A 57,671-nucleotide genomic window follows, 5' to 3' on the forward strand; every position below is an offset into this window, starting at 1 on the left:
TTATAGACCACGGCACGGGCATTGTAATAGGTGAGACTGCTATTATCGGGGACAATGTAAAATTGTATCAGGGAGTTACTCTGGGAGCCTTGTCAACAAAAGGCGGTCAGAGCATTAAGGGCGTTAAGCGTCATCCCAGTATAAGCGATAATGTTACGATATACTCAGGCGCTTCTATTTTGGGAGGAGACACAGTTATCGGAGAGGGCGTAGTAATAGGCGGAAATGCTTTTGTGATACGGTCTGTCCCTGAAAAAACCCGCGTCAGCGTAAAAAATCCCGAATTGCAGTTTAAGAGCAGCGGTAATATTTCCACCCACATGGAGTTAGATCAGCTTGATTTTTGGCACTATGAGATTTAAGATGTGTCTATGGATATAAGCACAATATGCGTACATGGCTGTAATAAGAAATTTGACACAACCGGAGCGGTAGCCGTCCCTATTTTCGCGTCGGCTACTTTCGCCCACCCTGGAGTAGGGCAGAGTACAGGCTTTGATTACTCCCGTTCGCTCAACCCTACCAACGTGCATTTGGAAGACACTGTAGCCGCATTGGAAGGGGGCAGCGACGCGGTAGCGTTTTCTTCGGGCATGGCGGCGGTTTCCGCGTTAATGGAATTGTTTTCACCGGGCGACCATATCATCACTTCCGATGATCTTTACGGCGGCACATTCCGTCTTTTTGAGCATATATCAGAAAAAAACGGCGTAAAATTTTCTTATGCCGCCACGGTAAAAGATTTTGAAAAAGAAGTAACTCCGGCTACAAAAGCCATATTTATAGAAACTCCATCAAATCCGATGATGAGCGTAATAGACATTGCCGCGGTAGCGGAAATTACTAAAAAACATAAATTGCTTTTTATCGTAGACAACACTTTCCTTACACCGTATTTTCAAAAACCGTTTGCTCACGGGGCAGATATTGTTCTGCATAGCGGAACAAAATATTTAGGCGGGCACAACGATACTTTATCGGGGATGTTAGTTGTAAAAGACGGCGATCTTACGGAAAAATTACGGTTCATCGCAAAAACAACCGGCGGATGTTTATCGCCCTTTGACAGTTTCTTAATTATCCGAGGAATTAAAACGCTTGCCATTCGCATGGAGCGTCAGCAGGAAACAGCGATAAAAATAGCGCATTGGCTTTTGGAACAAAGCGCGGTAAAAAAAGTGTATTACCCGGGATTAAAAGAACATCCCGACTATGAAATATCCCGCCGTCAGGCAAGCGGTTTTGGCGGAATGCTCTCTTTCTCCGTAAGCGACGGGAAAACGGCGGAGCATATTCTGGAAAGCGTAAAAGTAATAAAATACGCCGAAAGTTTAGGCGGCGTTGAAAGCCTCATTACATACCCTATGCTTCAAACCCACGCCGACCTTCCCGAAAGCGAGCGGAAAGAGCGCGGCATAGATGAGCGTTTACTGCGCCTGTCCGTCGGACTGGAGTCGGCTGATGATTTAATTGCCGATCTTAAACAGGCATTTATATAGTTATATGAAATATAATTTTGACAAAATAATAGACAGAAGCGATTCTTACAGTATCAAATATGAACCTACATGGCGCGGAAAACCCGCTGACGTGTTGCCCTTATGGGTTGCCGATATGGATTTCGCTTCCCCGCCATGCGTACAAAAAGCATTAATCCGCCGCGCCAAACATGGCATTTATGGGTACTCGGAACCGGACGCGGCGTATTTTGATGTTACGCGCAAATGGTTCGAGAGCCGCTTTAACTGGTCTCCTCAACGCGATTGGCTGACAATTACTCCCGGAGTGGTAAACGCCTTGTACATCGCCGTCCGCTCGCTGACGGCGCCGGGAGACGGTATTGTTATACAACAGCCTGTTTATTATCCCTTTGAATCAAGCATAAGAAAAACCGGACGGCAATTGCTTGTGAATGAACTTGTGTATAAAGACGGACGATACGGCATAGATTTTCAGGATTTTGAAGAAAAAATTAAACAGGCTAAAATGTTCATTTTGTGTAATCCGCATAATCCCGTAGGGCGCGTTTGGAAAACCGATGAGCTTACGCGCATGGGAGAGATATGCCTTCGCCATAACGTCATTGTTATCGCCGATGAAATCCATCAGGACTTTATTTTTCCCGGCCACAAACACATTGTATTTGCCGCTTTGAATCAGGATTTTGCGAATATTACCGTAACCTGCACTTCTCCTTCAAAAACTTTTAATCTTGCGGGATTGATGAGCGCCAATATTTTTATTTCTAACAATGAATTGCGTAATAAATTTAAAGAGGAGTATGCGCGGTGCGGTTTAAGCCAACCGGGAGTAATGGGGCTAATCGCCTGTAAAGCGGCGTATCAAGATGGAGCGCAGTGGCTGGAACAGCTTATAAACTATCTTTGCGGAAATAGCGCTTTCCTTAAAACATATCTTTCCAAACACATTCCAAAGATCAAACTTATTGAACCGGAGGGAACATATCTTGCGTGGCTAGACTTTAACGCGCTTGGGATTCCCGCTCAAAAACTTGACGAAGTAATTACGCAAAAAGGAAAAGTGTGGCTGAGTTCCGGTCTGTCGTTTGGAAAAGGCGGCAAAGGCTTCGAGCGTATCAATCTTGCCTGCCCCCGCTCCGTACTGCATAACGCGTTGGAACGGTTAAAAAATGTTGATTGGGAAAGCGTGGAGAAGGAATAAATGATTTCTCTTAAAGGAATTTCCAAAAGTTATGGAGAAGTTACCGCGGTAAAAAATGTCGCTCTTGACATTCCTACCGGTTGTATTTATGGAATCATCGGCAGAAGCGGCGCGGGAAAATCAAGCCTGCTTAGGGTAATGAGCCTGTTGGAAACTCCTGATACCGGCGAGGTGCACTACAACGGACAGCGCGTTGATACTCTGCGCGGCTTGTCTTTGCTTGAACAGCGAAGAAAAATGGGAATGATATTTCAAAATTTTAACTTGTTTGGATCACGTAACGTGTCGGGGAATATCGCCTACCCTTTGGAAATCGCGGGTCTTTCCCGCAAACAAATAGACAGGCGCATTGATGAACTGCTGGAAATGGTTGATATTGCCGATAAGCGAAAAGCTCGTTTGCGGGAACTTTCCGGCGGGCAGAAACAGAGGGTGGCTATCGCCCGCGCTCTGGCGGCAAATCCCGAAGTGCTTTTCTGCGATGAGGCGACAAGCTCTCTTGATCCGCAGACGACAAGATCGATACTTGCGTTAATCCGCGACTTACAGCAGCGCTTGAAAATTACCGTGGTGCTGATAACGCACCAAATGGAAGTTATACGCGAAATATGCCAAGAAGTGGCGGTTATGGATGAAGGAACTATTGTAGAAAGAGGAAGCGTTGCCTCTGTGTTTGAGTCACCGCAAGCCACCGCGACAAAGGAGATGGTCCATGCCTAAAGAAAAAATTCTGGAAGTGTTGTCAATGCTGCCAATGGCGACGTTGGAAACAGTGTACATGACTTTTGTGTCAACTGTTTTAGCCTGCCTCCTTGGCGTCCCGTTAGGCGTATATCTTTTTGTTACTTCTCCCGCCGGCCTTGCTCCCCGCGGCGTACTTTACAATGTGCTTTCCCGAATCGTCAATATATTCCGCTCCCTTCCGTTTATTATACTGATGATCCTGCTGATACCCTTTACGCGAATGATCATAAAAACCAGCATAGGCCCCACGGCGGTAATTATCCCCCTTTCAATAGCAGCCGCGCCCTTTGTCGCCCGTGTAGCCGAATCCGCCCTGTCCGAAGTTGAAGCCGGAGTACTTACCGCCGCCCGCGCGATGGGCTCAACCGATTTTCAAATTGTCCGTAAAGTGTTAATCCCCGAAGCAATGCCCGCTTTGGTATCCGGTCTCGCCCTGACCATCATCAATCTAATCGGCTACTCGGCAATGGCGGGGGCAATCGGCGGCGGCGGGCTAGGCAGCCTTGCCATAAACTACGGATATTACCGCTTCAGAACAGACGTAACAATCGGCGCGGTTATTGTTATACTGATACTGGTAGAAGCGGTGCAAATGATAGGCACCGCAATCAGCAGAAGTTTATTGGCAAAACGGTAGATTAGTTAATAACTCGAATGGCTTAAAATTTTCGATTATTTTGTCAAATTCTATTGACACAGTTGTCGTTTTTCCCTATAATCCTATTAAACACATAGGTAATGTGTGTAAACTATGAATAGGAGAGATATTATGAAAAAACCAATCAGCCTGTTGATTGCAATCGTACTGGTTTTGGCTTTTACCAACACTGTTGAAGCCAAAGGTAACATCGAGAAATCCGGTACCGTTCTTACGGTAGGAGCTACGCCGGTTCCCCATGCGGAATTGCTTAACCTGATCAAAGATGATCTGGCGGCGCAGGGAATTACCCTGAAAGTGGTGGAATTTAACGACTATGTGCAGCCCAATGTGGCGGTAATTTCCGGGTCTCTGGACGCCAATTTTTTCCAGCATATTCCATATCTGGATTCCAATGAGGAATGGTCGTCAAAACTGGTTTCTGCTTTTGGAGTGCATGTGGAACCATTTGGGTTATACTCGGTAAAGTACAAAAAAATCAGCGATTTACCGAATGGAGCTACCATTGCCATACCCAATGATCCATCCAACGGAGGAAGAGCGTTGCTTCTGCTTCAGGCAAAAGGGCTTATCACTTTAAAAGCCGGAGTTGGATTGACTGCCACTTCCCGCGACATTACCAGTAATCCCAAAAATTTCCGTTTTAGGGAACTTGAAGCCGCTCAGCTTCCACGTTCACTTCAAGATGTGGACGCCGCTACGATAAACGGCAATTATGCGCTTGAAGCTGGTCTTAATCCTGTGAAAGATTCCCTTATCATTGAAGGGGCGGATTCCCCCTATGTGAACATCGTAGTAGTGCAAAAAGGCAAGGAAAATGATCCTCGCATCATTGCCCTGAAAAACGCGCTCCTTAGCAAGAAAGTAAAGGATTATATCGACAGTCACTACGGCGGCGGCGTTGTGGCGATTTTCCAGTAATGCGCGAAGATGATACAATATTCTAAACTTATGATATAAATAGCGTATGAACATTTTAGACCTTGTTGGTAATACTCCTGTTATTGAATTGAAAAAAATATTCAATGCGGCAAACGGGGTTTCCCTGTTTGCCAAAGCGGAGTATTTTAACCCAAGCGGTTCCGTTAAAGACCGCGCCGCAAAAGCTATGATGCTGCACGGCATTAACTCAGGACAGCTTACAAAAGAAAAAATTTTATTGGACTCCACAAGCGGCAATACCGGCATCGCTTACGCCATGTTTGGCGCGGCTCTTGGTTACCGGGTAAAATTGTTTATGCCGTCAAACGCCAGCGAGGAAAGGAAAAAACTTATGCGCGCTTACGGCGCTGAAATTGTAGAAACAGACCCGCTTGAAGGCTCTGACGGCGCGTACCGCATAGTGATGGAGTTAGCCAAAAAAGAGCCTGACTTGTATTTCTTCCCCAATCAGTACGACAATTTTGAAAATCCGCGCACGCATTATGAGACAACAGGCGTAGAACTGTATAACCAGTGTAAGCCCAGTCATTTTGTCGCCGGAACCGGCACTTCGGGAACTTTTATGGGCGTTTCAAAACGGCTAAAAGAGACTGATTCGTCCATTCAAATCGCGCTTATGCAGCCGGATTCACCGTTTCACGGACTTGAAGGCATGAAGCACATGGAATCTACTATAACGCCGAAAATATTTGACAGGAGCATCGCCGATTTGCACATAACAGTTAAGACAGAAGACGCTTACAAAACAGCGCGTCGGCTTGCGGCGGAAGAAGGCGTATTTGTAGGGATAAGCTCCGGGGCAAACGTATTCGCCGCTATGGAATTGGCGAAAACCTTGCCAGCGGGATCACGTGTCGCGACAATACTATGCGATAACGGCAATCGCTATATGTCACAGCCTTTATGGAAAGACATCTAATGTTACATATTTCCCCTGAATTGGAAAAAAATATTAGGGTAGACGGAGAAACCGCTTACCCTAACGAATGTTGCGGGGTTTTAATCGGCGAAGTTGACAATGCGGGAGTTAAAATTGTCAAAAGTACGCTAACCATTAACAACGCTAGGGAAGAAGGCGAACAATACAATCGTTTTCTCATAACGCCGGAAGATATGATGAAAGCGGAACAAACTGCAAGAGCAATGAAATTTGACGTTATTGGTTTTTATCACTCCCACCCTGACCACCCGTCCGCGCCGTCCGGTTATGACAAAGATCACGCGCTGCCTTTTTACTCTTATGTGATTGTGTCTGTGGATAACGGCAAGGCGCAGATTCTTACAAGCTGGGAGCTTAAGGACGACAGAAGTGATTTTATACAGGAAAAAGTAAATTAAGGTTTTCCGTTTGATTTCATATTTTTCCGATATATTCTAATTCTTATTATATATAAAATTTAATATTTTGCTTATAGTTTGTCCTAGTTTATTTCATTATTCATTTCACTAATACATTTTAAAATACTGGTCGTATTAAAACCTTTTTGATTAAAATCATTAATAATCTCAAATCCTTTGTTTTTTAATAAATTCAATATTTTTTCATAGTCTTTCTCCATTCTTTTTTCAGAAGTTAGTCCGGTTGTTAAAAATATAAATGCTTTTTTATTTTGAACATTTGGTAAATTCTCAACAAATTTTAATAACTGTTGATATCTTTTTGTTGTATCAATTCCAACGCCTAAACCAATTATATTATAAGATTCAAAATCTATTAAAGCCTTTTTTGCATGTATATAAATTTTTGTGGCATTTATTTTTTCAGCTATTCTATTACAAAGATTTGCATCATCATAGGGATGTAAATAAATTGCTGTTTTTCCCATGTTTTAATCTTCCTTTATTATATTAATCATTTTTTATATATTTATCGCAACAATATTTTTTATTATTATCTAAATCTAACAATGGTTTTATTAAGTCATTTTCTTGTCTGCCATTACAAATATAATATTTTTCATTAGTTTTTTGTTCGTAATATTTACAATCAATGCAATAATTGCCGTCATTCTTTTGATAATTGTTTGTTTTTAGAAATTCATAAATAATCATTTTATTTCCATTTTCATTATTTATATAATTAAAACCAATTTCTTCCCATCCAGGAATAGAAAGAGAAACATATTCCTTTTCTTCTGGAATATTTGGGGGACACTCCTCAACTAAAATTCTCAAATAATTCATATAATACCAAATATTTCCACATATTTGATTTATTTTTGTTTTATCATTACCTGCTTCGCATGTAATATCATCAATTAATAATTGAACTTCAAATCCAATTTGTTCTAATTTTTCAGATAAATTCTTATATTTTTCAATAGCTGATATTGATTCAATTGTCTCATTATCCGGTTCAGGGTAGCGAGCTCCTTTATTTTCTTTCATAATCTTCTCCTTAACTATAATTAATAATTATACTACATGATCAATAAAATTACCAAGGCTATTTGTAAAAGTAATTATCTAAGATTAAAACGCTTCTGGGATTGGAACTGGTGTACTAACACTCCTATTATAAAGTTCTAAAGAATCTCGAAGAGCATTTAACATTTCTTTATATACCATAATTGCTGCCCCAAAAACAATATTTTTGAATTCATTATCTTCGGAATTTAGATAATCATAAAATCGTCTCATTCTATCTGTATTTGAATTTATACCCGCGCAAACACTTGGCGCAGCCTCGAAATTTATAAATAGAAGCTCATTTTTTGAGTGATTATTTTTTTCTTTTTTGAATTCCATTCTTTTGAAAAAATCAAGTTTTGTATTAATATGAAAATAATTTTCTTCCGCTTTAAGTAAATAGATAAAATAATTTGACTCTCCTTTTGGTGCTTCGTTAAAGGAAGGGGATTCTCCTATCACCGCATTAGATATACTTTCAGCAAAATTATTAAAGGCTTCACTAATATCTTCGAACCAATCTAATTTTTCATTGAAAATTTGTTCTAATAATCTTGAATAATTCATTTTTCTCCCTTTATTTATTATATAAGAACTTCACCATGTCATATAGCGATAGGATGTTTTCTTCAACAGTGTTTCCTTTACATAATCGTATTTACTATCTGATATGGCTTATTTCAATGCCTCCGTCTTCATTTTGACGGATTTGTTGAATCTCGCCGCAATTTTTGCAAATAACGGTAACATAAGCGGCCGCCCTCAGGGTATCCATAGAGAGTAAATATTTATTCCGACAATCTTCATTATCGCAAATTATTGTAATGGTTTCCTGTTCATCTTTCATATTATTCATCCTTATTATTGCGTTATGAATAAGTATTATATATTTCATTAAGTCTTTTTTCAATAGAATTTAATTCATTTTGTTTATTTATTATTCTGCTCTTTAGATTATTTTCTATTTCATTTAATATATTTTCAGCATTAAATTCTTGTCTAATATTTTTAATTCTTTTAATATAATTTTGATAAACTACCTGTGCGCCATTAAGATCTATAAAATGATGATTATTAGCTTCTACAGTTATTGCATTTGTATTTATTATTTCTAAAATCCCATTTAACCGGTCAATAAGCCTATCTGTATTATTTATTGTTTCTAGAGAAATATCATCTGTAATATTATTAATATTTGAATTATCTCCTTTATTTAATTGAAAAGGCTTACTCGCAAAAATGATTGCTTCATTAATCAATTCTTCCGCTTTTGCACATAAATTAAGACTGGTGATAAATAATTCATCAATGGACTGAGATTCCTGTAAAATCTGTTTGAAATTTTGATCTAATTTATTCATATTTTTTCCTATATAGGCATACCAATCCCATGAAGATTTTTCCTAACATATAACCTGTAATATTAATTCAGCAGCCGAAACATGCTTGAACAATATATACAGGCGCTTTTTATTTTAAATCCCTCGCTAGTATATGCTTATATTATAAGAAATTCACCATGTCATATAGCGACAGGGTGGAATTAATTTTCGAATAGTTATGTTTTAGTATTCCAATGATAGTGTCTTTTTACCGTGAATCTGCCGGAATCAATGTCATTTAAACTAAAATATGTTTTAATCAATTTAATAAGTTTTTCATCTTCTTCTAAACAATCCTCCCCAACCCAAATTCGAAAAATATTTTTTTCATAATTAACCCTGCCCCTTGGGACATCTTTAGGCATATCATATTCTGCGTGAACGCCTATAGGATCCAATCTTCCCGGTTTTAATAAATCTTCGTTGCTTATTTCCAATTCACCTTCGATTTTGATTATTTCAGTATAATCCTTAGAAAACCAAAATAAGCCTATCCGGGCGGCGTCTTTTTTCATTTAATTTATACTATTCCCTTTAATGATTTTAACCAGATATAATATTTTTGTCAATTTTTAATGCCTCTTATCATTCCCGCGATAGAAACGTCATCGCCAGAGCCTTTTTGCGTTAATTTTGGAAGCATATCCCTAAGCTGGATTTTCCCTTTTTGCAGGCCTTCGTCAAGAAAATTACGGTAGACGCTGGTGTAAAAATTGGCAAGATATTCATCATTTCCATTTATGGGAAACGAGTCATCAATCCCGTCGCTTCCCAAAAAGACGGCAAGCGGCAGGGTTTCGCTGTAATAATGACGGAAAAGAGCGCAAGCGTTTTCATCGCAAAGAGACGTTGTCCTATTTAGAAAACAGCGGTCGTCCCATGGGACAGGCTGAAGGACGGAATTATCTTCATTAATGATTACGCATTTTCCGTCCCCTATCTGAAGGGCGAACCAATAGCGTTCCGTCATAGCCGCGGCTAAAAGAGTTGTTCCGTAGGCTGTAACTGTTCCATTTTCAACCGGTTCTCGCTTTAAATCTTCTGTAATCGCTTCACGCCAACCGTCAACGATGCTCTTTTCAAGAGTTTTTAATTCAATGTCAGTAATTTGCTCTGTTTCACATAACACATCATCATGTATTTTGAGAAAATTATTTATTCGTTTAATAGTCTCTGTAGTCGCAAAACATGCTCCTCTTGCGCTTCTAAAATATTCGTCCGAGCCGTGGCCGTCCGCAACGGCTATAATCGCCGTTTTTTCCGTTTTTATACATACAGAAAAATCCTGACATTCTTTTCCTATTTGAATGTGTGACGCTCCCGTACAACTTTCGGCAAAAACGGAAATTTTGTCTACCATTCGGCGTCTCCGCTGTTTGTGGCTACCGCTTTTATTTCAGCTAACTGTTCGTTTAGTGCCGCTTGTTTTGCAGGCAGGCCTGTATTTGCGGGATCGGTGTTATTCGCCGTTGGCAAGGCCGAAGCAGATTTTACCGTATTAACTTGAACGCTTTTGCTCGCAACTTGAGAAGCGCGGACGGATACGAACTTTATCGTTTTTTTCAGCATTGCAGAATTATGCACTTCCAATACAGACTCCGTTGAACCTGTAAATTCCGCAAGGCGGCTTTTATTCGCGTCATCGCCTATCGCTACCGCCACTTTTATCGCAGCGTTAAACCACTTATTCTGTTTTAATTCCGCAAGCCCTCCGGCAAAATCGTCCGTCGGCTCGCCGTCGGAAAGCAGAAAAACGGCGGGGGCGTAAGAGCCAAAAGCGTCCTTCATAAAGGCCTTGGTTGACAATTTTTCGTTTAATTTCCTGAAGGCGTTTCCCATGGCGGTATTGCCGAAAGCGTCAAGGTAACGCCAAAGAAAACTGTCAACGGGAATCGGCCCTTCGCCCGTAATCCAGCTTGCGTTATCCGCAAATTCCAGCGCGGCGATTTTTACTTCCGCATCGGCGTTTTTTGCGGAAATGTCCTTTAATTCGGGCAGAACTTCCTCAATGGCGGCGTTCACGGCGCCGATTTTTGAACCGCTCATGCTTCCCGACGTGTCAATTAAGAAAAACAAAACAATTGATTTTCTTGGAATTGCCTCTACTGCGTCATTTAAACTCATTTTATCTCTCCTTTGGCGTTGCCAAATATTATTTGAGTACCCGCCTGAACGGGCACCGTTTTCCCGGAAGTTTTTGAAGTCTGTTTTCCGTTTGCGTCAATTCTCAGCCATGTTTTTTTTGATTTGTTTTTTATTTCAAAAGAGCCAGTGGCTTCGTTAAAAACCGTTTCGGCGGCTATGCTTCTAAAATCGTCGCTGTCAGGATTAATATGGCACTCGAATAATTTTGTACGCTCGTGTATCGCGACATTCATCTTTGGAAGAGTTATGTAATGCTCGAAACGCTGGATAGTTTTGCAGGCATGGCATGGCGTTTCCCTGGCGGGATCCGCAAAAAATATTTCGCCGCAGTTTTTACACTTGTAAATTTCACTGCGAAGGCGTATAAATATTTTCAGCCATTCTTTTTCGATTATGCGTTTGGAAGGATCGTTTAACGCAGTTTGACTAAAGGCTTCCATAAATTTTTCTCTGATATACGACGGATAAAGCGGCCAGCGTTTAGTAGAATTATTGTTAATGCCATGAACTGGCCCGTTTGACGTATCGTCCCTGTCAAAAATAAACAACGGCTCTTCCCCGTAAATTTTTCTCTCGATTTCTTCCGTCGTGCACGGTATATATGCGCGTTTTCCTTCAAGCGGATGATTGCCCATTAATAAAAGAAAAAGTATTACAGCGAGAGAATATTTATCCGTATGAACGCTTGGCAGGGCTTTTCCGATTACCACTTCGGGGGCCATATAGCGGCATTTTCCCGCGACACCGAGATTTTTCCCGTATTCCACGACATTATCGTTATCGCAAATTAACACTTCGCCGTTCTTTGGATTGACAAAAAAATTGCCGTCGTTTAAATCCTGATAACTGTAACCGGAATTGTGCAATTCCCTGAACGCTTCAATAATATAAAGCCCGGAATTTATCATTGCCGTAACGCTTGCGAATTTTTCTTTAGCCAGCAGGAAAAGGGAAAATTCCTTAAATTCTGGCGGGCATAAATCCATAATATAGCCGTAGCCTTTTTCCGTTTTTTCCGTTATATCCTGCGGCCATAAAAACGCGGCTGTGGGAGCGCCCTTATTGATATTGTTTTCAAGGTTTTGATAAAACTTAATCGAATTTTTAATAAAGTTATGGTGATAAAACTTAAAGGCTTTTATTTTACCGTTATACGACACCTTATATACGGTTCCTTGTCCGCCTTCGCCAAGTTTTTCAAGGATTTTAATTGTTTCGCCTTTTTTTGTTTTAAACGATGTCCCCATTTTCAAATCTTCCATAACGTTTCCCGGCCCGGTATCGCCTTTTTTTTTGCGGTTAATAATTGGTTTTTGTTTTACGGTTTTCAAATTTCTCATAATGGTTTTTACTCCTTCAAAATTTTCAACTTTTGGCAATTCATTCCACGTTTGCAGAATATTTTTTAAATGAATAGCCTCTTCCTTATACTCGCCGTTCAAGTAATCTAAAAAGGAGGCGAAAAAAGTCAACTTATCCTGCGATTCTATTCCATTTTTTTCGATAAAATCATTTAGTTTTTGAAAAAATTCACTGTCAAATATAACATCGCTATCTTGAGCCATTACGGATAAATCAATGGTCATTTTTTCATTATCTGAAACTATCCGGTTAATATTATTGATGAATTCCTTAAATTCCTCCTTGCTAATTATTTTCCCATTTGGCTGTAATCCAGCCCCTTCTACAACAAAATTGACGTTTGTTCCGTTAAAATTATTTACGATAATAACGCCTTCGAGATACACGTCAACTTCATTAAGCAGTTTTGCTTTTCCCGATCGAAAAGCCTGATTAAAATCATTTTTTTCCGAAAAACTATACCGGCAAAATCTCTTAAAAGGCGAATCAGGCCCCCCCTGCGTCCTAAAACCGATTTTTTGCCCTTGTTTCTTTGAAATTAAAATATCATTCAATTCCATATTTAATTTATAACGTTTTCACAGTGTCATATAGTGATATGGTGAAATGATTTATTTCCAGAATATCTCACACAAAGGAAGAGAAGATCACAAAGATGAATCAGGGGTTTTTGTTTGTTATCTTATCGTAAAATTTCAAGATCAGCTTGGAAACAATAATTCCTAATCCCCCTTTGTGAGCTTTGTACCTTGGTGATCTTTGTGTGAAGTCTTCTCGAACCATTGACAGATTAATATTAATTTGTTAATCTGTTAATAGGTTTTACGTGCGTCACCCGTAAAGTGACATGTGCCTGTAAAGCTTGGCCTCGCTGATGCAAATTGGTGTGGTTTTAAACCTTTTGGTAACGGCCGATTAGCTCTCGGACATACTATCAAAAGGCGTTAGGCTATCCTTTATTGGCTTTAGGGTAGCCTTTCTTATTGTTTAACGTATATAGTGTCACTTGGCGTTATTCTATTTTTGCGGTTATTTATTAGAACGAATTTTATTGCTCATTACAAAAATCTATAAATAATGTTTCGCAATTATATACTTACGTATACAAAATCTTCTAAAAAAAGTAGATTAAACTAGCTTTGGTAAATGATGTATATCTTCATTTGAATTTTTATTTGTAGTGTTGTCATGCAAATCATCAATTGATTGTGATACTTTATTTAAGAATATTTTAATATCGTCCAATTCATTTTGTGTATGATTTATTGCGATCTGAAGTCCCTGAAGCAATAAACTTGCATTATCTACATAACGATTTACATTGGCAACATTTAAAGAATTTTGAATATTAGCTTCATTGGCTCTTCTTAATTCTTCGATCAATTCTGGTCGAATCTCATCAAAAGCTTGACGAAATTCTATTATGGCATTTTCATATTTTCTAAGAGCTTCCTCAGTATTTAAAAACTTAATTGTTTCACTCATATCATTAGATTCTGAAATTCGAGTTAAAAAAAGACGCGCTTTTTTATGAAGTTTTGACAAACTTTGTTCATAGTCTTTAATGATAAGATTTTCAGCTTCTTCAATAGTGTCTTCAAAAAGCTTAATTAAACTTAAAGTAGAATCTTTTAAAACTTCTTCAAAAATTTTATTTTCTTTCATGCATATTCTCCTTGGAGATGAACTCTATTCATAATATAAGAAAACTTTCTTTAAGTCAATCAAATACATGCCTTTCAAAGAGTTCATTATGAAACAAGAATAGTTGGTTTTACATTCTTCTCTTTAAGTAAGCTCTGACAACATCCTCTAACTCAGAGCCGTAATCATCATCGTCTTCATATCGCTCCAAGATTTCCCTCACTATTTTCCGTTCATTTCTACCATAGTATTTAATGAGGTCTTCAATGTCATTTTGAATATCAAAGTAATCATTCTCAAAATCAAAATTTTCATTTTCAAATCTACCATCCCATGGTTTCAATGATACTTCCTTCAAAACCTCTTCAATTCCATATAAATAATCTCCTTTTGAATTTAGTATACGTGAGTATATAATTGCGTAATGTTTTAACTGTAAATTGTGGGTATTTGGGATTCCAAACATTTTTTTCTTCCAATAGATTAGATTCTCTAATTGTCGTAAAAGCGCCATCTAAACGGCCAAGAACATGGAATTTATTATTTGGAAATGAATGAATAATATCCATTGTTTTTTTATATTTCGCCTTTTTTATAGAAATAATGAGATATGAATTATCATTTATTTCTTCTTTAAATTCATCATAATTTTTTGTAAAAAATATAGGTATATTAAATTTATTATTTTCTTGTTGAATTTTTGTTTTTTCTTGTTTATCAACCCAACAAAGCATTCTTTTATATTTCATTTTCCACCTTAAAAAATGAAGGACCAGCAGGTAGAGAAAACTCTTAATAAAGAAAGCTCCGTCCCGCTTTCTTACCTGCTGCTTCCCTATTGGATGGCCTGAGTTCGGAAGTAAAGCCTTCATTTTATAATAACATATTTTTTCGGTTATGTAAACTGTAAAATTTAAATGATTAGACTTAAAAAGTGAGGGTAGTCAGTTATATGTGAGGGTATAATTGCGTAAATAAATCTTCTATACTTGTTGGAATTTTTGTATTAGGAAATTTTAAAATATTTGATTCTTTAAAAGTAAGCATATCATTATCAAGCCTATAAATAAAATGGAAAATTACTAAAGGATTATTTTCAATGATTTTTTTTATTTCATCATAATTTTTATCGATATTAACAACAGAACAAACAACAAAAAAATCAGGGGTTATAGACTTTGAAAACTCCTCAAGAGTCTCAACAATAATTTCATTTTTTTCACAATAATTTTGGTGTGTCTGTATTAATGTTTTTTCAATATCATCACTAATCCACCAAATGCTTTTCTTCATTTCTCACCTTCAATAATTAAATTAGATTAACCTAATAATCCTCAGGTTAACACATATTGTGTCAGAAACTCGGCATTACTAAGCCTTACAAGGATTTTAGTAATACCATTATATCTGTTTCATCACAAACCTTTACATTTTTTTCTGTCGCCCAATAAAATTCTTTTGGTAATGTACAAGGCGCATCATGTTCAACATACGCATAAAATGTTCTATTAGGATATTCAACTAATAAATTATTTAATTTCCTAAAATGCGTATTTGCTTTACGCCGTAATAATAACGAAATCGTATCAGGTTGAATTCCCTTTACGAAATCTTTAAAATTATTTACAAATACAAAATTTAAGTTATATCGTTTATTAAGCTTTTCAATGCGATTTTGTTCTCTTTTATTAACCCAAGCGACAATCTGTTTCATTTTTCTCCCTCAATAATTATATCAGATTAATCCAATAATCTTCCAAAAGTCAAGCCGCTTTTCTCACATACCGTCCCCACCGCCTGATTTGAGCGGTCAGTTATACGTTAAGATATAATTGCATTTTACAATAACAGTAACTGTTAATAACACTATATGCGTTAATCTGCTCATTTTTTCTCCTTTTCTTTTCCTTTTTTTATCACTTTTATTTCTTTTCCATCATATTCCCAAAAGAGCCAATCTATATTTTTATTTATCTTATTATGATCTACTTTTTCTATTCCATTTAAACTAAATTTGTAATCTATATTATTTTTAGAAATAACAATTTTCCATTCTGAACAACTCCAATAAAACGTTTTAATTTTTGTTTTGATTCTATCAATTAGGATCTTAATTTTTTCATCTGCGCCAAAAGCCGTTAATAAACTTTCAATATCTTCTTGTGATAATATCCTTGTTTCATGCCTAAGACTGATATTTATTTTCATAATTATACCCTCATGTATCACTTAATCGTTTCTTTCAATATAATATTAAATTTTATCCAAAGAAGAGTTAAGATTTACTATTACATTAGTATCTTTTGGAACATTGAAGTCATCAAGAATAAATTGAGCATTTTCTTCTCTATTATTTTTCATAAATGTTCCGCCAAAAATAGTATAGGTTTTTGTTTCCGGTTCCCAAAGATTAAAACCTCTATTAAATGTTCTATTTATTTCATACTGATTTTCTTCTGTAACTATTGCGCCTATCTCATTAGAATATTTTTTAATAATATCAATATGGCGCGGCAGTTTTGTTAAAGGGGCATTTATATCTACCTTTATTGAAAAATAATCATTTGTATCGGTGTAAAGCCAAACACCTATAGAAAAATTATCGGTTTCACTTGAAAAATCAAATTTACTCGCGCTTTCTCTTATTATAAACAGGCGATTAGTTTGATAAATAGCTTCTGATAAAAGACTTTTATTGGATATCGTTGTAAATCCAATAAAACCTTGTTCAGAAAAATCATATAATTTCATATATTTCCTATATTATATCAGAAATATTCCAAATATTCAAGAAATTACTGTATACAAAACCGTGATACGTGAGGGTATAATTGAATATTTTTATAAATTTACTTGTGTTTGAAAATCTATTCTTTAGAATTAAATAAAGTTACCATTAATTCATCTATTGGAATTAATATTTCTTGAGAATCTATTTCTATATAATTTGTAAAAGGAGTATTTACAGAACTGTTTGTAAGAACCGTCCTAACGATTAATAATATTTTGTTTATAGCATTTAATTCAGAATTAATAAATTCTTGAATTAATATTTTGTCTTCTCCGATTGTTTTTAATAGTCTTTCATTAAGTACTCGTAGTCCATTTATTGCTTGTTGACGATAAGCTGGAAAACTTTCTAAATAAGAAAAATTATATGTAGACTTTAAAAATAATTCATTTTCATAATATTTAGTTAATTCTTTATTATATACATTAGAATTTTTTATTAATTCATTTAAATTTGATATTGCCGCTTCTGTTATTCTCCTATATCCATTTTTTTCACATAATTCATTAATTAATTCCATTTCTATAATATTTTCAGCTTTATTGAGTAAAAATAATAAGTCCCTGTAGCTTTGAGCCATATCTTTGAATGTATCATTTGTTATTGTCATTTCTTTCATTATTTTCATTAGTGCATCCGCGTTGATATTCCGCGTTTTTGAAAAATACTATCTATAATCACCATTTGCTTCAAGCAATAATTCTTCTATGTCATAGGGAATACTTACGGCATTTTCTTCATCTAAGATTTCAAATTCTTCCGGTGAAAATCCTTCGCCGTCAAGATGGCCAATAAAATGAAATTTATATTGTTTGAAATTTTCTAATAAAGATTTTAATTCGTCAAATTCATTTTTTGCCTTTAAAATAGATAAAACAATATAATCTTTTTCATTTAAATAATCCTTAAAAGAATTATAATCTTCCACAAAAATGAGAGGAAATTGATTATTAACAAATTTCTCTATTTCTTCTCTTTCCTGTGAATTAACAAAGCAAAACATTCTTTTATACTTCATTTTCGCCCCTCATAAATAATATCATGATGTTATTTTTAATTCAATAATTTCCTATTATTTTCATCTGCGTCTTCAATACTGGATAAGTGTTCTCCATAACAGGTAATTATTAATGTAAATTTCTTGGATTCCATATACGCCTCTTATAATAAATCGTGAAGGTATTATAACTCTTTATTTTATTTTGCCTGTGATAGAAATTCCGTAAATTCATTTGTGCCATTTTTTATTTTATTACGTAAATTATATTTCACCTTATTTTTCCTTCTTATTTATAATATAAGAATTAATTGAAAATGGCAAAGTATACGTGAAGTATAATTGCGAATTTTTATACTTAAATTTGACCATAGTGATCAGACTCCTTATTATTCATTAATAGGCATACCAATCCCATAAGAATGTTTCCCAGCATATACCCTGTAATATTAATTCAGCAGCCGAAACGTACTTGAACAATATATACAGGCGTTTTTAGTTATGATCATTTTCTAGCGTATACTTATAATATAAGAACTTCACCGTGTCATATAGCGACAGGGTGAAAAAATGTTAAAAGGCTGATTTTTCTTGTATTCTTATCGTGAAATTCACAAGTCTAGTCCTCGGACAATAATCCCCTCTTCCTTTGTGAGTATTCTTTTCAGAAATATTTTTATGCGTTTTTTAGCTTCTTCTAAAAACTTCAAAAAACTTATTCTTGTCTTCCTCATTTTTAATCTGTTTAATTACCAGTTTTTTGTCAAAGGTAACATCCTCAATGTCTTTTTCTGTCAAAGGTTCTTTAGTTTTTTCAATATACTCTTCCTTAGTTTCTTTCTTCATTTTATACCCTCCCTTTACTGACCCTTGGCGATTTTTGCCATCTCGCCGACTATTGACTTCCAAATATCCACAAACATTTTCGGAGCTATGGGACGCGCGTAAGAGCCTTGCGAAAGCGTCCATTCCAAAACTTTTTCAAACTGGTTGCTTGTAAATGACAATTTTATCCCGTCTTTTGTTTTTTGTATTTTTTGATCTTCCGCCCATTGGCGCTCTTTTATCCACCTTGTGTCGCCCGTAATTTCTATTACAAATTTATTTGTCTGCGCCCCCTTGTATATGCCAAAATAACTTATGCCTTCCATACTGCGGTAATCAAAATCTTTTTTAATCGTAAATGTTTCAGCTTTTAGGGCGACATTATTCATTCTCGCGACCGCAAACAACCTTAAATCTTTTCTGTCCACGTCAAAGGCGTACATATACCAGTTACTGCGGTCAAAAATTAGCTGATATGGATGAACGCGGCGCACATCAATTTTTTGTTTTGGTGTTTTTTCCCTGGTGTAAAGCCTTTTGGCGTCGGCATCTTCATAGTTAAAAGTAATTACTTTATTTTCCCTAAGGCTTATCACGATGTTATTCCATATTTCTCCGTTTACGGGGGCCGAAGCCGTTTTAGGGATTATAATGCGGTTAAGAAACCATCCGGCATTTTGTTCGCAATGAAGCGGAGTTAAAATATTTTCCAGAAGATTTAAGGCTGCTTCGTGTATGGGGGTATTATTGTATAAATCTAGGAGGTTTTTCGCCATGCCTAAAGCCAGCAAATCGTCTGCTGTGGCGTAGGCGGCGGGAAGCCTGAATGTCTTCTCGGTATAGTAAAAACCTTTTTTGTAAAAGTCATATTCGATGGGCGCGTTCATCATGTCGCGCATATAGGCTATGTCGCGGTTAATGCTGGACAAACTGGCCTCATATTTTTTTGCCAGCTCTGGCGCGTTTGGATATTTACCCGACGCAATTTCACGGTCAATAAAGTAAAGCCGTGGAAGGGCGGTCTTGGGAAGAGTCTTTCTTGGTTTCATATCCAAATTATACACCATAGTTGAATCGTCTAACAAGTTCATAATCATATTTTATTTATACTAAATTTACCATGTCATAAAGTGATATAGTGAAATAATCGATGGAACATTTTTTTGTTTTCACCATGTCGGTATTTGACATGGTGAATTACGTATAATTATATTATAGAAAGATTTTGATAAACTTGAAAAGTTTGACAAGGAATTAATTTTCTTATATTATATAAAAAGCGACGCTGATGGGTTAAGGCAGTCTGGTATTCAAGAACCGGCAGTACAGGGCTTTCCTCCATTGGGTCCTAGGTGTTAATCGTAGTACCTTATAGAACGATTCACGAGAATCGGACTTTGGTGTTCTAGCCGGGTGAATGTTTCCGGGTCCGGATTCTCTCTTTTTATTTCTTGTTAATTCCTTAGCAAATTTTAAAACCCAATTCTTTTGGTCGTGTTTTCATACAATTCTTCCCCGCAAAATGTTTCAAGGGAATGAATATCTGCTTTGGTACCTTTTAGAATAAATGAAACCGCGCTCTTTCGGGCTATGTTTTCTATCTGACCGCCTGAAAAATCATATTTTGTAGCAAGGCGCTGGGCGTCGGAATCGGTGAGGTCGGGGATAAAATTTTGCCACATCAGTTTTTTTGATTCAATGTCGGGTTTGTCAAAATTGATTTTATAGAGGAAACGGCGTTCAAACGCCTTGTCAAAATTGGAAGTCATGTTGGTGGTGGCGATTAGAATTCCGTTCAGGTTTTCCATTTCCTGCAGGATGATGTTTTGTATCGCGTTCTCTGTTTGATCGGGGCCGCTGCGGGACTTTGAAAGTTCACGGCGTTTCCCAAGAACAGCGTCCGCTTCGTTAAAGAGAAGTATTGGAATTAGACCATCGTCTTTTACAATTCCCCTGTAACGGTCAAAAACCGCTTTAATGCGCTTTTCGCTTTCCCCAAACCACATGCTTTTAGTTTCGGAAATATTGACAAGCATTATATCCCTGCCTGTTTCACGGGCAATTTGGTAAGCGGTCTCCGTTTTTCCGGTTCCCGGCGGGCCTGAAAAAATACAGGCAAACCCGGTTCTCATGCCGCTCTCTCCTAGACGTTTTTGAATTCCGGAAAAATTTTCAACGCGAAGCAGTTCCGTCAACTCTTCGATACGGCTTCTGATTTTTTCATTGTAAAAAAGTTTCTTTACGGAAATGTTTTCCGCGCGGATAAAATCCTTTCCCTTGTGTTTTAATTTATCCTTAAGATCAAAATCGGAAAGAAATTCGTCTTTTGCCTTTTGAGTGAGCCGAATATAATTCGTGTCCGCCATGCCGTTATCAAATTCATACTCAACCAGCCCTTTTTGCATAAGTTTAAGTTCTCTTGATTTGAAAAGTTTTCTGAATTGGTTCATCTTTGAGAATCCAAAAATTCCACGCAGTATTCCCCAAAAATTATTCTGTTCGATTGACTCATTATCATTACACAGCAAATCACAGCAGAAAATAAACATAAGCATTACAGAGTCTTCTCCCAGATCATATTCGGCCTTTTTCTTTACAAAGCAAATATTTTTATTGCCCTCTAAAAGAAATTTTATTTCTTCATTTAGATCATCAATGTCCATTTCATCATCTGATACGGCGCTTATCATTTCATTGACGCAGTCAAAAAATTCTTCCGGGTTGAGGTTTTCTTTTTCTTTGTTAAAATTACATTCAACGCCCTTGCGGATCGCGTTAATTACATTCTTGGGGATGATGTATTTTGATCCTCTGTTCCTGTGGCCTGAGTAATCCGATACTTTCGTTTCCCTGATTAATTTCATCTTTTTTAGGATGTCAATATCATCCATATATCTGAGAAGTTGCATTTTACCGCATTTTAAAGTCTCGTCAATAGTGTCCATTGTAAAGATGTCGTTGTAATTTTCAAATACGACTGAGAAAAGCGCGGCTTGTTTTACGGTAATGTGCAGCAGGTTACACACGGCGTCCAGATGTTCCTTCGCGTTGTCAAAGAAAGCGTTGGTAAAATTGTATTCCTTTACCAGTTCAATAATTTTTTCCAAATGATCTATCATATTCATATTATTTTTATACTCCTTTTACAGTGTCATATAGTGATATGGTGAAATAATAAGATAATTTTAATGCTCATTATTATCTTTATTATCCTTTCTTTTAACTTTTTTTTCTTTTAATTTTTCCCATTCCTCCCATTCAGGATTATACATAACAGGCCATGCGAGGCTATTATTTAACCACATATCAAAATTCATTATAAAACCAAATTCCGCGCCAAAATTATTTAATGAATTGCCATTTTTCTCATCTTCCATATACATATCACACATTTTCAAAATAGCTTCAATTTCAGATGGTTTATTATCTTCTAAAAAATGTAATTTCCATTCCTCTTCTTTTTGTTTCATTAAAATATCATATTCGGTTATATATTCAGATTCAGGTGATTCATCAACAAAATATACGCTGGAAAAATCATTTAAGACATCCATAATCTTTTTCTTTTGTTCTTCTGTTAATTTCTGCAACTCCTTTTTTGATTCAGTCTTTTTTTCAGCAGGTTTTTCCATAGGATTTGAATTTATTTCATTAAAAAAATCCTCGTCTTTTTTTTCTTTTTGATGTTGTTCAATTTTCTTCCTCATTTCGTCAGTTATAATTATCATAAAAATCTTCCTCCTTATTCCAGTTAATATATAAGAAATTTTAAAAATGCTCAATGTTTTTTTGCCCTTTGTTACTTTAATTATCATATTTTCACCATGTCATAGAGTGATATGGTTAATTAATCGGGAAAATATTATGCGATTTTCACTATGTCATTATTTGACATGGTGAAATGCGGATAAAATGTAATTATAACCGTATTCTATATGTGTTGATGAAGTAAGTAAAATGATTTAAAATAGAGAAATTATTGAATAATCAATAATAACACTATGAAAATTAACATTAAAACCGCAATTAAAGAAAATTTTCTCAATACCCAGTTCATCAGACGCGTGGCGCTCTGTCTTCTGGGAAACTTTGTGCTTGCTTTTGGCGTGGCAATGGCGGTGAAAGCCGATTTGGGAATTACCCCCGTCAATTCAATCGCCTTTGTTCTGAGTAAGGTTCTTTCTCTGGATCATGGCTTAATGACCGGCGTCATATACGCTAGTTATGTGCTGATTCAATTAGCGATACTAAGAAGGGAATTCCGCGTCAATAACCTTTTGCAGGCGGGAGCAGCCATTATATTTGGCTGGTTTGTCTTTCTCTGTAACCATATCCTAGCGTTTCCAGTTCCGCGATTTTATCCAATACGGCTCTTATTCCTGCTGGCCGGAATAAGCATAATCGGTCTTGGCATAATGCTTTATTTGAGGGCCGATTTTATACCCCAGCCGGCTGAAGGGCTTATACTGGCGATTCAAAAAAAGACCGGATGGAAACTGCACAATATCAAAGTCGCTTTCGATTCTTCAGTTGTCGTTATAGCAGCGGCGCTCTCCTTCATCATTATAAAAAAAATTGTTGGCATCAGGGAAGGAACTCTCATCTCGATGATCGGTATAGGCAAATGCCTGGGCTTTTTTACCAATCATCTCGGCGGTAAGATTGACGCTCTTTTCAAGCTCTCCAAGAAAAGCGTTACGGAAAACGTTACGGAGCCGGTTACAACATCATAAACTAAAACTAATATTCTTTAACATCTAAATATTTACAAAAAGACCTCACGCAGAGGCGCAAAGGCGCAGAGTTCCTGTCCGATAACCTATTATTAATCAAGATATATAATTTTAACTACAAATCTTGAAGGAAAAACGGTGATCCTACGAACAACAACTCTGCGTTCTTTGCGCCTTCGCGTCTTTGCGAGAGATTCTTTGTATTGGCTTGCCTGACCATTCTAGAGTGGTCAGGTGAATGTGGTTAGTGGTAAAATTCATCGTCACTTATCACTTGCTGTCCAACACCGTAAAACGCCTAACTATCATATTGCCGCTTGAATCGACAAGGGTTAGCATGCGCGGGCCGGGCAAAGGGCGGGCTTCCATTTCGTGAAAAGTTTGCGTGTAACCGAGGAATGTACCGTCAAGATGCCAATAAATTATTTCTGTTTCATTGCGGTGGGCGGCGGAAAAGACTATTTTGCCCTCCCTGTTGTCCAATTCCCGTGGAACATATACTTGACTGTCAGGTTCGGGATTAAAAAGGGCAAGCACTCCCTCGCCGCTGTTTGATAAATCTTTTGAATTTAAATATGGCGGCAGGGGTTTATAATCAAGATTCCAGCGGCGGAAATACCATTCCTCAGCGGGAGGAAGAACGAACCACTTTTTTTCAACCGCCGCGGTAAAAACGCCGGGTTTAAGAACGATACGATGGGTAAGAGTCTCGTCTAAAATTATCGTTTGACAAAAACGGCATGGCTTGGCGGCAGGGGCGTTTTTGGGTATGTCAACATATTTTATGTTAGCGCAATTAACGGAAGCCGGAAAACCTGAAGACGCGCATACTTCAACCTGCCGCAGTTCGGTTGTAGGTTTGTTAAACCACACATTACGATTTCCGCCGAGGGAATTAAGAACTGAAAAAATTTCAAAGAGTACCGGCGCTGAGGTTACGGCGCTTCGCAACTCCGGCCTTCCCTCGCCTGACGCGTTCCCTATCCAAACGCCTACCGTCCATTCGGGCGTTACGCCAATAGCCCACGCGTCACGAAAACCGTAGCTTGTCCCCGTTTTCCATGCAATGTGCCTCGCCCCGGCGTATTCGCGCCAAATAGCCTCCTCTCCCGGACGCGCCGCGTTTACCAAAGCTTCTAAAGTGAGCCATGCCGCCCCGCAAGAAATTAATGACTCAGTTGTGGAGTAAGAGGCGGCTGTCTTTCCAAGGTTAGCGTAAAGTTTTGTTATTTCATAAAGAGTGACTTCCGCGCCGCCAAGAATTAAAGGAAGACCGTACTCATTGCCGGGGCGAAAGAGGGTTGTAAGCCCCAATGAACGAAGAAATTGGGCGAATCTTTCAACGCCGAAAATTCGCAGGGAACGTGCGGCGGGAACATTTAAGGAACGCGCCAAAGCCTCATCTGCGGGAACCACTCCCAAATAATTACGGCTCATGTTTTCGGGGCTGAAACTTCCAATCCTAGTAGGGATGTCACTTACCAAAGACGATGGGAGTATGTCCCCCGAATCAAGCATGGCGGCATATAGAAAAGGTTTTAACAAACTTCCCGAACTGCGCCGTGAAGACGCAATATCTACATCGGGGGCATGGAGCGTATTCGTATTGCCCACATAAGCCGCTATTTCGCCTGTTTGCGTGTTAAGCACAACGCAGGCGCCGTTAAAAATTCCATTCAGCGCATAACGGTCTGACGCGCGGTTTAGGATTTCCGTTACACGCAATTGTATGCCGCGATTTATCGAAGTGGCAAAGGCGGCGGATTTTTTTAATGTAGAGTTTTTTTTTGCTTCTAAAACAAGCCTGTCAAGCAGATGAGGGGCAAGGCGCGGCAGGGGGAGCGGCTCTCCGGGTAGCGGTTCCGCTGCGCTGAGGGCGAGAGTTTCTTCATCAAAACAGCCTTTTTTAAAAAGTTTATTTAAGAGCGAATCTCTTTTTGCTTTTAAGGCTTCGCGGTTGCGTCCCGGGTGAATAAGAGCGGGGCTGTTTGGAAGCGTCGCCAGAACAGCCGCTTCCGCCCATGAAAGATCGTTTGAACTTCTGCCAAACCAACGCCACGCGGCGGCTTCCAAACCCACTACATTCGCCCCAAAGGGAGCGTTAGCTGAATAGAGGGCAAGAATTTTGTTTTTTGAATTTCCCGCCTCAAGCCTGACAGCCAGATACGCTTCTATAAACTTTTCAAATAAAGTCCTTTTACGCGCCCCTCTTGCAAGGCGTATCGTTTGCATGGTGATTGTAGAACCGCCAGATATTACCCTTTTAGCGCGAATGTTCTGATACGCAGCGCGCGCGATTGCCAAAGGATCAACGCCAAAGTGTCTATGGAATCTGCGATCTTCAGTTTCGATTAACGCAAGAGTGAATTTTTCGTTTACTTTTTCCGTGCCGGGAAAACGCCATTGGCCGTCCGATGCGACCCGCGCTCCAAGCAAGTTTCCTTCGCTGTCAAAAAGCACGGGCGAATAGGGAACGTCAAAAAGAGGGCGTGGCAAAGAAAAAATAAACGCAAGCAGGAGAACAACCGCTCCCGCTACGATAATCAGGCGCTTTTTTGTAACATACTTTAATACTCTCACAAACGCGCCGCTTACGTTACCTTACGCCGGGAATTAACGCCCTTATTGACTCATCATACATCGCGTAAACGTGTATTGCCGGCCTGAAGAAAGAGCCTTCATAAGCTTTGTTTACCCTGAAACTTATCGCGCGTTCTTCGCCCCTGTTAAGATTAAAGTATGTCATCACCCTGTCGTCCCTTATGTCCTGATAACGGAAATTTGACGAAGATTCGCCGCCGCCTATGCGCGTGTTGACGATTTCCCATGACGCGGAAATTGGAATAATAAGAGCGGCTTCTTCCACTGACTGGGAAAAAGTATTACGCGCGCGCACGGAGATTTCCATATCTTCACCTAACTTTAAACTTTCAGGAGTAATTACCCTGTTGTTGGCGTCGCGGTATTCAACGGTAAGGGAGAGGCCTTCGGAGAGAGCGGGTTCTTTTCCTTCAGCGGGAAGCCCTTTAGCCGTATAACTTACATACACGGGAGAGGACGAGCGGTTAGTCACCGATAAAGCGGCGCCTGTTCCGGTTACGTTTCCAAAAGAGCGTTCCGCGACAGGAGTGTTAAAAGAAATATTTCCCGTTTTCCCTGCGACTGAATAATCCAGCGATAACGCGCCGCTTCCGGCGTTATTTGACATATACGGAACTATGGCGATAAGGGCGTAAGCCGTCTCCTGAGTGGAAAGCCATTTGTCTTGGGAAAGCTCTTTAGTTATTTCTTCAAAGAGCTGTTTGGTTTTTCCCATCTCTTCTTGAGAATTCAACAAAATGAGAGTTTCAAGGATCATCGCCTTATCCCTGAGGGTCGAGCCAAACGTCGCGGAAAGTTCGCGATAATCTCTTTCCGGTAAAGCCAGTCCTTTTATCATGTTACGCGCAGTATCACGCTGTCCTGCAAGCCAATATGCCGCGGCAAGACGCCAGCTTGCCTGAAACGGCAGTTTATGGCTTCGCAGACGGTTCATTGAGCCAAGATCGGCTTCTCCCGCCAATGCCAAAGTGTAGAGCCTGTACGCCTGCTCGGTAAATTTTTCACTGCTAACCTGCCACTGCGCCGCGGCGTTCTTTTGATAACTAACCCAGCTTTTTAGCGCTGTAGTACGCACCTCATAACCGGATCGACGCGCTTCAAGGAGGAAATGTCCGATATAGGAAGAACACCAGTCATTTACAACTGATTCCCCCGGCCAGTATGAAAAACCTCCCGACATTAACTGCATTCCTAAAACTCGTTCTATTCCGCCGCTTATGTTCGTTCTGATGTCCGCTTTTTGCTTGTCGTCAAGTAAAAGAATTTTATCTAAATATAATTGAGGGAACGCGCCACTTGTAGTTTGCTCAGCGCAGCCGTGAGGATACTTGATTAAATAATCCAGCCGCGACTCAAGATTTAGAGGCGGCAGCCTTGAGAAACTCGCGACAAGGGTATTTGTCCCTTCCCTTCCCGGATAGTCAAGGTTTCCCTTCCATGTCTCACCGGCAGAGAGCAGGCTTTGTAAAGTTTTTGTTACGGGAATAGCCGTGGAACGCACTTCGATATCTACAACCTGCTGGGCTGTTTTTAAACCCGATGATTCAGCCGTTACGGTGAACTTTAAACTTCCGGGGTTATCGGGAGATTTTACTTTAAAGCGGATTAATTTTTCTTCACTTTTGTCAAATGATACGTCCTGCGTTGAAGCGCCTTGAATTGCCGCGCCTGGCGCAGAGAGATTTACTTTAACGCTCCTTCTTCCGCTTTTTTGAGAGTTTACATAGACAGGAACTTCAAATTCATCGCCGGGTGAAAGTACGCGCGGTAAAGACGCGAAAACCATGAGATCGGAAGTAACTTTTACCGTTGTTTGCGCTGTTCCGTAACCGCGTAACGCTCTTCCAGTTTGAGGTTCGCTTGTGGAAGAAGCGGCGAGAACCATTATTCGCACCGCGCCAATATATGGCGGCAAATCAAAAGTTTCGGTCTTTTGTCCGCCTTTGCTAATTTCAAAGGGTCCAAAGAAACGCACCACAGGCTTAAACCGCTGCGTCTCTTTTTGCGAATCAACTTCAATGCCGTCGCCGCCGCCAATTGCAAGCAAGGTTTCCAGTTTGCCTGAATAAGCGCCTATAACTTCTTGAAAAAGATCCCATGAATTTATAAACGACGCGTCTCTAGCGTAAAAAGTATTTTTTGGATTTGGCAAATTAAAACGGGTAAGGCCGAGGAGCCCTTCGTCCACAACCGCGACGGTATACGCCATCGGTCTGCCATTCGCTTCGCTGACTGTAAATGAAACTTTAGATTCGGCCTGCCAGTTATCCTGAGTTTTAATCTGCGGATTAATTACAACCCTCGCGTCTTCCACCGTTACGGGAACAATGCCGTAAAGGCGTATTGGAAGATCGTTTTGCGTTTGCAAATGCGGTTGGACAAGCGTTATGTGAACATAGATATTCGGAACCATCGACTGCTCAGCGTTAAATTCATATTTGGTTGTTCCGTCCTGGCAGGTAATCCATTCATTTTTTAAAATGTTTCCGCCTTTTTCCAGCACGACAAAAGCTGCGGCTTCTTTATTGGACGGGAATGTTATCTGTACTTTTTCACCTGTGTTATACTGCTGTTTTCCGGCGGTTAGCGTAAGCATTGACAGAGACCCCTGGCCTTCATCACGGGCGCGTCCCGCCCAGCCCGGCCAATCAATGTACGCCATTTGAGCCGCCGCGTGTCCGCCTTTATCGTCTCTGGCTATGACAATATAGCGCCCCCAGTCGGGATACTTAATATTGAAAGTAAAAACAGCTTTCCCGTTTGAGGTGGAAACAGTTTGACGCGCAATCGCGTTTCTTGAAAGCGTCGAAGCAAATTCAGCGGATTCATCGCCGCCTTTTTCCCACCACCAGCGCCAATCTAATTTATAAACAGCGCAGTCAATATCGATCCTTCCCTGGAGCAATTTTCCGTCTTCGTCCAGAATCACTATCTCCGCCTTGTGATCCGTATCGGTAAGCAGCATGTCATTTGCGTCTCCCTTTGGCAGCCTTATTCCGACATAACGGCTGTAAGGCGAATACTCCTTGCTGATCTGTTCCGATGAAAACACTCCCGACGGTTCAAAAATCCGCGTCAGAAACCGCGCGGTTACTCTGCCGGGAACGGCGGGGCCAGGATTAAAGTCCATCGTTACTATGGCTTTCCCTTGATCGTCAAGAGTCCCGCTCCAGATTTCCTGGCGTTCAGTCGAAATCCCTCTTGAAGGATCGCGGAAAGAATAATTTTCATAACCTTTAAATTTTGTTTCCTTGTCCGCGTAAACGGCGGATATGTCAGCTTTTAAACCGGAAGCAGGCGCGCCGTAAAGCCATTGGGATTCCAAAGGGATTCTGTTAGTGCCGCTTTTAATAAATTCATTCGCGCCAAAATCAAGATCGATTTTTAATCTGTTTGGCATAATAGTTTCTATTTTAATGTTTTTGTTAAATGTATTTCCGCCAACCCGCACCCTCGCGGTCCAGTCTCCTGTTGGAGCGTCTTGCGCGGTAACGGCGGCAAGGGAATAAAAACCGTCTACGGAAGAAGTATAAGCGCGGTTAATAACAGGGCGGCCTCTTGGATCTTCCAACTCAAAAATAACAGGATGATTTTGAGGAAGCGTATTCAACGGATCGGCAAGAAGGAATGTAAGATAAATATCGTCACCGGGACGCCACACATCGCGCTCTCCGTAGATAAGCCCGCGCAGACCGGAAGAAGGAGTGCCTCCCGAAACGTCAAAATGGCTTACCGCAAGAGCGGTAGAATCGTTCACTCTAAGATATGCCCTGCCTAAATTACTTTCGGCGTACACAATAAGGCGCGAACCGCTTGCCGTATCCGAAGACGCGGGAATCGCCGCGACGCCGTTTGAGTTTGTCTTGCCCTGATTAATAACCCGTCCCTGGTAGTTGTAAATCTTGTATTCAGTGTTTGGCGCGGCGCGGGCGGTAATAAGATTTGTCGTAGCGATAAGCCATGAACCGTCAAGCGACCTTTTTGCGAGAAGCCCTAAATCAGAAACAAGCACATTCCTGCTCTGCGTTATATTGTGATCGCCTCCATAGTTAATATAAAAAGCGGGATGGCATGGATCCATATAGTTCTCATACCATTCTTCCCAATCGTAATTCTTGGAATTATAATAACTCCAATACGTTTCGCCGCTTGTCGTATAACGCGGGTAAAAAGAGTCATCCGGAAATTCATACCCGGAAAAATCTTTATGGTTTTTATTACAAACATATTTAACATGTCTTTGCCTGAAAGTGATCCTTACATGGAACATCCCGCCGGGAAATTTCTTGCTGAGTTCCGCCATGTCAAGCCCCCGGCGTATCCAGCGGTTTTGATCGGAGGCGGCCCACTGGAAATCAAAAGCTTTTGTCCACACCGGCTCTCCTACGCGATCAAGCTCATATCCGTCCGCAAGGTTGTTTGTCTGCAAGAAATAAAACATATTTTGATTGTAAATTTGAAACGCTTCCACCAAAATGCCCGTAACATTTCTGGTTTCGATTACAAGCTGCGCTCCCTGGCTTGTCGGCAGAATAACGCCGTTTCCTGCAAAACGTATCTCAGGCAATTCCCACGTGTCAGGAACCGTATAACGGACTGGAGTACTTAAACGTTTGCCGTTCACATCTTCCAAATCCTGAATTACAAGTTCCGCTCCTGCTGGAATACCCCCTGAATTATTTCCGTAAATTTTTACAATATTTCCTTCAAGCGTATAACGGATGTCAGTATTATCGGAAATAGAAATAAACCCCCTTAAATCCTGATTTGCTTTTAGATAATTGGTAAAAGAAACTTCGATTACGTTATTTCTATATTGAAGATCAAGCATTTGGAAAATATCCAGTCCTGGAACCAATACGGCGGTAAATCCGTCTATGTTAGTTCCCAAGGGTTTTCCTTTCCATGTAACCTCAACAGTTCTGGAAGTTTCACCGCGTTTAACCGGCTCAAAAACAAAACGGTGAACGTTATCAATGTGCGACCATGAAAGTTTACCTAACTCTTTTGAACTGACAGTTTGCTCTATTTTGGAAATTTCAGCGTCTTCATCGGCATATACAATTCCCGCGACAACAACATTATTATCGTCACCTAACTGTACAGGTTCAATCTCTACCCGAAAAACAGGAAGTGCCGCTGTAAAATCAAAGTTAAAAGAGGGAATCCCCGCAATGTTCACAGACGCATAGTACCGTTGTCCGGGTTTATAGTTTTCGGAAGGAGTAAAAATAAGAGTATACTCATCCTGCCATGAAACAGTACCCTTAACCTTAGGGTTAATGACAAACGCGTTAGACGCTAAAGGTACGGACGTGTCCTGAGCGAATTTAAATTCAACAACTACAGGGGTGTTTTTATTAAGTATCCCGTTTGAAACCGCCGCAATATATTCCGGATCGGGAAGGCTTTTTTTCCCTTTGCAGGATAAAAATAAACCGCCTGTACAAATCGTTATAATGATAAAAAGAAAAAAGCAGGATAAATATTTTTGTTTTTTCATTACTCCTCCGCGTTAAAAAGAATAACCTAATTTAAAATCCAGAGATATGTCACTGCGTAATATGGTTATTCTTCCATCAGAGTTAATATAAGCATCCTGATCTGTTTTTTGCGGGAAACTGAATGTTTTGCCTATTCCGCCTCCGATTTGCATGGTAAATCCGCTGTCAAAAACCCATTTATATCCCAGATTCAATCCAAATCCCACTTCCGTATAAAGCTTATTGTCGCCAGTGATTTCATATCGAAAGCCTAAATTAGGATAAAAACCGATATAAAAACCTTTTATGCCTGTTCCAAAAGGCCGGTATACATACATTGGTTTAAAACCTATTTGAAAATAAGTTTCTTGGTAGTCATAATAATAATCTTGATTTAAAACAGGATCCCAATCGTAATCATGAACGGTACGGTCGTTATAAAGGAATGACAATGTTATTGATATATTAGAATATTTGCTTAATCTGCATTGCCCTTCCAGATCCACAATAAACAACATGTCATTTATATCGCCGATAAAAATATCGCTAAACATTAAAAATGGGCTTGTTTGAATAGTCCATTTTTTTTCCGTATTTTTTTTCGTACTTTTTTCTACATCCGCATCTTGACTGAAAATATGTTGATTTATTCCCAGTATAACGATAATAACAATTAAGAGCTTTTTCATAAATTTATCCTCCATAATATTAATAATATCTCTTTTTTAAGGTTTTTCAAGCTAATCAAAAAAGTTCCCTTTAATTTATATATAAAATCATATATAATACTCATTATTATGATTCGTAAACCTTACAGTTCAGCTATGACAAAACACCTGTTTTGGTTTACTGAGTTTAAAATTATAGTCAGGTTATTGAACGAAGGCAAGAATATGGATGAAATAAAAAGGCTCAACAAGGCGGAGAACCTATTAACCGTTAAAACTGTGAACCGTCGGAAAATTATTTTTAATGTTATAGCGGCAAGAATCAATGCTATTCCAAAAGATTTCATTGAATTATGCGGAAAAACTGATATTTCAACCCAAAAACTTATAGCTGTAATAGCGGTCATGGCTCTTGAAAGCCTTTTTTATGACTTTATATTCGAAGTATACCGGGAAAAACTTATGATGGGCGATAAAACAATAACTATCGGTGATTTTATCCTGTTTTTTAGGAATAAACAGATTCAAGACGAAAGAATTTCCGCGTGGACTGATACAACCTTTAACAGACTAGGGCGGGCCTACAGAAATGTTCTGCTTAAATCGGGTCTTATTAAGAACTTAAGAAAAAATGAATGGGTTGTAGAGAAACCTCTCATAAACAGACAATTAGTTGATACTTTGCAAAAAGCAAAAATGGAAGTTTTCTACTATGCGTTAACCGGAGAAAAACTATGAATGTAAATATCAATGGAAAAATACAAAAAGACCTGGACATGCTTGAAGATACGATTAAAAAACCGCAATTTAGGCAGAATAAAGGACTTGGAAATGAAATTGGATATTATATATTTCATTATAATCCAGAGGCGGAATTGATCGTCCGAAAAAGTGTTATGTCGTTACAAGAAAAAATAAAAAAAGGTAACTTTGATTTTACTATTATCGTATTTGATCTTTATGAAATCTTGATTGATGTGTTAAAAAACAAGGGGTTTCTTGAAAAATGTTTTAAAATGGAAAAAGAAAAAGGGTTTACAACTTTAGTAAAAGAAATTAACAAGTCTCTTCAAATTGACAGTGAACAAAAAAACGGTCCAATTAATAAATATATAAAAGAAAAAATAACATCTGATTCAGTTGTGTTTATAACCGGCGTGGGTAAATGTTTCCCTGTTATTTTTTCTCATGACGTGCTAAACAATTTTCATGCGGTTGTGGATACTGTCCCTGTTATAATGTTTTATCCGGGTGATTATAACGGGCAGCAGCTTTCGTTATTCAACATTATAGACAGTAAAAATTATTATAGGGCTTTCCCCTTAAATTAATAAGAGAGGTTAGAAATGACAGTAAAAGAGCTATTTATAAAACCTATAGATCGTAACATACAGGGAGTTATAAAGGTTGGTCAAACAGATGAGAGATACATTCAGCAGGAATTGGAAGAATATATTATTACCAATGAATTGAAGAAGCATTTTAAGGTTTTTTTTGACAGATATATTGAGGGTATTTCCGGCAGTACAGACAAAATTGGCGTGTGGATTTCAGGTTTTTTTGGGAGCGGTAAATCCCATTTCCTTAAAATACTTTCATATTTGCTGGAAAACAAAGAATTAGGCGGTAAAAAATCTATTGATTATTTTAAAGAAGGCGGAAAAATAGACGACAGTTTCTTAATCGCGAATATGACTCGCGCCGCAAGTGAAGCTGAAAACACGGATGTAATTCTGTTCAATATTGATTCAAAGATTTCCAACAGGTCGGGAGAAGAACGCGATTCGATTGTCTCTGTTTTTTTTAAAGTTTTCAATGAAATGCAGGGATTTTGCGGTTCTGATCCTTACATTGCTGATCTTGAACGCAGGCTTGAAGAACTGAACAAGCTTGAAGATTTTAAAAAATTATTCATGGTAAAAGAATGCAATTCATGGGACGAAGCCAGATATAATGCCGGTTTTATCCAGGACAAAATTATTGCGGTAATTGTAGAAATAGGACTTATGAGCGAGGAGGCCGCCCGTAATTGGTGCGAAAAAATATCTACGCCTTATTCAATAAGCAATGAAGATTTTGCGAACCTTGTAAAAAAATACCTTGACCGCAAAGGAAAAAACAGGCGTATTATCTTTATGGTAGATGAAATGGGACAATTTATCGGTCAGGATTCCCGCCTTATGCTGAATCTTCAAACCATTGTCGAAGACCTTGGCACCATTTGCCAGGGAAGGGCATGGGTCATTGTAACCAGTCAGGAAGACATTGATTCAATAACCAAAAACATGGCGGCAAGGAGCAACGATTTTTCCAAGATTCAGGGACGTTTTGATACCCGGCTATCATTATCTTCCGCCGATGTTGGCGAAGTAATACGAAAACGCATTCTCGAAAAAACTTCTCCTGCCGCTCAGACACTTTCGCTCCTTTATGACAATAAAGCGACTACTATAAAAAATCTTATTGTGTTTACCAATACCGCTCAGAAAAAACTTTATGAAAACGCAAAAAATTTTACGGCAGATTATCCTTTTGTGCCTTATCAATTTGATCTGTTGGGAAATGTTCTTACGGCTATACGCGAACATGGCGCTTCCGGGAAACATCTGGCTCAGGGCGAGCGTTCAATGATAGCCCTTTTTAAAGAATCAGCGAATCGTCTTGCTAATAAAAACATTGGCCCTCTTATACCGTTTAACTTGTTTTATGACGCTCTGGATCAATTTTTGGATTCTGGGCACAGGAGTGTAATTCAATCGGCACTGCGTAACGAAAGGATTAATCCCGGCAAAGAAGAAGACTGCCTTGCGGTTAACGTTCTAAAAACCTTGTTTCTCATAAAATACGTTAAAGAAATCACTGCGACTCTTGAGAATATTACCAGTCTGATGTGTTCTTCCATTGATGAAGACAGGCTCACATTATTCAACAGTATACAAAGCGCCTTAAAAACATTACAGGAAGAAACGCTTGTTTCAAAAAACGGTGATATATATATTTTTCTTACCAACGAAGAACAGGAAGTAAACCGCGAAATAGATCGTCAAAATGTCAGTACCGCAGAAGTTATTCAATCTTTGGCGGTTATAATATTTGATGATATTATTATAGATAACAAATATAAGCTTCCCAAATTCAACGGCAGATACAGTTATTCATACAACCAAAGAATCGACGATGTTCAGCATAATCCCAGGCAAAATCATCCCATAACTTTACAGATAATAACAACACCGGATCAGCAGGCGGATACAGCCGACCTTATTATGAGATCAAGCCAATTGTCCGGTGTCCTTGTGGTTCTACCGCAGAAAAATGATTTTTTGGTGGAACTTCGCAGACATTTGTGTATTGAAAAATACCTCCGCTCCAGAGCATACCGTACATTGCAAAAAGCAAGTGAAATTGAGTTGGAGTTTCAAAACGAGAACGATAACAGAAAAATAGCGGTACGGTCCTTTCTTGAAGACGCTCTCAGGGAAGCTCGTATTTTCGTAAACGGAAACGAGGAAAATTCCAATGGAAAAGACATAAAAACAAGAATAAACGCCGCCCTTGATACTGTTGTAAACTCGGTATACCACAAATTGTATTATATTGACACCCCTTTAGGCATTGAAAATACACGCGCGCTTTTTGCCGTAGGCGCTCCAGCGCTTGTTCCGGGTGGCAGTATTCCGAACAAGCATGCTCTTGAGGAAATGCGCGATTTTATTGAGTCAAATTCGCAAAAACACCAAAGGACATCAATGCAGAGCTTACAGGCTCATTTTATGAAAGAACCGTATGGTTTTGTTGAAGACGATGTTGAATGGCTGTGCGCAAAACTTTTTAAAGACGGTGATATTGATGTTTTTATAAATAACGCTCAAATTACAGTTCTTGATAAATCTGAAAGTGAATTGGTAAATTATTTTACCAAAAAACAACATGTGGACTCGCTTACAACAGCAATTCGCCGGAAAGCCAATGACACCCAACTTAAAAATACTCGCGAAATTATGAAAGCCCTTTTTAACGATTCGGCTCCTAATGATGATGAAGATATGTTATTTCAGAATTTTAAGCGGCAAGGCCGGGATTTATTAGGATACCTTGAAAAACTTTTATATAATTATCGTGAATGTCCGGAGTATCCAGGGAAGGCTGTTGTTGATGCCGGAATAACAATACTCAACAGTCTGATTTCCATTTCATCGCCGTTTATTTTTTTTGGTGATTTAATTCAGAAGAAAGATAATATTTTAAATTTCTGTGATGATTATGAAAATCTCAAAACCTTTTTCTCAGGACCTCAACACGAAATATTCGCAAAAGCAGTTATGTCGGTACAATCATTTGAAAAAAATGAATATGCAATTTTTATTAATGAAATTCCCGAACTTGCAACAAATATTAACGAAATAATAAAGATGGCAAACCCGTATAAAGAAATTTATAAACTACCGGAATTGATTGAAAAATATAATAAAGCTTTGCTTGATCAATGCCAAAAAACCAAACAACCGCTCCTTGAGTCTTTTGATGATATTAAAAAGAAAATTTTTTCCAAATTGGAAGGAAAATCATTCAAAGACGAATTTTATGTTTCTATGGTCAACCGTTTTGACAGCATGGAACAAAAATTAAAGAAGTGTTCTGAGCCGTATCTTTTGGATAACATGAGAGGTGAGATTGACAGAATAAAAACTGATTTATTAAACGAAATTGACAGAAAAGAAGAGGAACTAGCTGCGGCTACTCCCGCTGGAACTGCATCGAAAGTAACCCCGTCCAAAACACGGCATACCAATTACATCTCAATAAGATCGGTTGTAAGCGCTCCTTCATGGCAAATAGAAACAGAAGATGATATTGATATGTATCTTGCTCAGTTGAAGCATAGAATCTTAACGGAAATGAAAGATGATGATATTATAAGTGTGGAGTTTTAGTAGATGGATAGCCTGCTGGAAAAAGAACTTCTGGAAACGCTTAAAAGCCTCATTCAAAATTGGGAGAATGAGGTAGTTGAATTTAAGGAAGCAAACAATGATTATAAAAAAAGTGAAATTGGACAATATTTCTCTGCAATAAGCAATGAAGCAAGCTTAAAAAATCTTCGTTATGGATGGCTTATTTTTGGCGTTAGAAACAAAGATAAACAAATTATTGGTTCTACATATCGGGATAAAAACGGTCTGGAAAAATTAAAACAGGAAATTAGTCAAAATACTACAGGACGTATTACCTTTATTGATATCTTTGAAATTTACCCGGTCATTAATAACAATAAAACACGTGTAATAATGTTTAAAATTCCCGCAGCCGCTCCAGGAACACCTACAGGATGGAATAACCATTATTTTGGACGAAACGGAGAATCACTTGTCGCATTAACAATGGGCAAAATAGATGAAATAAGAGGGCAGACACGGAAAGATTGGTCAAAACAGATTATTGAAAAATCTTCATTGGAGATGCTGGATAAGAAAGCAATAATATTGGCACGTAATAATTATAGAAAAAAAACCAACAAAGCCCACTTAAATGAAGAACTTAAATCCCTGAGTGATGAGGAATTTCTTACCAAATTAAAACTCATTATTAACAAAAAACTCACCAATGCCGCAATGGTTATGCTGGGTAAAAATGAATTTGATTACCTGTTGGATACTGCTCCTCGTATCATGTGGCGGTTATATGACTCTAAGGGAGATACTTTAGACTATCAGGAATTTACAATTCCTTTTATCCAAGTTGTAGACAAAGTTTACAAAAAAATACGGAACCTTGTGTACCGATATATGCCGGATCAAGGCACGCTTTTCCCGGAAGAAACACAACAGTACGATGAACGGATTTTACGGGAATTAATAAATAACTGTATGGCACATCAGGATTATACTACGGGAATGCGTATTTATATTGACGAATTTGAAGATCATATTATTGTCTCGAATCCCGGCAGTTTTCTTCCCGGAGATGTAAGAGAAGTGTTAAAACCCGGATATACCGCGCCATATTATCGAAATCCTTTATTGGCCGATACTATGGTCAAGTTTAATCTTATTGATACGGCATCTATGGGCATTAGAAGGATTTTTAACATTCAAAAGAAAAAATATTTTCCTATGCCGGATTATGATACTTCTGTTAATGGTAAAGTATCAGTTACTGTATATGGCAAAGTTTTGGATATGAAATATGCAAAAATCCTGTTTAAAAACCCGGATCTTGACCTTGATACAGTATTCCTTGTGGATAGGGTACAAAAGAGGTTATCCCTTGAAAAAGACGCCATTAAGCATCTTAGAGATTTAAAGGTTATTGAGGGGCGAGCTCCTAATATTTACCTGACTGCAAATATAGCGGCAATAATAGAAACCGAATCTGAGTATATACGCAATAAAGGCTTTGATGACGAAACTTATAGGAAATGGATTTTAGAATATCTTACGCAATATAAAAAAGCTACCAAAGCACAGATTAAAAGGTTACTTTGGGAGAAATTGCCGGATATACTGAATAACAGGCAAAAAGAGTCAAAAATAAAAAATCTGTTGTGGGTACTAAAAAAGGAAGGGAGAATAACAACTGATACCCCCAACAAACGTATAGCAAATTGGGTATTGGCTAACCCCAAAAAAGATGGATATTTTAGCCAATAATAGCCAATCTTTTAGCAGGCTTATTTTTGCTAATTCGTTACAGGATAAGGAGTTACGATTGGTTAAATATGAAAACGAAGAAAAAAATTATCCAATTTTAGCCAATCAGGGGCGAAAACCATGAACAAAACCGCCATTAAAACTTTCGCAATTTGGGCGCGTAATAAGCTTATTGAAGATGTCCGCTATAAAGCCCGCCTTATCGGCATTACTGAAAAAGACATAGACGAGCCTTTGCCGAATTCCTTAAAAGACCTGCTATTTTTTGATATTGGCAACGATAACGAGCCTTATGCAATAGCCGGCGAAGCTATAAAACAGAGGGAAAAACTGATTGCCGCTCTGAGAAAAAGAGAAAAACTGTCGGACTATAAAACAGCCTTCGATTCATTAGTGGAAGAAACCGCCTATACATGGTTTAACAGGCTCATAGCCATCCGTTTTATGGAGGTCAACCAATATCTCCCCTCAAACCTCCGTGTTTTAAGCTCAGGCGGCGAAAAAAAAGAGCCGGAGCTTGTGTCAAAACCTTTTGACAGCGGTTTTAAATTTTCTGATGCCGAAATATCTAAAATTACCAAATGGAAAGAAGAAAACAATGCCGCCGAGCTTTTTATTTTTCTCTTTATAAAACAGTGCAACGAACTAAACGCAGTTCTTCCCGAACTTTTTGAAAAGATCAACGACTATACCGAACTGCTCATCAACTTAAATTATACCGATCCGGCGGGGGTAGTCCGCAAACTTATTACAGATATACCTGAAGATGATTTTAAGGAAGCGGTGGAAATTATCGGCTGGCTGTATCAGTATTACAACACCGAACCAAAAGCCGAAGTAGACGCCTATGTTAAGACCGGTAAAAAGGTAACAAAAAAGGATATTCCCGCCAAGACCCAGCTTTTTACTCCCGACTGGATAGTCCGCTATATGGTAGAGAACAGTTTGGGCCGCCTCTGGATAGAAGGGCATCCCAACGAAGAATTAAAGAAAAACTGGAAATACTACCTTGATGAAGCGGAACAGGAAGAAGATGTAAAAAAACAACTTGAGGAAATACGGCAGGAATACAAGACGATAAAACCTGGGGACATAAAAGTTATAGACCCCTGCATGGGAAGCGGACACATTCTAGTTTATCTGTTTACGTTACTGATGCAGATTTATGAAAGCCAAGGCTATAATCCCCGTGATGCCGCTAAACTAATATTGGAAAAAAATCTCTACGGACTGGACATAGATGACCGCGCATGGCAGCTTGCCTATTTCGCGGTATTGATGAAAGCCCGTCAATACAACCGAACGATTTTAACTGAATCTATCAAACCCCATTTGTACGCTATTCAGGAAAGCAACGGAATAGACGCCAAATACCTGCAATATTTTGGCGAAGGAATGGATGATAAAGAGAGGAGTCTTGCTTTTTCTGATATAAAAACTCTTGTTGCGATTTTTGATAACGGGAAAGAGTACGGTTCCATATTAAAAATACCCAATCTCAATTTTAAGCTGATGCATACATTTATTGAGAAGGTTGATAAAAAGGGCTTTCTGCCGGCTTCGACTGAACTTTTTCCTGAAGCCGAACAACAACCTGATCTTATGCCTATAGAAACGATTGTTGTTGATGATATTCAGGCAAAATTGAATGAATTGATTAATATTGCGGAGATTTTACACGACAAATATCATGTGGTGGTGACGAATCCGCCGTATATGGGTTCCGGGGACATGAATAGCCATTTATCCAATTTTGTTAAGCGTGAATATGAAAATAGTAAAAGCGATTTATTTGCTGTGTTTATTGAACGTGGTTTTTCTTTAATAAAACAAAATGGATATAACTGCATGGTTACTATGCAAGGTTGGATGTTTCTCTCAAGTTATGAAACTATGCGTAAAAATATTTTAACAAATAAAACTATTATTAATCTAATGCACATGGAAAATATGGTAATGGGTATTGCTTTTGGCACAGCTGTTACTAACCTTCATGGGCAATATATAGAAGGATATAAAGGGCGTTATAATCATATTGAGTTGTCTCTACTTAATAATAATGTACCGCGAATTTTTCCTCCTGTTGGAAAACGCAATGTAGCAGTCTCTGCTGACAATTTAGCTAAAATACCAAGTAGTCCGGTAGCGTATTGGGTAAGCGAAACGATATTGCGGTTATTTAGTAATAAGAAAATTAAAGATTTTGGTTTTGCTGGAATTGGAATGAGAACAGGAGATAATGAAAGGTTTCTTAGATATTGGTTTGAAATAAGTTCAATAAATTTTCACAAAAAATGGATTCCATATAACAAAGGTGGAGAATTTAGAAGATGGTATGGAAACAATGACTTTGTTGTAAATTGGGAAAATGACGGATTTGAAATAAAAGAAAATACCCGCCATGTTTATCCACAATTAGGTGATAATTTAGGTTGGAAAATTAGTAACGAAAAATATTATTTCAAGCCTGGTATTACATGGACTGGGGTTACAATGGCAAAATTTAGCTGTAGATGCTACGAGGAAGGATTTATTTTTGATTCTGGTGCAAATGGACTATTTGCATATGATAGTATTAATCACTATTATTTAGCAGGATGGTTAAATACTAAAATAGTTAATTCTCTTATTATGATAATGAATCCAACAATAAATAATGGAGCAGGATTAATAAATGGCATTCCAATTTCAATTAATGAACAATACCACTCTGTTATAACCGAAAAAGTAGTTCAATGTATCTCCCTCTCCCGCACCGACTGGGACTCCTTTGAAACATCCTGGGATTTTAAGCGCCACCCCCTAATTCCAAACGCCGACCTCCGCGCCTTGCGAACCAAGGGTTCGACGCCTCTGCGTGAAAATTCTTCGAATGATATTCCTTCTTACAAAGTTTCTGAATCATACAACCAATGGCAAAAAGCCTGCGAAGAACGGTTTCAAACTCTCAAATCCAACGAAGAAGAGCTCAACCGCATCTTCATAGAAATTTACGGCTTGCAAGACGAACTGACACCCGAAGTAGAAGACAAAGACGTAACCGTTCGCAGGGCTGACCTTGGCAGGGAAATCCGCAGCCTCATTTCTTATGCCGTGGGCTGCATGTTTGGCCGCTATTCTCTTGATGTAGAAGGCCTGGCTTATGCAGGCGGGGATTGGGACAACAGCAAATATAAAACATTTATCCCGAATAAAAGCAATATCATTCCTATAACCGATGAAGATTATTTTAATGATGATATTACCAATCTTTTTATCGGTTTTATCAGAACTGTCTACGGAGAGGAAACACTGGAAGAAAATTTAAACTTTATTGCTAATGCCCTTAATAGCCGAGGTGGAAATTCCCGTGATACTATCCGAGGCTATTTCTTGAATGATTTTTATAAAGACCATGTGAAAATTTACCAGAAACGCCCTATCTACTGGCTTTTCGACAGCGGTAAAGAGAATAGTTTTAAAGCGCTTATCTATATGCACCGCTATCACGCCGATACAATCGGAAATTTGCGTATTGACCATCTTCATAAAACACAAAACACCTACGAGAACGAAATAGCCCGTATGCAGCGCATAATAAAAACAACTTCTTCCGCATCTGAAAGAGCAAAGAGCCAAAAAAAATTGGAAAAACTCCAAAGGCAATTACGGGAAATAAAAGCTTATGATGAAAAAATAGCACATTTGGCTCTTTGCAAAACTGAGATTGATTTGGATGACGGAGTTAAGCATAACTATGAAAAAATACAAACCGCTCAGGGTGGAATAAAACATGAAATTTTGGGTAAAATAGGATAATGTCAAATATTACTTTTCAAAAAATACAATCAAAACTCAATATAGAATTTGCCGAAGAAGGCCGAAGAATAGTATTCTGGTATGATGAAAAAAATGAATGGGCGGATCAAATAAGCAAGTTGGAATTGCAAAACGTGGAAATTTTATTCGCCGATGGAAGCAATCAGTTTGAAATAAAATATAAAATTGAATATGAAAATCTAGGCACAAACTATTTAATTTATTCCCCTCTGCCAAAACCTGATCCAAATAAAGATCATCTTCTGGATGTTTTTCTGTATTCCAGGGAATTTAAGGCTGATAGTCTGGCATTGTTCGCTGAAGAATTATTAATTGATAAAAACTTCATGCCTCTGCTTGAAAAATACGGTTTTTTCTTTAGAAACACCGCCAATCAAAGCAGTTTTCAAGCTCTTGGAATTGACAGTTATGATGATAACAGCATTACACTTGGAATGTTATGCTGTTTATGCGATGTTACAGAGCCTTCAATTCAAAATCTCATTGTTCATATCATTACAAACAATGATATTTCTGACAATAAATATTTGCGAATATTCTCGGAGAATAACCTTACGGATGTTTTTTGGGAGTACTGCCGGAATAATTTAGGATGGCAGGAACCCTCCCCAACCCTTGAAAAATTGCTGATAACAGTATATCTGACATATTTTAAGAGAGACCTGTATGAGGATTTACCAGAAAAATATAAACCTTTTATAGCCCAAAAAACCGGAAATGTTACTCAGATTCTGGAAAATCTAAAAAACAACAAACAAAAATATCAAGAATACGCGGATTATACTGCCGGAAAAATAAAAATAAATGACATTCTTCAGGCTCTTTCCGTTGAATCAATTGTTAATTGTTCGGTTTTTAAAGAAGTAGACAAATATATCACCGATTGGGTCATAAAACGCCTGATTAATAATGATCTTGGTACTTTGCCAAACAATAAATCTCTTGATATTATATGTGATGAACGACTGCAAAAAAACGCCGGTACACCTCTTGAACATGATTATCAAATGTTAAAAAACGCCGCTCTGCTGTTAAGCGCTAAAAAAACAGACGATTACTCCGGCACTTTAGAAGCATTTGTCGTTGATTATACAAAGTATTACTATAAAATAGATTTATACTACCGGCATTTTATCGAAAATTATGATAAACTTGAAGATAATACCAAATATGAAGAACTCCAAAATAATATTGAAAATTACTATACTAATTCTTTCCTTGCAAAATATATTTCCGCATGGAATAAAACTTACATAACAGGCGTTAAAAACACGGACACCTGCAGAATGAGGAGATTTTATTCGACTTTTGTTAAACCGTTAAATAAAAAAACCGTCGTAGTAATCAGCGATGCCTTGCGTTATGAAGTTGCGGCTGAATTATTAGAAATTTTTAAAAACGATCAAAATTGTACGGTAAACATGAAGTATATGTTAGGCGAATTGCCTTCCGTTACATCGCTGGGTATGGCCGCCCTTCTGCCGAATGATAAGCTTGATATTGCCCTTGACGGAAAAGTCCTTTGTGACGGCAAACAGACTGACGATTTGGCAAAACGCCGTATTATTCTACAAAGTGTTAATAAAAATTCCGAATGTATTCAATACAATGACTTTTTTCAAATGAAAAGAGATGATATGCGTTCTTTGTTAAAAAATACCGACACTCTCTACGTGTACCATAATCAAATTGACAGCCGAGGTGAAAATTTGCCTACGGAAAAAGATGTGTTCAGCGCCTGTAGGGATACGATAAATGAACTCTATGAAAAGATAAAATACCTGGGGAAAAACGCAAATGTTTATCATTTTGTTGTTGTTTCGGATCACGGGTTTATTTATAAACGGGAAAAATTAACAGAAAGCGATAAAATAGGGGATGTTTCAAAGATTGGCCAATTAACCAACAGGCGTTTTATTATATCCGGCAGGCAAAATCAAACGGACGGTATATGCGAAATTAAGATCGGGGATTTATTGAGGAATGACAATAATAATTATATACTTTTTCCAGAAAGCGTTAATGTCTTCAAATGCTCCGGCGGACAAAACTATGTGCATGGCGGATCTTCCCCTCAGGAACTTATAATACCTGTTATTGATATTGATATTGAAAAATACGCTGTTGAAACAAGAGCCGCGGAAATAAGGCTAAGCAGGGCAATAAAGCCGAGAATCAACAATCTTATAACAACTTTGGAATTTTTACAAACAGAAGCGGTTTCAAGCGAAGTTAAACCGGAAACTTATGAGATTTTTGTTGTTGAAACTGATAACGCCAATAATAAAACGCAATTATTATCGGATATTCAAACAATTACGGCAAACAAGACTGGTGTTGAATCAAGCGACAGGTTGTTTAAGCTTACCTTTAATTTAAAAAATCAGGAATATCCAAAAGATAAAACATATTATTTGATAATTCGTCGTAAAGATTCTACAATAGAAATATCAAGAACCGAAGTTATTATTGATATAGCTTTTGCCGGGAATTTTGGTTTCTTTTAAGGTGTAATAAATGAGTGATAATGTTGCAGAAAATACTAAAGACAAACTCTTCCGGCTGTTTGGCGGTAAAATCGTAAGAAAAGACCTTACAAAAAAGATCAAAGAAGGCGCCAACGTGCCGGTGTATGTTCTTGAATACCTATTGGGTATGTACTGCTCTTCGAGCAACAACGAAGAAATTGAAGCGGGAGTTCAAAATGTAAAGAAAATATTGGCGGATAATTTTGTGCGCCCTGATGAGGCTCAAAAAATAATCTCTAAACTCCGGGAACAGGGCAGCTATACAGTAATCGATCATGTTTCGGTAAAATTAAATTATAAGACCGATGTATATGAAGCCGAATTCTCCAATCTAGGAATTAAAAATGTCCCTATAGCGGATAATTATGTAAAGGAATATGAGCGGCTTCTCTGCGGCGGTATTTGGTGCATTCTGCAGATGGAATATTTCTTTGACGAAGCGGATAAAACCAATGTTCCTTTTAAAATACAAAAATTAACGCCTATACAAATGCCTCATATTGAAATCAACGAGTTAAAAGAAGCTAGAGGTGAATTTACAGATGAAGAATGGATTGAGCTTATCCTGCGCAGTACGGGCATTGAGCCGTCTCAGTTTGATGAAAGGGTAAAGTGGCTTCATTTGGCAAGACTTGTTCCGCTTGTAGAAAACAATTATAACCTTTGCGAACTTGGACCAAGGGGAACAGGAAAATCCCATATTTATAAAGAAATCAGCCCGAACAGCATCCTTGTATCAGGAGGGCAGACGACCGTAGCGAACCTTTTTTACAATATGGCAAACAGAACTGTAGGCCTAGTCGGTCTTTGGGATTGTGTTGCCTTTGACGAGGTAGCCGGCATTAATTTTAAAGACAAAGACGGAGTCCAGATAATGAAGGACTATATGGCCTCTGGTTCATTTGCCCGTGGCAAAGAAGAAAAAAACGCCAACGCCTCATTTGCGTTTGTCGGAAATATTAATCAAAGCGTAGATATAATCCTTAAAACTTCCCATCTTTTTGACCCTTTCCCCGAAGCAATGGCCAATGACAGCGCTTTTCTGGACAGGATGCATTGTTATCTGCCGGGTTGGGAAATACCAAAATACCGGCCAGAATATTTCACCGATGAATATGGTTTTATAACAGACTATCTTTCTGAAATAATCAGGGAACTGCGAAAAATATCTTATGCGGATGCCTATGAAAAATATTTTAAGCTTGGTCGTGATTTAAACCAGCGTGATGTTATCGCTGTTAAAAAAACTGTTTCCGGTTTTATTAAGCTTTTATATCCTCATGGCAAATATACAAGGGAAAACGTAGAGAAAATTCTTCGATTCGCCTTGGAAGTCCGCCGCCGTGTGAAAGAGCAGCTAAAAAAAATAGGCGGCATGGAATTCTACGATGTTAATTTTTCGTATAAAGACAATGAAACGTTCAACGAGGAATACGTTTCTGTTCCCGAACAAGGTAGCGGCAAGCTTATCCCCGATGGCATGGGAAAACCGGGGCATCTCTATACTATTTCCCATTGTAAATCAGGTATGCTTGGCGTGTACAAGATCGAAATGCAAATGACCGCAGGAAGCGGAAAATTTGAACGTACCGGCATTGGCTCCGATAGCCAGGCAAAAGAAGCTGTCGATTCCGCTTATAGTTATCTTAAGGCAAATGCCAAAAATATAAGCCACAGCATCAGCCTTACGACAAAAGATTATTTGTTGCATATACAGGATCTTAACGGCATTGGAATGACTTCGCATTTAACTTTACCTTCACTTATCGCGATATGTTCAGTCGCTCTTGGAAAACCGCTTTTATCCGGTTCGGTTATACTCGGAGACCTTAGCATTGGCGGCACGTTAATCAAAGTTGAAGAATTGGCTAATACTCTTCAGGTATGCCTTGACAGTGGCGCAAAGAAAATACTTCTTCCAATTACATCCGCCGGTGATCTTGGCGCTGTTCCGGCGGAACTTGTAGGTCGTTTTAACCTCATTTTTTATCAAAGTGCTGAGGATGCTGTATTTAAGGCTTTAGGGGTAGAGTAATGATTTATTGTCCATTTAGTTTTAAATATTGAAATACTTCTTCCCGAGTAACAATTCTCATATGTTATATCAATAATATCCCAAATAAATTACTATATTGACAATAATTTTAATAATATATATCCTTAAATTTAACCGAATTTTTATTGATTTTTTGGAATAATTCGGGTATTTTTAAAGTACAGGTATAAGGTTGTAATATGTTTAATAATGAAATCGTCCCCGGGTTTGACGATGAAAAAGATGAAAGTCTCAAGGTGAAGATTGAAAGAATAAATGAAGCGCCCATGTGTCTTATGTTATCATTAACGGGTTATGTTGATACCTATAATTCCAATGCCTTTCAAAAACGCGTCCAAAAAGCCATAGATGAGGGGTATATAAGGTTAATTTTCATGTGCAGCGGCTTAAATTATGTTTCATCTACCGGTATTGGTTCCTTCACAACTTTTCTTAAAGCGGTTAAGGCCAAGGGCGGCGATATTGTCCTTTTGGATATACAGCCAAAAGTCTATGAAGTCTTTCAGTTGCTCGGTTTTGCCCAATTTTTTAATATCATGGAAAGCTTGGAACATTCAATCCAATTCTTTAACACGGAACAGCCGCAGGAAAAACCGTCTCCTTTTCCAAAGGTAGTTGCCTGCCCCATCTGTTATAAAAAACTAAAAGCGTTAAAACCGGGGCGTTTCCGCTGTTCTGAATGTAAAAGCGTTCTGGCAATTGACGCTAACGGTCAAGTTCTGCTAGGATAGCATTATGATAGTAGAGAGTAAAATTGAACAATATTTAATTGATCTGATGATAACATATCAACAGGTAGGGAAAAATTTGTGGCTGCTGGATGACGAAGAGCGTTCATTGCAGGGTGTCGCGGTTATGCAGGCGGAGCCGCTTGTCATTGTCAGGGCTGAAGTTATGGATGTACCAAAAAGCAATCTCTTGGAATTGTATACCAAATTGCTCGAACTAAACGCTTCCGATGTAATCCACGGCGCGTATGCGGTTGATAAAAATAAGATAATTTTACTCGATACATTACAGTACGAAACCATGGATAATGAGGATTTTAGGGCTACTTTGGATTCGTTCAGCATGGCTTTAACCGAACATTATCCAATTCTGTCGAAATTCAGGGAAAAAGGACCTTCCTCCAAAACGGAAGGCGCGGGAGCCTAAAATGGGTATATTTTCGAGACTTAGAACTCTTATTGCGGCAAATGTAAACGCGCTGATTGGCAAGGCGGAAAAACCCGAAAAAATGTTAAATCAGCTTATCATCGAAATGAACGAACAGTTAATTGAATCCAAGAGGGCTGTCGCTATGGCAATCGCGGACGAGAAAAAGCTGGAACGGGAAAAGGACAACCAGTTTGCCCAGTCAAAGGAATGGGAACGCAAGGCGATGCTTGCCGTCACAAATGGCAAGGACGACCTCGCCAAGGAAGCCCTTTTACGCAAGCAGGAATACGACAATGCCGCCGCCGAGTACCAAAAACAATGGGAAGCCCAAAGAACTTCAGTAGACCAGTTAAAAGAGAGCCTAAGAGAACTGCAAAATAAGATTGAAGAAGCCCAACGCAAGAAAAATCTGCTCATTGCCCGCGCAAAACGCGCCGAAGCCCAGCAAAAAATCCAAGACACCATTTCCAGCGTATCCGGCAACCGCAGCGCGTTTGACGCTTTCGACCGTATGGCGACAAAAGTTGACGAAATGGAAGCAATGGCGGACGCGTCCAAGGAATTGCAAGACTTAAGCAACAACGCCAGCCTTGACAAACGCTTTAAAGAACTGGAAAAATCCGACTCAAGCGCGGACGCAATGCTTCTGGAACTTAAAGAGAAAATGAAAGCTCTGCCCGAGAAATAAACCCTAATTAAAATAGTGACGAAAATCGAAATAAACACAATAGTTACGCCTGTGGAAAACTTGTGTATTTAACTCTAATAAATGGCTAAAATGTATCACTTTTTATACAATGGCAAATATCAGTATTTATTTTCAAATAACAGATCATGCTAATTCCTTGCTACATAAGGAATTACGTGTTTTAATTATTAGAGTTATAAAGATTATTTATTAAATTAATGATCGTTGTTGTGATTCTTGCTTGTGGAAAACAGGGGGATAAAAGGGGATATTGAGACGTGTGGGCAAGATGTATGCCCAAAGAATTTATTCAGTACAGTGCTATCCGGCTATGCCAGATAGCTTAAGGCAGGTTGCGTAGTATGGCAAATACTCTGGGAAAACCCTGCTTACAAGCCTTTCGGCGACTAAATAGCGGTGGGTAGAAAGCTTTATCTAGGGTTTGTCGCCGAACTTTTATTCTCTGAATTTTCTTTGTTTTATTCCTCTGACCACTAAAAATACTATTAATTTGAAACATTATGTAGATTTTATTTGTATTTTTAGTGGTCAGACGTTCATTAGCATTAAACACTATCGGTAGTGTTTAAAAGGAAAAAGTGGTGTAAGATGCGTTGCTTAACCTTTGCTTTTATTGAAGGGAAAGCGTTATTTATTATATCCTGATTTTAAGCATAATATTTCAAAGCCGGAGAATTTACTAATCTTGAGATATTTGATGAAATACCCTGAATTTTTTGCATTTCCTTAAAAGCCGGAGAATTAAATTTTTTTCCATTTACTAAAAAAATCATCGTAACCCATATTTTTTACTCCAATAAAAAGCCGTATTCGTATACTTTAGGCTGGATTTTTTCCGCTAATATTTTTAATGCAGAACGTAAATCGGCAATTAGAGCGTTATAGGTATCATCGCCGCTTTTGCTGTTCATTTTATCGTTATCGCCCCTGCCTTGAAAAAACTCACGAATGTCATAAAGAGAAGCATTAACTTCGGCAGTGGGTTGTGAGTGATAGTATTTCCATAACTTTTTCCCAATTTTAAAAACCGCTTTGGCTTCAACGGAAAATTTTAACGCTTTGTGTTTTTCTTTTAATTCTTCAAACAGTTCTATACTTTCATCATGTATTGTTTTATCTTTTATAAAGTCAATCATAAAATGGCTTTCAAAATTATCTTTTGCGTTGACTTCTTCTTCGGCAAAAGGTATCCAGTGATTTGTAGCTAATTTTGATGATATTTTATTTTGACTGTGAAATAGTGTAAAAGCGAGACAATCATTCTGAAATTCCGTATCAGTTTGCCAACAGTCATTAGGACAAAGAAACTGGTCACGGTTGTTTAGCCACGTAGATTCAATGCAATGACGGACGGCAAAATAAATACACGCTTTAATTAAATTGTTCGCGCCTATATTTAGTGTTCCTCTAAATTTTCTATCTTTTCTATCCGATGCCGTTATTATACGAGAACTTATAAAAACTAAATTTTGATTTTGGAAATCGCTGCTGCCACGACAGCTTAAATGCCCTATTTTATTTTTTTCGTCCAAAACTTTAATTGCCCAATCATTAAGACTTGGAATTTCTTTACAGCCGTATATTGTTTTTTGCCCGGTATATTCGCCGACTTTATCAAAAACATCTGCCGAAAATTTTTCAAACACTTCTTTTTTTTCAGTGTCCCAAATATGAAATCCTATCGGAAATTGTCCTTTAACATTGTCAAAAGTATCCGCAGGAACGACAAACAAACTTTCTAATTTTGCCGTAAAGTTTTGCCTAAAATTAACAAAGTTGAAAGCACATAACGCTTTTAATGTTGCAAAATTAGCAATTTTACAACATTGTATTTCTTTGAATATTCTTGTTAAAAATTGAGCAAAGAGTTCATTTTTCGCACTGCCTAGAAACATGGCATATTTGGCATGTATTTTATTTCCGGTTGAAACACCAGTTTTATTTTCTTTTGTTCCAACTCTTGTCGCTGTTGATGTTGCTTCCGCATACGGAGGGTTAATATAAACAACTAATTTTTTTCGCTTTTTATCACTTTTAATAATGTCCTGTAATCCTTTTGGCAATTTTTCAAATTCATCATTCAAAAAATCAAACTGAAAAACATGGTCTTCTAACAAATTCGCACCATTTTTTATGCGGTCTTTCATTACGTCAACATCGGCTTTATCAAGCGTGGAAGCCCATATATTGTATTTATTTGTTAGCCCTGCCAAAAGGTTGCCAGTACCTGCGGCACAATCCCATATATAGTATTCATCTTGCCAATCTTCACCTAACACATCGCCGATATATTTTTGAGATAGTTCTACCCATTGTTGAGGAGTGAAAAAAGAGCCTTTGCGTTCTCTTATATCCTGCGGTACTAATAAGTCCCTGCGGTTAATTATATAATCCCAATATTCTTCAAGCGGAGGGCGTTCATATTTATCCCAAAATGCCTTATGTGCTTTTTGAGCGTCATTAAAACCTACTTCCTTGTATAAGGAAAAACCAGCGTCATCAAACTTTTTATCAAACTTATACTGGTTATTCATTAAGATAACAAAAAGTTTGTCTTTTAAGGTATAATTGTCTTTTGAAAGAATGTCGGCTAGAAAAAAATCGCCGTCAATAATGCCTGTTTTTTTTACCATAGACCAATCAATGGCTATAGATTTTTTTACCTTATCAAGCCATTTTGTGTATATGATTACGAAGTTATTTTTATTTATCTGAAATTTGGAAGTTATATTTCCGGCTACAAGATTGTTATTTATAAAATCAATTATTTCATTTTTATCTTTGTTAAAATCGAAAACAACGATATTCTTTTTTGACAGTTTTTCAATTTTACTTTTTGTTTTAATAAAGTCATCGGTTGTATGATTGCTTGGCGTAACATTCCAATTAACATCGTTATCACTGAATATTGGCAAAATATCATGGAAGGGAACAAACGCTATTTTGGCGGTATCAAAACAGGCAATATAGGGAGGGGGCAAATGCTCGCCTTTTTCATAGGTTTTCTTGATTGTTAAAATTAATTGAGTGAGCATTGAAGGAATATCGGCAATGCCTTTTTTGCTTTCTGCCCATAAATAGTGGCGTTTCCAATTTATTCGCTCTTTGGCAGAAGACTCGGGCGAAGCCCGACTTCCGCCGATTTTATTTTTTGAAGTAATGTTTTTTACTGTTTTGGCTTCGGTTACTATAAAATCTATGTTGCCGATATTGGGTTCATAGGCATACTTTGAACTGCTGAAAAAATCACGGAAAATTGCCGCCTTAAAGGTTTCTTCTTTCTGTATGCTACTGTAATCAGGCATTACTTTTTTTTACCCTCTTTTTCGGTTTCTCTTTATCCGTATCTTTTACATTTTCAATCTTGTGCTTTATTTTGCCTGAAATAAGGTAAATAAGACGTGTTGTCCAAAATTCTTTATCTTCATCGAGGAGTATGGCGTTGCACACCTCTACACATTCATCGCAAATAAAAACATTATTTGGTCCCGCAATTAGCCTTCTCCTTGTATCAGATGATTTACCGCAAAAAGAACAATAATAGATTTTTGAGGCAGGGACATCTTTTTGTTTAGAGGTTATAGGCTTTGACTGTTTTTCCCTCGCATTTACCGTTTTTTTCTTTGAGGTGGCTTTTGGTTCTGGCGTTGGTTTTGCATTAGGCATGAATTTAAGGTAACATATAAGCTATTGTTTTTCAAGCCAGATTTTTAGCTGTTTTATAGTAACTTCTTGACCGTTTTTAACGAACTGTAAATCCAATATACAACTATAAGTGCAACACTACAAAAATGATTTAATTACGATAATGGCGATGATCGTGTAAAATTGACTTTTGTTTCCATAAACTTACATCTTTTATTATTTACTGTCAGACATACTGTGTCATATTATCTGTTGTATAATACAGGAAGAAATATCCTCGGTCTCTGATGATACTATACAAAATACGGATATTGAAGAATTAAAAGGCTACTATTTTAACAAATAGAAAATTCAACTGATGAAAAATATGGTATTATAACTTATGTATTAGAATATACAAAGCAAGAAATTGAAGGAAAAGAGGCGCCAGATTTTGCTAGAAAACAATTTGACGCTTCTTTCGAAAATATAAAACAAACAATAGATAATTTAAATAAAGATGTTCAACAATATAATACTTCAATACAAAATGTTATCAAAAATTCATTAGAGGCTCGTAAAAAGAAAGCAGACGATTATGAGAATATAAAAAAAATAATAGGCATGGCAGGCTATTCAATGGAAAAAACAGGCGTGGACCAACTAAAACATTTGATTTATTATTTGACAATAAAAAGAAAATAATTACAGATTATGAGAGTGAAAACACAACATAATATTTTTTTATTATACTGTCCTATAAATTAATACAAGGTAGAAATTATGGATATTTCTGTTTTTAAAACTGGTAAATTCTTATTGAACTCAGATACGAAATTAATATGTCCTGATTGTAATACTGGACATCTAATATCAAAAGAGAAAAGTATTAAAAGAATCGAATATAAAAAATACAATCAAGAAATATATGGAAAAACCATTGTGTGTAATTAAAAATTTAAATCCCTGCCTTAACTTATAATTAAATATATCATATTCAAATTTATCTGAAAAATCAAAATCAAATTGAATACCAAGCCCGATTAAATTATTGCTTTTAAGTAATGTGCTATACCATGGAACTAAATTTGCAATAGTTTCTAAATCTTTTGTATTACCGGCCAAGTTTATAATACAGTTAATACCCGCGTCAAAAACAAGTTCGGAATATGCATCATCTCTCTTTTTATCTATTCTAAAAATAGGATAGCTGCCTCTATAAATTATACCGTTTTTCATGTTTCCAATACATATTTCCCGGAAATTTGTAATTTCATTATTTTCGCAATAACTAATTTTCATATAAACTTTTGCGTCTTACAAAAATACAATTCCATCCTTCCCGCAAGGCGGCAGCTTTCTATCTGCCTTGAAATTGCCTCTGCATTTTACATATGCTGATATTCTTTCGTTTTTATACCTCCTGATGCTACTATGTTTTTATCTAATCAAATAATATAAAATATATTGCACAATATTATCTTCAAACATAACATAGTTGGTTTATCATAGAATGATAAGGTAAATATTTTTTCCTTTATATTTTTTCATTGAAAATTCTGCCCCATCATGGTATGATTAACCATCGGAGTATAATATAAGCATGGATACCAGAAAACACTTGCCACGGTCTGTACTCGCGCGGATTTATTTTATTGACCGAAAAATAGCGTCAGGGAAATATCCCAATGTCAACGATTTGGCAGAGGAGTACCAGGTCGGAACCGCCACCATATACCGGGACATTGAGTATATGCGGGATATGCTCAACGCTCCGATAGAATACTCGGCTCAACACCGGGGCTGGTATTACGAGGAGAAGGCCTTCAGGCTTCCGGCCCGGTTTTCATCTGCCAATGATATGCTGGCCCTAGGGATGGCAAAATCCCTTATTTCTCTTTACAGGGATACTCCGCTTTATGAATCAGCAAAGCGGTTACTTGACGACATAACGGCTCCGCTCTCCGCTGATGAGGCGGATTATGTAAAACAGGAAGCATGGTATGAAAACCGCATAATTGTACCGCCTGTAGCCACCGCATTTGTAAAATCGGAAACATGGGAAATCATTGTAGATGCGATGAGAGAAAATAAAATACTGGCATTTGAGTATAAGGGCGTATGGGATAACGAGTTTAAGACGCGTATTGTCAGGCCTTATCAGCTTCTATTTGATAATGGAACATGGTTTCTTTACGGATATGCGGAAGAACGTCGCGCTATACGTTTTTTCTCATTAGCCCGAATAAAAAACGCTTCTTTGACCAATGAGCGTTTTACTTTGCCTAAAGATTTTGATTATTGCACAAAAAATAACGGCAGTTATTTCGGCGTTTTTCTTGGAGAAAAGAAATATTACAGTATAGCGTTTGCCCCGAATGTCGCAATAGATATTCAGGAAAGGACATGGGCGGCGGACCAGAAAATTAAAAAACGAAAAGGAGCGGACGGAATTATTATTGATTTTTCCAGTACCCAGTTTGATAAGGTATTGTCATGGGTGTTATCTTACGGTATGAGCGCAAGGCCTATTAAGCCGGCAGAACTTGTAAAGGAATGGAAGGTGAACATTCTTGCATTGTATAAGAAGGTTAAGGGGTGAGTGAATCCATTTTTTCTACTTCATCTTGAACAGGCTTCAGTTTTTCATTTAATTCTTTGTTTGTCATAAAATTTATCCTTATCTTTATAAAAATTTTATCATTCGCCTATAATTAAAATATTCAGAAGTAGGTCTTAAATCTTCGTATATTTCAATGTCCCTAAATCCATTTTTTGAATACAATTGGTATTCATATATATTATTATCCCTTTCTTCATCATTAAAATACGGAAATGCAACTATTATTCTGTCACACTGTTTTTCAATAAAATATTTTTTTATCGCTGTAAATAGTGTATTTGCAATATCCATTTCTTTATATTTTGACAAAATGATATAATCCCAAATATATCCAACATCTTTTTTACAAGAAGATCTAATATAACCATCAACTAAACCTATTAGTTTTTTATCATCAAATGCGGCAAAAAAAGCAGTAGACGAGTTTGGTATTAAGGATTGAAGTTCGTAATTTATACTAATTTCTTTATGAGAATACCTCAGTTCATCGATATACTTTTGTTTTGTTTCAACATCTTTAATCTCAACAATTGAAAAATCCATATTTACCACCTTATATAGTATCATACCACATTAAACAAATACTAATTAAAGTCAACGTTTATCCTGGAATTGATGCGTAACTACTACAAGAATTTGCGGCATTGGAAGATGATAAGGTAGTTCTATTACCTTTATCACATCTGCCTGACCCTTCAAAATGACGGCAGCCGCCGCAATTTTTCCCGCTGAAAAGGCTTGCCGGAGCTTTGAAACTCATGCAACTATCTGCCACACCTGAAGAAGAGGTAACGCTCTTATTTCCCTGATCGCATCTGCCGGAACCTGTAAAAAATTGACAATCACCACATTTGTTAGCCATGCTTGGCCTCCTTAAAGTTTGTTACTGATAATTTTACCCCTTTTGGTTTATCATAGGATGATGGGGCAATCTTTTATTTTAAAACTCAATTATTCCAGATAGTAGGCTCTGTAAGGCAATTTTAGAGATGGATGACCGGAAAGAACAAATAATGGTGGCGTATGTAATGAATAATATTCAATTCCACTCTTACCTTTTCACTTTTCATTTGTAAGGGCTTTTCTCTGCAATTCCAAATACGCCGTTTGCGCTGTAGACATATTGGCAAGCCGTTGTTTAAGCAGGGCTTTTTCTATGGGGTCTAGACCTGGGGTTTTTAAAATGTTTTGTATGCGGGCTTTGTGGCTGCCGCAGGCGATGTGAAATGAATCTTTTGGGAAGCCTTTTACATGGTATTTTGAATCGTGGGGGATTGTTTTTTCTGTGCCATGATATTGCTGTTTAAAAGAATTAAAGAGCGTTACTGACGAGTTAACCGATATTTTGATGGAAGAATTAAAAGAACGAATTTTATCTGTTAAATTACAACAACAAAACATCGTTTGGGGGTATGGCGCTGAATTCTGGGTGATTAAATTTAGTTTCAGTTATCAAAAGAAAGATTATTTTGTCATTGCTATTATGCCGGAAGATAATTATTGGTTTTTTGAACAAATTAAAGAGTAAGGAAACAGATACTAATTTAGTAGCATCATTAATAAACTATGAAAAAAATATCGTTGTTTTTTGATCTGCGACGCTACCTTAAAATGTTTCAACAGTAATAGGAATCATTGCGTTACCCAAGCATATACCGTTTGTTAATCGCAAGTTTTTCGGAAAACTAATTGACAATCATTGGGGGAAAATACTATGATTTCTATGTAAATGGATAATATATAGGAATACATTTTTGGGGGTTATAATGAAAAGATTGTTTTTTGTATTATTTGCCTTTATTATCGTAATATTCTGTTTTTTAGGGTGTGAGGATGATACAACATCTTTAGGAACATCATCAGAAAAGTTTGTTTCTTTTCCTAACATAGTTTTTCCTGAGATAATGTATTATGGGGCGAACATAGGGTATTTCCCACCTAAAGCGAGAGATTGGATAATAAATATTGCTTTCGCAAGAGATAAAATGGAAAAACCATATATGACAAACTCTTCACTTAATGCTTGGTGGAGCGAAGATAATAACAAAATTTTGTTTGAAGCGTCTTATATCTTACTGGAAGGTTATGTTGGAGCAGGAACACTTCAAACATGGGGGCAAGGCGCATATTATTCTGGATCATCAAAAATATTTGATACATATGGTAAATATGCAGTATATCAAACATTAAGGTTTAACTATGAGTATAGGCTAGATGTTGAAATGCAATTAAGAAATGATTTAATGTATGCTGAAGTCATAGAATTTGCAAAGCAGCTTTGTGCGGAAATTGAATATGATTGGGCTAATTTTAGCGGTTATAAAGGTCCAGTCAAACCGACTCCTGGTTTAAGGTATTCCGTTTGTGATGGTTATGCAAACGAAGTTATGGATAAAATATTACAATTAAATTCTGTTAAGTCAGTAGAGAAATGGGCT

The 57,671-nt window shown here is 37.7% G+C and carries 51 protein-coding genes and 1 pseudogene (2 of these 52 running past the window's edge); 21 read left to right on the top strand and 31 right to left on the bottom strand.

The window, feature by feature from the left end; translation table 11 throughout:
• The 8 genes from epsC to ACYVRA_RS13990 form a co-directional block, all read left to right on the top strand.
• Positions 1–362 carry the final stretch of a serine O-acetyltransferase EpsC gene (epsC, locus tag ACYVRA_RS13955; protein WP_461253331.1) on the top strand. It extends 571 nt beyond the left edge of the window, so only the last 362 of its 933 coding nucleotides appear in the window; its start codon lies beyond the left edge, outside the window; its stop codon occupies positions 360–362.
• Positions 363–371: 9 nt separating this feature from the next.
• Positions 372–1,499 carry a trans-sulfuration enzyme family protein gene (locus ACYVRA_RS13960; RefSeq protein ID WP_461253332.1) on the top strand — a complete coding sequence of 376 codons (1,128 nt, stop codon included), beginning with the start codon at positions 372–374 and terminating at the stop codon, positions 1,497–1,499.
• Between the two features lie 4 nt (positions 1,500–1,503).
• Complete coding sequence (locus ACYVRA_RS13965) at positions 1,504–2,682, top strand: MalY/PatB family protein (RefSeq protein WP_461253333.1); 1,179 nt, start codon at positions 1,504–1,506, stop codon at positions 2,680–2,682.
• Complete coding sequence (locus tag ACYVRA_RS13970; RefSeq protein WP_461253334.1) at positions 2,683–3,402, top strand: methionine ABC transporter ATP-binding protein; 720 nt, start codon at positions 2,683–2,685, stop codon at positions 3,400–3,402.
• Positions 3,395–4,063 (top strand): methionine ABC transporter permease, encoded by a 669-nt coding sequence (locus ACYVRA_RS13975; RefSeq protein ID WP_461253335.1) that lies wholly within the window; start codon positions 3,395–3,397, stop codon positions 4,061–4,063. Before ACYVRA_RS13970 ends, ACYVRA_RS13975 begins: the two co-directional genes overlap by 8 nt.
• 132 nt (positions 4,064–4,195) lie before the next feature.
• Complete coding sequence (locus tag ACYVRA_RS13980) at positions 4,196–5,005, top strand: MetQ/NlpA family ABC transporter substrate-binding protein (protein ID WP_461253336.1); 810 nt, start codon at positions 4,196–4,198, stop codon at positions 5,003–5,005.
• Between the two features lie 46 nt (positions 5,006–5,051).
• A complete protein-coding gene (locus ACYVRA_RS13985; protein WP_461253337.1) occupies positions 5,052–5,945 on the top strand; it encodes a PLP-dependent cysteine synthase family protein in 894 nt (297 codons plus the stop codon).
• Positions 5,930–6,364 (top strand): M67 family metallopeptidase, encoded by a 435-nt coding sequence (locus ACYVRA_RS13990; protein WP_461253338.1) that lies wholly within the window; start codon positions 5,930–5,932, stop codon positions 6,362–6,364. The genes ACYVRA_RS13985 and ACYVRA_RS13990 overlap by 16 nt, the downstream gene beginning before the upstream one ends.
• Before the next feature lie 83 nt (positions 6,365–6,447).
• Here ACYVRA_RS13990 and ACYVRA_RS13995 read toward each other — a convergent pair whose 3' ends face one another.
• The 22 genes from ACYVRA_RS13995 to ACYVRA_RS14100 all read right to left on the bottom strand — a co-directional run bounded on the left by ACYVRA_RS13995 (position 6,448) and on the right by ACYVRA_RS14100 (position 22,396).
• Positions 6,448–6,852 (bottom strand): NADPH-dependent FMN reductase family protein, encoded by a 405-nt coding sequence (locus tag ACYVRA_RS13995; protein ID WP_461253339.1) that lies wholly within the window; start codon positions 6,850–6,852, stop codon positions 6,448–6,450.
• A 22-nt stretch (positions 6,853–6,874) separates the two neighbouring features.
• The gene (locus ACYVRA_RS14000; protein WP_461253340.1) at positions 6,875–7,414 is read right to left on the bottom strand and encodes a hypothetical protein; all 540 of its coding nucleotides are present in this window, start codon (positions 7,412–7,414) and stop codon (positions 6,875–6,877) included.
• A gap of 84 nt (positions 7,415–7,498) precedes the next feature.
• Positions 7,499–8,002, bottom strand: a complete 504-nt coding sequence (locus ACYVRA_RS14005) for a hypothetical protein (RefSeq protein ID WP_461253341.1) — start codon at positions 8,000–8,002, stop codon at positions 7,499–7,501.
• Between the two features lie 94 nt (positions 8,003–8,096).
• A complete protein-coding gene (locus ACYVRA_RS14010) occupies positions 8,097–8,282 on the bottom strand; it encodes a hypothetical protein (protein WP_461253342.1) in 186 nt (61 codons plus the stop codon).
• Positions 8,283–8,304: 22 nt separating this feature from the next.
• Positions 8,305–8,796, bottom strand: a complete 492-nt coding sequence (locus ACYVRA_RS14015) for a hypothetical protein (protein ID WP_461253343.1) — start codon at positions 8,794–8,796, stop codon at positions 8,305–8,307.
• 197 nt (positions 8,797–8,993) lie between these two features.
• On the bottom strand, positions 8,994–9,332 hold the full coding sequence (locus tag ACYVRA_RS14020; protein ID WP_461253344.1) for a hypothetical protein: 339 nt from the start codon (positions 9,330–9,332) through the stop codon (positions 8,994–8,996).
• 50 nt (positions 9,333–9,382) lie between these two features.
• A complete protein-coding gene (locus ACYVRA_RS14025) occupies positions 9,383–10,177 on the bottom strand; it encodes a PP2C family serine/threonine-protein phosphatase (RefSeq protein WP_461253345.1) in 795 nt (264 codons plus the stop codon).
• Entirely contained in the window at positions 10,171–10,941 is a 771-nt protein-coding gene (locus ACYVRA_RS14030; protein WP_461253346.1) for a vWA domain-containing protein, read from the bottom strand. Before ACYVRA_RS14030 ends, ACYVRA_RS14025 begins: the two co-directional genes overlap by 7 nt.
• Positions 10,938–12,884 carry a protein kinase domain-containing protein gene (locus ACYVRA_RS14035; protein ID WP_461253347.1) on the bottom strand — a complete coding sequence of 649 codons (1,947 nt, stop codon included), beginning with the start codon at positions 12,882–12,884 and terminating at the stop codon, positions 10,938–10,940. The genes ACYVRA_RS14030 and ACYVRA_RS14035 overlap by 4 nt, the downstream gene beginning before the upstream one ends.
• A 568-nt stretch (positions 12,885–13,452) precedes the next feature.
• Complete coding sequence (locus tag ACYVRA_RS14040; RefSeq protein ID WP_461253348.1) at positions 13,453–13,989, bottom strand: hypothetical protein; 537 nt, start codon at positions 13,987–13,989, stop codon at positions 13,453–13,455.
• A gap of 109 nt (positions 13,990–14,098) precedes the next feature.
• A complete protein-coding gene (locus ACYVRA_RS14045; RefSeq protein ID WP_461253349.1) occupies positions 14,099–14,311 on the bottom strand; it encodes a hypothetical protein in 213 nt (70 codons plus the stop codon).
• Positions 14,312–14,333: 22 nt separating this feature from the next.
• Complete coding sequence (locus ACYVRA_RS14050; RefSeq protein WP_461253350.1) at positions 14,334–14,840, bottom strand: hypothetical protein; 507 nt, start codon at positions 14,838–14,840, stop codon at positions 14,334–14,336.
• 76 nt (positions 14,841–14,916) lie between these two features.
• Positions 14,917–15,261 carry a hypothetical protein gene (locus ACYVRA_RS14055; RefSeq protein ID WP_461253351.1) on the bottom strand — a complete coding sequence of 115 codons (345 nt, stop codon included), beginning with the start codon at positions 15,259–15,261 and terminating at the stop codon, positions 14,917–14,919.
• A gap of 85 nt (positions 15,262–15,346) precedes the next feature.
• The gene (locus ACYVRA_RS14060) at positions 15,347–15,682 is read right to left on the bottom strand and encodes a hypothetical protein (RefSeq protein WP_461253352.1); all 336 of its coding nucleotides are present in this window, start codon (positions 15,680–15,682) and stop codon (positions 15,347–15,349) included.
• 170 nt (positions 15,683–15,852) lie between these two features.
• Positions 15,853–16,176, bottom strand: a complete 324-nt coding sequence (locus ACYVRA_RS14065; protein WP_461253353.1) for a hypothetical protein — start codon at positions 16,174–16,176, stop codon at positions 15,853–15,855.
• Between the two features lie 45 nt (positions 16,177–16,221).
• A complete protein-coding gene (locus tag ACYVRA_RS14070) occupies positions 16,222–16,719 on the bottom strand; it encodes a hypothetical protein (protein ID WP_461253354.1) in 498 nt (165 codons plus the stop codon).
• Between the two features lie 116 nt (positions 16,720–16,835).
• On the bottom strand, positions 16,836–17,387 hold the full coding sequence (locus tag ACYVRA_RS14075) for a hypothetical protein (RefSeq protein WP_461253355.1): 552 nt from the start codon (positions 17,385–17,387) through the stop codon (positions 16,836–16,838).
• Positions 17,388–17,426: 39 nt separating this feature from the next.
• Positions 17,427–17,777, bottom strand: coding sequence for a hypothetical protein (locus ACYVRA_RS14080; protein ID WP_461253356.1), 351 nt, complete (start codon positions 17,775–17,777; stop codon positions 17,427–17,429).
• 666 nt (positions 17,778–18,443) lie between these two features.
• Complete coding sequence (locus tag ACYVRA_RS14085; protein WP_461253357.1) at positions 18,444–18,602, bottom strand: hypothetical protein; 159 nt, start codon at positions 18,600–18,602, stop codon at positions 18,444–18,446.
• Positions 18,603–18,616: 14 nt separating this feature from the next.
• The gene (locus tag ACYVRA_RS14090) at positions 18,617–19,678 is read right to left on the bottom strand and encodes a helix-turn-helix transcriptional regulator (RefSeq protein ID WP_461253358.1); all 1,062 of its coding nucleotides are present in this window, start codon (positions 19,676–19,678) and stop codon (positions 18,617–18,619) included.
• Between the two features lie 375 nt (positions 19,679–20,053).
• On the bottom strand, positions 20,054–21,706 hold the full coding sequence (locus tag ACYVRA_RS14095; RefSeq protein ID WP_461253359.1) for an ATP-binding protein: 1,653 nt from the start codon (positions 21,704–21,706) through the stop codon (positions 20,054–20,056).
• Positions 21,707–21,766: 60 nt separating this feature from the next.
• Positions 21,767–22,396 carry a hypothetical protein gene (locus ACYVRA_RS14100; RefSeq protein WP_461253360.1) on the bottom strand — a complete coding sequence of 210 codons (630 nt, stop codon included), beginning with the start codon at positions 22,394–22,396 and terminating at the stop codon, positions 21,767–21,769.
• A 186-nt stretch (positions 22,397–22,582) separates the two neighbouring features.
• Between ACYVRA_RS14100 and ACYVRA_RS14105 the strand changes: the two genes are divergently transcribed.
• Positions 22,583–23,314, top strand: coding sequence for a YczE/YyaS/YitT family protein (locus tag ACYVRA_RS14105; RefSeq protein WP_461253361.1), 732 nt, complete (start codon positions 22,583–22,585; stop codon positions 23,312–23,314).
• 270 nt (positions 23,315–23,584) lie between these two features.
• Here ACYVRA_RS14105 and pbpC read toward each other — a convergent pair whose 3' ends face one another.
• The 3 genes from pbpC to ACYVRA_RS14120 are packed head-to-tail and all read right to left on the bottom strand — an operon-like array spanning position 23,585 to position 32,087.
• Complete coding sequence (pbpC, locus tag ACYVRA_RS14110; RefSeq protein WP_461253362.1) at positions 23,585–25,894, bottom strand: penicillin-binding protein 1C; 2,310 nt, start codon at positions 25,892–25,894, stop codon at positions 23,585–23,587.
• Between the two features lie 16 nt (positions 25,895–25,910).
• Positions 25,911–31,418, bottom strand: a complete 5,508-nt coding sequence (locus ACYVRA_RS14115; RefSeq protein WP_461253363.1) for an alpha-2-macroglobulin family protein — start codon at positions 31,416–31,418, stop codon at positions 25,911–25,913.
• Between the two features lie 12 nt (positions 31,419–31,430).
• A complete protein-coding gene (locus ACYVRA_RS14120) occupies positions 31,431–32,087 on the bottom strand; it encodes a hypothetical protein (RefSeq protein WP_461253364.1) in 657 nt (218 codons plus the stop codon).
• 108 nt (positions 32,088–32,195) lie between these two features.
• On the opposite strand from ACYVRA_RS14120, the gene ACYVRA_RS14125 reads away from it, so the two are divergent.
• The 10 genes from ACYVRA_RS14125 (at position 32,196) to ACYVRA_RS14170 (ending at position 48,965) form a co-directional block, all read left to right on the top strand.
• Positions 32,196–32,804 carry a DUF1819 family protein gene (locus ACYVRA_RS14125; RefSeq protein WP_461253365.1) on the top strand — a complete coding sequence of 203 codons (609 nt, stop codon included), beginning with the start codon at positions 32,196–32,198 and terminating at the stop codon, positions 32,802–32,804.
• Complete coding sequence (locus tag ACYVRA_RS14130) at positions 32,801–33,397, top strand: DUF1788 domain-containing protein (protein ID WP_461253366.1); 597 nt, start codon at positions 32,801–32,803, stop codon at positions 33,395–33,397. Before ACYVRA_RS14125 ends, ACYVRA_RS14130 begins: the two co-directional genes overlap by 4 nt.
• 15 nt (positions 33,398–33,412) lie before the next feature.
• Positions 33,413–37,000: a BREX system P-loop protein BrxC gene (brxC, locus tag ACYVRA_RS14135; protein WP_461253367.1), complete on the top strand. Its 3,588-nt coding sequence runs from the start codon at positions 33,413–33,415 to the stop codon at positions 36,998–37,000.
• 3 nt (positions 37,001–37,003) lie between these two features.
• Positions 37,004–38,716 carry an ATP-binding protein gene (locus tag ACYVRA_RS14140; protein ID WP_461253368.1) on the top strand — a complete coding sequence of 571 codons (1,713 nt, stop codon included), beginning with the start codon at positions 37,004–37,006 and terminating at the stop codon, positions 38,714–38,716.
• Between the two features lie 120 nt (positions 38,717–38,836).
• Entirely contained in the window at positions 38,837–42,514 is a 3,678-nt protein-coding gene (gene pglX, locus ACYVRA_RS14145; RefSeq protein ID WP_461253369.1) for a BREX-1 system adenine-specific DNA-methyltransferase PglX, read from the top strand.
• Positions 42,514–45,042, top strand: a complete 2,529-nt coding sequence (pglZ, locus tag ACYVRA_RS14150; RefSeq protein WP_461253370.1) for a BREX-1 system phosphatase PglZ type A — start codon at positions 42,514–42,516, stop codon at positions 45,040–45,042. The genes pglX and pglZ overlap by 1 nt, the downstream gene beginning before the upstream one ends.
• A gap of 10 nt (positions 45,043–45,052) precedes the next feature.
• On the top strand, positions 45,053–47,098 hold the full coding sequence (gene brxL, locus ACYVRA_RS14155) for a protease Lon-related BREX system protein BrxL (protein ID WP_461253371.1): 2,046 nt from the start codon (positions 45,053–45,055) through the stop codon (positions 47,096–47,098).
• Positions 47,099–47,298: 200 nt separating this feature from the next.
• On the top strand, positions 47,299–47,850 hold the full coding sequence (locus ACYVRA_RS14160; RefSeq protein WP_461253372.1) for an STAS domain-containing protein: 552 nt from the start codon (positions 47,299–47,301) through the stop codon (positions 47,848–47,850).
• A 4-nt stretch (positions 47,851–47,854) separates the two neighbouring features.
• Positions 47,855–48,274 (top strand): YbjN domain-containing protein, encoded by a 420-nt coding sequence (locus ACYVRA_RS14165; protein WP_461253373.1) that lies wholly within the window; start codon positions 47,855–47,857, stop codon positions 48,272–48,274.
• Between the two features lies 1 nt (position 48,275).
• Positions 48,276–48,965, top strand: coding sequence for a PspA/IM30 family protein (locus ACYVRA_RS14170; RefSeq protein WP_461253374.1), 690 nt, complete (start codon positions 48,276–48,278; stop codon positions 48,963–48,965).
• An 809-nt stretch (positions 48,966–49,774) separates the two neighbouring features.
• Here the strand turns inward: ACYVRA_RS14170 and ACYVRA_RS14175 are convergent.
• From ACYVRA_RS14175 to ACYVRA_RS14185, 3 genes and pseudogenes are all read right to left on the bottom strand, one after another.
• Positions 49,775–52,291, bottom strand: coding sequence for a hypothetical protein (locus ACYVRA_RS14175; RefSeq protein WP_461253375.1), 2,517 nt, complete (start codon positions 52,289–52,291; stop codon positions 49,775–49,777).
• Positions 52,292–52,403: 112 nt separating this feature from the next.
• Positions 52,404–52,532: pseudogene (locus ACYVRA_RS14180) on the bottom strand (ClpX C4-type zinc finger protein); the annotation flags it as partial.
• 951 nt (positions 52,533–53,483) lie between these two features.
• Positions 53,484–53,912: a hypothetical protein gene (locus ACYVRA_RS14185; RefSeq protein WP_461253376.1), complete on the bottom strand. Its 429-nt coding sequence runs from the start codon at positions 53,910–53,912 to the stop codon at positions 53,484–53,486.
• Positions 53,913–54,213: 301 nt separating this feature from the next.
• On the opposite strand from ACYVRA_RS14185, the gene ACYVRA_RS14190 reads away from it, so the two are divergent.
• Positions 54,214–55,212, top strand: a complete 999-nt coding sequence (locus tag ACYVRA_RS14190; RefSeq protein ID WP_461253377.1) for a helix-turn-helix transcriptional regulator — start codon at positions 54,214–54,216, stop codon at positions 55,210–55,212.
• An 84-nt stretch (positions 55,213–55,296) separates the two neighbouring features.
• On the opposite strand, the gene ACYVRA_RS14195 is transcribed toward ACYVRA_RS14190, so the two are convergent.
• The 3 genes from ACYVRA_RS14195 to ACYVRA_RS14205 all read right to left on the bottom strand — a co-directional run bounded on the left by ACYVRA_RS14195 (position 55,297) and on the right by ACYVRA_RS14205 (position 56,634).
• Entirely contained in the window at positions 55,297–55,776 is a 480-nt protein-coding gene (locus ACYVRA_RS14195) for a GNAT family N-acetyltransferase (RefSeq protein WP_461253378.1), read from the bottom strand.
• Between the two features lie 58 nt (positions 55,777–55,834).
• A complete protein-coding gene (locus ACYVRA_RS14200) occupies positions 55,835–56,095 on the bottom strand; it encodes a hypothetical protein (protein ID WP_461253379.1) in 261 nt (86 codons plus the stop codon).
• A gap of 197 nt (positions 56,096–56,292) precedes the next feature.
• Positions 56,293–56,634 (bottom strand): hypothetical protein, encoded by a 342-nt coding sequence (locus tag ACYVRA_RS14205; RefSeq protein ID WP_461253380.1) that lies wholly within the window; start codon positions 56,632–56,634, stop codon positions 56,293–56,295.
• A gap of 365 nt (positions 56,635–56,999) precedes the next feature.
• Here ACYVRA_RS14205 and ACYVRA_RS14210 point away from each other — a divergent pair, with 365 nt between their 5' ends.
• Positions 57,000–57,671: the 5' portion of a hypothetical protein gene (locus ACYVRA_RS14210; RefSeq protein ID WP_461253381.1), read on the top strand. Its footprint extends 237 nt past the window's final position; 672 of the gene's 909 nt are visible here — the first part of the coding sequence; the start codon lies at positions 57,000–57,002; the stop codon falls past the right edge of the window.

The sequence above is a fragment of the Treponema sp. R8-4-B8 genome, from assembly GCF_054786175.1.

What these genes read in the sequence shown, in the direction of transcription:
- ACYVRA_RS14025 (WP_461253345.1), bottom strand. Translation starts at nt 10,177, where the DNA reads ATGGTAGACAAAATTTCCGTTTTTGCCGAAAGTTGTACGGGAGCGTCA.
- ACYVRA_RS14050 (WP_461253350.1), bottom strand. Translation starts at nt 14,840, where the DNA reads ATGAAGGCTTTACTTCCGAACTCAGGCCATCCAATAGGGAAGCAGCAG.
- ACYVRA_RS14015 (WP_461253343.1), bottom strand. Translation starts at nt 8,796, where the DNA reads ATGAATAAATTAGATCAAAATTTCAAACAGATTTTACAGGAATCTCAG.
- ACYVRA_RS14040 (WP_461253348.1), bottom strand. Translation starts at nt 13,989, where the DNA reads ATGAAAGAAAATAAAATTTTTGAAGAAGTTTTAAAAGATTCTACTTTA.
- ACYVRA_RS13980 (WP_461253336.1), top strand. Translation starts at nt 4,196, where the DNA reads ATGAAAAAACCAATCAGCCTGTTGATTGCAATCGTACTGGTTTTGGCT.
- ACYVRA_RS13960 (WP_461253332.1), top strand. Translation starts at nt 372, where the DNA reads ATGGATATAAGCACAATATGCGTACATGGCTGTAATAAGAAATTTGAC.
- ACYVRA_RS14005 (WP_461253341.1), bottom strand. Translation starts at nt 8,002, where the DNA reads ATGAATTATTCAAGATTATTAGAACAAATTTTCAATGAAAAATTAGAT.
- ACYVRA_RS13985 (WP_461253337.1), top strand. Translation starts at nt 5,052, where the DNA reads ATGAACATTTTAGACCTTGTTGGTAATACTCCTGTTATTGAATTGAAA.
- ACYVRA_RS14010 (WP_461253342.1), bottom strand. Translation starts at nt 8,282, where the DNA reads ATGAAAGATGAACAGGAAACCATTACAATAATTTGCGATAATGAAGAT.
- ACYVRA_RS14140 (WP_461253368.1), top strand. Translation starts at nt 37,004, where the DNA reads ATGGATAGCCTGCTGGAAAAAGAACTTCTGGAAACGCTTAAAAGCCTC.
- ACYVRA_RS13970 (WP_461253334.1), top strand. Translation starts at nt 2,683, where the DNA reads ATGATTTCTCTTAAAGGAATTTCCAAAAGTTATGGAGAAGTTACCGCG.
- ACYVRA_RS14000 (WP_461253340.1), bottom strand. Translation starts at nt 7,414, where the DNA reads ATGAAAGAAAATAAAGGAGCTCGCTACCCTGAACCGGATAATGAGACA.
- ACYVRA_RS13995 (WP_461253339.1), bottom strand. Translation starts at nt 6,852, where the DNA reads ATGGGAAAAACAGCAATTTATTTACATCCCTATGATGATGCAAATCTT.
- ACYVRA_RS14190 (WP_461253377.1), top strand. Translation starts at nt 54,214, where the DNA reads ATGGATACCAGAAAACACTTGCCACGGTCTGTACTCGCGCGGATTTAT.
- ACYVRA_RS14175 (WP_461253375.1), bottom strand. Translation starts at nt 52,291, where the DNA reads ATGCCTGATTACAGTAGCATACAGAAAGAAGAAACCTTTAAGGCGGCA.
- ACYVRA_RS14035 (WP_461253347.1), bottom strand. Translation starts at nt 12,884, where the DNA reads ATGGAATTGAATGATATTTTAATTTCAAAGAAACAAGGGCAAAAAATC.
- brxC (WP_461253367.1), top strand. Translation starts at nt 33,413, where the DNA reads ATGACAGTAAAAGAGCTATTTATAAAACCTATAGATCGTAACATACAG.
- ACYVRA_RS13965 (WP_461253333.1), top strand. Translation starts at nt 1,504, where the DNA reads ATGAAATATAATTTTGACAAAATAATAGACAGAAGCGATTCTTACAGT.
- pglX (WP_461253369.1), top strand. Translation starts at nt 38,837, where the DNA reads ATGAACAAAACCGCCATTAAAACTTTCGCAATTTGGGCGCGTAATAAG.
- ACYVRA_RS14085 (WP_461253357.1), bottom strand. Translation starts at nt 18,602, where the DNA reads ATGAAGAAAGAAACTAAGGAAGAGTATATTGAAAAAACTAAAGAACCT.
- ACYVRA_RS14115 (WP_461253363.1), bottom strand. Translation starts at nt 31,418, where the DNA reads ATGAAAAAACAAAAATATTTATCCTGCTTTTTTCTTTTTATCATTATA.
- ACYVRA_RS14065 (WP_461253353.1), bottom strand. Translation starts at nt 16,176, where the DNA reads ATGAAAATAAATATCAGTCTTAGGCATGAAACAAGGATATTATCACAA.
- ACYVRA_RS14185 (WP_461253376.1), bottom strand. Translation starts at nt 53,912, where the DNA reads ATGAAAATTAGTTATTGCGAAAATAATGAAATTACAAATTTCCGGGAA.
- ACYVRA_RS14195 (WP_461253378.1), bottom strand. Translation starts at nt 55,776, where the DNA reads ATGGATTTTTCAATTGTTGAGATTAAAGATGTTGAAACAAAACAAAAG.
- ACYVRA_RS14125 (WP_461253365.1), top strand. Translation starts at nt 32,196, where the DNA reads ATGATTCGTAAACCTTACAGTTCAGCTATGACAAAACACCTGTTTTGG.
- ACYVRA_RS14130 (WP_461253366.1), top strand. Translation starts at nt 32,801, where the DNA reads ATGAATGTAAATATCAATGGAAAAATACAAAAAGACCTGGACATGCTT.
- ACYVRA_RS13990 (WP_461253338.1), top strand. Translation starts at nt 5,930, where the DNA reads ATGGAAAGACATCTAATGTTACATATTTCCCCTGAATTGGAAAAAAAT.
- ACYVRA_RS13975 (WP_461253335.1), top strand. Translation starts at nt 3,395, where the DNA reads ATGCCTAAAGAAAAAATTCTGGAAGTGTTGTCAATGCTGCCAATGGCG.
- ACYVRA_RS14200 (WP_461253379.1), bottom strand. Translation starts at nt 56,095, where the DNA reads ATGGCTAACAAATGTGGTGATTGTCAATTTTTTACAGGTTCCGGCAGA.
- ACYVRA_RS14165 (WP_461253373.1), top strand. Translation starts at nt 47,855, where the DNA reads ATGATAGTAGAGAGTAAAATTGAACAATATTTAATTGATCTGATGATA.
- ACYVRA_RS14205 (WP_461253380.1), bottom strand. Translation starts at nt 56,634, where the DNA reads ATGTTTTGTTGTTGTAATTTAACAGATAAAATTCGTTCTTTTAATTCT.
- ACYVRA_RS14075 (WP_461253355.1), bottom strand. Translation starts at nt 17,387, where the DNA reads ATGAAAATAATGAAAGAAATGACAATAACAAATGATACATTCAAAGAT.
- ACYVRA_RS14100 (WP_461253360.1), bottom strand. Translation starts at nt 22,396, where the DNA reads ATGATAATTAAAGTAACAAAGGGCAAAAAAACATTGAGCATTTTTAAA.
- ACYVRA_RS14060 (WP_461253352.1), bottom strand. Translation starts at nt 15,682, where the DNA reads ATGAAACAGATTGTCGCTTGGGTTAATAAAAGAGAACAAAATCGCATT.
- ACYVRA_RS14055 (WP_461253351.1), bottom strand. Translation starts at nt 15,261, where the DNA reads ATGAAGAAAAGCATTTGGTGGATTAGTGATGATATTGAAAAAACATTA.
- ACYVRA_RS14090 (WP_461253358.1), bottom strand. Translation starts at nt 19,678, where the DNA reads ATGATTATGAACTTGTTAGACGATTCAACTATGGTGTATAATTTGGAT.
- ACYVRA_RS14020 (WP_461253344.1), bottom strand. Translation starts at nt 9,332, where the DNA reads ATGAAAAAAGACGCCGCCCGGATAGGCTTATTTTGGTTTTCTAAGGAT.
- ACYVRA_RS14120 (WP_461253364.1), bottom strand. Translation starts at nt 32,087, where the DNA reads ATGAAAAAGCTCTTAATTGTTATTATCGTTATACTGGGAATAAATCAA.
- ACYVRA_RS14170 (WP_461253374.1), top strand. Translation starts at nt 48,276, where the DNA reads ATGGGTATATTTTCGAGACTTAGAACTCTTATTGCGGCAAATGTAAAC.
- ACYVRA_RS14095 (WP_461253359.1), bottom strand. Translation starts at nt 21,706, where the DNA reads ATGAATATGATAGATCATTTGGAAAAAATTATTGAACTGGTAAAGGAA.
- ACYVRA_RS14030 (WP_461253346.1), bottom strand. Translation starts at nt 10,941, where the DNA reads ATGAGTTTAAATGACGCAGTAGAGGCAATTCCAAGAAAATCAATTGTT.
- ACYVRA_RS14070 (WP_461253354.1), bottom strand. Translation starts at nt 16,719, where the DNA reads ATGAAATTATATGATTTTTCTGAACAAGGTTTTATTGGATTTACAACG.
- brxL (WP_461253371.1), top strand. Translation starts at nt 45,053, where the DNA reads ATGAGTGATAATGTTGCAGAAAATACTAAAGACAAACTCTTCCGGCTG.
- ACYVRA_RS14160 (WP_461253372.1), top strand. Translation starts at nt 47,299, where the DNA reads ATGTTTAATAATGAAATCGTCCCCGGGTTTGACGATGAAAAAGATGAA.
- pglZ (WP_461253370.1), top strand. Translation starts at nt 42,514, where the DNA reads ATGTCAAATATTACTTTTCAAAAAATACAATCAAAACTCAATATAGAA.
- ACYVRA_RS14105 (WP_461253361.1), top strand. Translation starts at nt 22,583, where the DNA reads ATGAAAATTAACATTAAAACCGCAATTAAAGAAAATTTTCTCAATACC.
- ACYVRA_RS14080 (WP_461253356.1), bottom strand. Translation starts at nt 17,777, where the DNA reads ATGAAGTATAAAAGAATGTTTTGCTTTGTTAATTCACAGGAAAGAGAA.